Origin of the sequence: Saccharomonospora sp. NPDC046836, from assembly GCF_040645195.1 — a bacterium.
In the GTDB taxonomy this organism is placed as follows: domain Bacteria; phylum Actinomycetota; class Actinomycetes; order Mycobacteriales; family Pseudonocardiaceae; genus Prauserella_A.
Genome location: NZ_JBEYXW010000001.1, coordinates 1 through 57,467 on the forward strand (window position 1 = coordinate 1; position 57,467 = coordinate 57,467).

The 57,467-nt window shown below is 69.7% G+C and carries 54 protein-coding genes (1 of these 54 running past the window's edge); 23 read left to right on the forward strand and 31 right to left on the reverse strand.

Annotation, left to right across the window (positions count from 1 at the left end; translation table 11 throughout):
• Positions 1–562 precede the first annotated feature (562 nt).
• Positions 563–2,299, reverse strand: a complete 1,737-nt coding sequence (locus tag ABZ863_RS00005) for a hypothetical protein (protein ID WP_358528947.1) — start codon at positions 2,297–2,299, stop codon at positions 563–565.
• Between the two features lie 608 nt (positions 2,300–2,907).
• Here ABZ863_RS00005 and ABZ863_RS00010 point away from each other — a divergent pair.
• Positions 2,908–3,597, forward strand: coding sequence for a M23 family metallopeptidase (locus ABZ863_RS00010; protein ID WP_358528949.1), 690 nt, complete (start codon positions 2,908–2,910; stop codon positions 3,595–3,597).
• Positions 3,598–4,047: 450 nt separating this feature from the next.
• On the opposite strand, the gene pcrA is transcribed toward ABZ863_RS00010, so the two are convergent.
• A complete protein-coding gene (pcrA, locus tag ABZ863_RS00015; protein ID WP_358528952.1) occupies positions 4,048–6,450 on the reverse strand; it encodes a DNA helicase PcrA in 2,403 nt (800 codons plus the stop codon).
• Between the two features lie 216 nt (positions 6,451–6,666).
• On the opposite strand from pcrA, the gene ABZ863_RS00020 reads away from it, so the two are divergent.
• From ABZ863_RS00020 to ABZ863_RS00045, 6 genes are all read left to right on the forward strand, one after another.
• A complete protein-coding gene (locus tag ABZ863_RS00020) occupies positions 6,667–6,945 on the forward strand; it encodes a chorismate mutase (RefSeq protein ID WP_358528955.1) in 279 nt (92 codons plus the stop codon).
• Positions 6,946–7,003: 58 nt separating this feature from the next.
• The gene (locus ABZ863_RS00025; protein WP_358528958.1) at positions 7,004–7,321 is read left to right on the forward strand and encodes a hypothetical protein; all 318 of its coding nucleotides are present in this window, start codon (positions 7,004–7,006) and stop codon (positions 7,319–7,321) included.
• Between the two features lie 250 nt (positions 7,322–7,571).
• A complete protein-coding gene (locus tag ABZ863_RS00030) occupies positions 7,572–8,735 on the forward strand; it encodes a hypothetical protein (RefSeq protein ID WP_358528961.1) in 1,164 nt (387 codons plus the stop codon).
• Positions 8,736–8,981: 246 nt separating this feature from the next.
• Positions 8,982–9,356: a hypothetical protein gene (locus tag ABZ863_RS00035; protein ID WP_358528963.1), complete on the forward strand. Its 375-nt coding sequence runs from the start codon at positions 8,982–8,984 to the stop codon at positions 9,354–9,356.
• A gap of 200 nt (positions 9,357–9,556) precedes the next feature.
• Positions 9,557–11,167 (forward strand): serine/threonine-protein kinase, encoded by a 1,611-nt coding sequence (locus tag ABZ863_RS00040; RefSeq protein WP_358528965.1) that lies wholly within the window; start codon positions 9,557–9,559, stop codon positions 11,165–11,167.
• A gap of 83 nt (positions 11,168–11,250) precedes the next feature.
• The gene (locus tag ABZ863_RS00045) at positions 11,251–12,186 is read left to right on the forward strand and encodes a serine/threonine-protein kinase (protein WP_358528968.1); all 936 of its coding nucleotides are present in this window, start codon (positions 11,251–11,253) and stop codon (positions 12,184–12,186) included.
• Here the strand turns inward: ABZ863_RS00045 and ABZ863_RS00050 are convergent.
• Positions 12,173–13,060, reverse strand: a complete 888-nt coding sequence (locus tag ABZ863_RS00050; protein ID WP_358528971.1) for a LysR family transcriptional regulator — start codon at positions 13,058–13,060, stop codon at positions 12,173–12,175. The two genes, ABZ863_RS00045 and ABZ863_RS00050, sit on opposite strands and share 14 nt — an antisense overlap.
• 83 nt (positions 13,061–13,143) lie before the next feature.
• Between ABZ863_RS00050 and ABZ863_RS00055 the strand changes: the two genes are divergently transcribed.
• Positions 13,144–14,121, forward strand: a complete 978-nt coding sequence (locus ABZ863_RS00055) for a DMT family transporter (RefSeq protein ID WP_358528974.1) — start codon at positions 13,144–13,146, stop codon at positions 14,119–14,121.
• Here ABZ863_RS00055 and ABZ863_RS00060 read toward each other — a convergent pair.
• Entirely contained in the window at positions 14,021–14,695 is a 675-nt protein-coding gene (locus ABZ863_RS00060) for a response regulator transcription factor (protein ID WP_358528977.1), read from the reverse strand. The genes ABZ863_RS00055 and ABZ863_RS00060 overlap by 101 nt on opposite strands.
• Positions 14,692–16,080 carry a PspC domain-containing protein gene (locus ABZ863_RS00065; RefSeq protein WP_358528978.1) on the reverse strand — a complete coding sequence of 463 codons (1,389 nt, stop codon included), beginning with the start codon at positions 16,078–16,080 and terminating at the stop codon, positions 14,692–14,694. The genes ABZ863_RS00060 and ABZ863_RS00065 overlap by 4 nt, the downstream gene beginning before the upstream one ends.
• A gap of 98 nt (positions 16,081–16,178) precedes the next feature.
• Between ABZ863_RS00065 and ABZ863_RS00070 the strand changes: the two genes are divergently transcribed.
• Together ABZ863_RS00070 and ABZ863_RS00075 are read left to right on the forward strand one after the other, a co-directional pair.
• A complete protein-coding gene (locus tag ABZ863_RS00070) occupies positions 16,179–17,432 on the forward strand; it encodes a PspC domain-containing protein (protein ID WP_358528981.1) in 1,254 nt (417 codons plus the stop codon).
• 16 nt (positions 17,433–17,448) lie between these two features.
• Positions 17,449–17,670 carry a hypothetical protein gene (locus ABZ863_RS00075; protein ID WP_358528982.1) on the forward strand — a complete coding sequence of 74 codons (222 nt, stop codon included), beginning with the start codon at positions 17,449–17,451 and terminating at the stop codon, positions 17,668–17,670.
• Here ABZ863_RS00075 and ABZ863_RS00080 read toward each other — a convergent pair.
• Positions 17,663–18,448 carry an E3 ubiquitin ligase family protein gene (locus ABZ863_RS00080; protein ID WP_358528985.1) on the reverse strand — a complete coding sequence of 262 codons (786 nt, stop codon included), beginning with the start codon at positions 18,446–18,448 and terminating at the stop codon, positions 17,663–17,665. The two genes, ABZ863_RS00075 and ABZ863_RS00080, sit on opposite strands and share 8 nt — an antisense overlap.
• 34 nt (positions 18,449–18,482) lie before the next feature.
• A complete protein-coding gene (gene guaA / locus ABZ863_RS00085; RefSeq protein ID WP_358528988.1) occupies positions 18,483–20,027 on the reverse strand; it encodes a glutamine-hydrolyzing GMP synthase in 1,545 nt (514 codons plus the stop codon).
• 93 nt (positions 20,028–20,120) lie between these two features.
• Here guaA and ABZ863_RS00090 point away from each other — a divergent pair, with 93 nt between their 5' ends.
• Entirely contained in the window at positions 20,121–21,404 is a 1,284-nt protein-coding gene (locus ABZ863_RS00090) for an aldehyde dehydrogenase family protein (protein WP_358528991.1), read from the forward strand.
• Here ABZ863_RS00090 and ABZ863_RS00095 read toward each other — a convergent pair.
• From ABZ863_RS00095 to guaB, 3 genes are all read right to left on the reverse strand, one after another.
• A complete protein-coding gene (locus tag ABZ863_RS00095) occupies positions 21,376–23,103 on the reverse strand; it encodes a GMC family oxidoreductase (RefSeq protein ID WP_358528994.1) in 1,728 nt (575 codons plus the stop codon). The genes ABZ863_RS00090 and ABZ863_RS00095 overlap by 29 nt on opposite strands.
• Positions 23,104–23,135: 32 nt before the next feature.
• A complete protein-coding gene (locus ABZ863_RS00100; RefSeq protein ID WP_358528997.1) occupies positions 23,136–24,269 on the reverse strand; it encodes a GuaB3 family IMP dehydrogenase-related protein in 1,134 nt (377 codons plus the stop codon).
• Positions 24,270–24,361: 92 nt separating this feature from the next.
• Positions 24,362–25,906: an IMP dehydrogenase gene (guaB, locus tag ABZ863_RS00105; protein ID WP_358529000.1), complete on the reverse strand. Its 1,545-nt coding sequence runs from the start codon at positions 25,904–25,906 to the stop codon at positions 24,362–24,364.
• A 95-nt stretch (positions 25,907–26,001) separates the two neighbouring features.
• Between guaB and ABZ863_RS00110 the strand changes: the two genes are divergently transcribed.
• Positions 26,002–26,397, forward strand: a complete 396-nt coding sequence (locus ABZ863_RS00110; protein ID WP_358529002.1) for a DUF5319 domain-containing protein — start codon at positions 26,002–26,004, stop codon at positions 26,395–26,397.
• Between the two features lie 64 nt (positions 26,398–26,461).
• Here ABZ863_RS00110 and ABZ863_RS00115 read toward each other — a convergent pair whose 3' ends face one another.
• The 5 genes from ABZ863_RS00115 to ABZ863_RS00135 all read right to left on the reverse strand — a co-directional run bounded on the left by ABZ863_RS00115 (position 26,462) and on the right by ABZ863_RS00135 (position 30,940).
• A complete protein-coding gene (locus tag ABZ863_RS00115) occupies positions 26,462–27,463 on the reverse strand; it encodes an anti-sigma-D factor RsdA (RefSeq protein WP_358529005.1) in 1,002 nt (333 codons plus the stop codon).
• Positions 27,464–28,036, reverse strand: coding sequence for a sigma-70 family RNA polymerase sigma factor (locus ABZ863_RS00120; protein WP_358529008.1), 573 nt, complete (start codon positions 28,034–28,036; stop codon positions 27,464–27,466). It lies immediately after the preceding gene.
• 306 nt (positions 28,037–28,342) lie between these two features.
• On the reverse strand, positions 28,343–28,939 hold the full coding sequence (locus tag ABZ863_RS00125; protein WP_003073605.1) for a response regulator transcription factor: 597 nt from the start codon (positions 28,937–28,939) through the stop codon (positions 28,343–28,345).
• 140 nt (positions 28,940–29,079) lie between these two features.
• Positions 29,080–29,997 (reverse strand): hypothetical protein, encoded by a 918-nt coding sequence (locus ABZ863_RS00130; protein WP_358529013.1) that lies wholly within the window; start codon positions 29,995–29,997, stop codon positions 29,080–29,082.
• Entirely contained in the window at positions 29,936–30,940 is a 1,005-nt protein-coding gene (locus ABZ863_RS00135; RefSeq protein ID WP_358529015.1) for a MerR family transcriptional regulator, read from the reverse strand. Before ABZ863_RS00135 ends, ABZ863_RS00130 begins: the two co-directional genes overlap by 62 nt.
• Before the next feature lie 272 nt (positions 30,941–31,212).
• Between ABZ863_RS00135 and ABZ863_RS00140 the strand changes: the two genes are divergently transcribed.
• A complete protein-coding gene (locus ABZ863_RS00140) occupies positions 31,213–31,524 on the forward strand; it encodes a WhiB family transcriptional regulator (protein WP_358529017.1) in 312 nt (103 codons plus the stop codon).
• A gap of 127 nt (positions 31,525–31,651) precedes the next feature.
• On the opposite strand, the gene groL is transcribed toward ABZ863_RS00140, so the two are convergent.
• Together groL and groES are read right to left on the reverse strand one after the other, a co-directional pair.
• Positions 31,652–33,268, reverse strand: coding sequence for a chaperonin GroEL (gene groL / locus ABZ863_RS00145; protein WP_358529020.1), 1,617 nt, complete (start codon positions 33,266–33,268; stop codon positions 31,652–31,654).
• A gap of 253 nt (positions 33,269–33,521) precedes the next feature.
• Positions 33,522–33,815: a co-chaperone GroES gene (gene groES, locus ABZ863_RS00150; RefSeq protein ID WP_110335040.1), complete on the reverse strand. Its 294-nt coding sequence runs from the start codon at positions 33,813–33,815 to the stop codon at positions 33,522–33,524.
• A gap of 277 nt (positions 33,816–34,092) precedes the next feature.
• On the opposite strand from groES, the gene ABZ863_RS00155 reads away from it, so the two are divergent.
• Positions 34,093–35,688 (forward strand): alkaline phosphatase D family protein, encoded by a 1,596-nt coding sequence (locus ABZ863_RS00155; RefSeq protein ID WP_358529022.1) that lies wholly within the window; start codon positions 34,093–34,095, stop codon positions 35,686–35,688.
• Positions 35,689–35,756: 68 nt separating this feature from the next.
• Here ABZ863_RS00155 and ABZ863_RS00160 read toward each other — a convergent pair whose 3' ends face one another.
• Complete coding sequence (locus ABZ863_RS00160; RefSeq protein WP_358529025.1) at positions 35,757–37,142, reverse strand: glycosyltransferase family 2 protein; 1,386 nt, start codon at positions 37,140–37,142, stop codon at positions 35,757–35,759.
• Positions 37,139–37,693, reverse strand: coding sequence for an exosortase P (gene xrtP / locus ABZ863_RS00165; RefSeq protein WP_358529028.1), 555 nt, complete (start codon positions 37,691–37,693; stop codon positions 37,139–37,141). Before xrtP ends, ABZ863_RS00160 begins: the two co-directional genes overlap by 4 nt.
• Before the next feature lie 304 nt (positions 37,694–37,997).
• Between xrtP and ABZ863_RS00170 the strand changes: the two genes are divergently transcribed.
• The 3 genes from ABZ863_RS00170 (at position 37,998) to wecB (ending at position 40,188) form a co-directional block, all read left to right on the forward strand.
• Positions 37,998–38,780 (forward strand): choice-of-anchor P family protein, encoded by a 783-nt coding sequence (locus tag ABZ863_RS00170; RefSeq protein ID WP_358529030.1) that lies wholly within the window; start codon positions 37,998–38,000, stop codon positions 38,778–38,780.
• Between the two features lie 20 nt (positions 38,781–38,800).
• Entirely contained in the window at positions 38,801–38,980 is a 180-nt protein-coding gene (locus ABZ863_RS00175; protein WP_358529032.1) for an LPXTG cell wall anchor domain-containing protein, read from the forward strand.
• An 89-nt stretch (positions 38,981–39,069) separates the two neighbouring features.
• The gene (wecB, locus tag ABZ863_RS00180) at positions 39,070–40,188 is read left to right on the forward strand and encodes a UDP-N-acetylglucosamine 2-epimerase (non-hydrolyzing) (protein WP_358529035.1); all 1,119 of its coding nucleotides are present in this window, start codon (positions 39,070–39,072) and stop codon (positions 40,186–40,188) included.
• Here the strand turns inward: wecB and tsaD are convergent.
• The 4 genes from tsaD to ABZ863_RS00200 all read right to left on the reverse strand — a co-directional run bounded on the left by tsaD (position 40,169) and on the right by ABZ863_RS00200 (position 43,268).
• Positions 40,169–41,215 carry a tRNA (adenosine(37)-N6)-threonylcarbamoyltransferase complex transferase subunit TsaD gene (gene tsaD, locus ABZ863_RS00185; protein WP_358529036.1) on the reverse strand — a complete coding sequence of 349 codons (1,047 nt, stop codon included), beginning with the start codon at positions 41,213–41,215 and terminating at the stop codon, positions 40,169–40,171. The two genes, wecB and tsaD, sit on opposite strands and share 20 nt — an antisense overlap.
• Positions 41,215–41,688: a ribosomal protein S18-alanine N-acetyltransferase gene (gene rimI, locus ABZ863_RS00190; RefSeq protein WP_358529038.1), complete on the reverse strand. Its 474-nt coding sequence runs from the start codon at positions 41,686–41,688 to the stop codon at positions 41,215–41,217. The genes tsaD and rimI overlap by 1 nt, the downstream gene beginning before the upstream one ends.
• Positions 41,685–42,305 carry a tRNA (adenosine(37)-N6)-threonylcarbamoyltransferase complex dimerization subunit type 1 TsaB gene (gene tsaB, locus ABZ863_RS00195; RefSeq protein WP_358529041.1) on the reverse strand — a complete coding sequence of 207 codons (621 nt, stop codon included), beginning with the start codon at positions 42,303–42,305 and terminating at the stop codon, positions 41,685–41,687. Before tsaB ends, rimI begins: the two co-directional genes overlap by 4 nt.
• 231 nt (positions 42,306–42,536) lie before the next feature.
• A complete protein-coding gene (locus ABZ863_RS00200; RefSeq protein ID WP_358530312.1) occupies positions 42,537–43,268 on the reverse strand; it encodes a FadR/GntR family transcriptional regulator in 732 nt (243 codons plus the stop codon).
• Between the two features lie 161 nt (positions 43,269–43,429).
• Between ABZ863_RS00200 and ABZ863_RS00205 the strand changes: the two genes are divergently transcribed.
• From ABZ863_RS00205 to ABZ863_RS00215, 3 genes are read left to right on the forward strand one after another with little or no spacing between them, the layout of a single operon-like run.
• Positions 43,430–43,561, forward strand: coding sequence for a hypothetical protein (locus ABZ863_RS00205; protein ID WP_358529042.1), 132 nt, complete (start codon positions 43,430–43,432; stop codon positions 43,559–43,561).
• Between the two features lie 26 nt (positions 43,562–43,587).
• Positions 43,588–45,024, forward strand: coding sequence for an acyl-CoA synthetase (locus tag ABZ863_RS00210; RefSeq protein WP_358529043.1), 1,437 nt, complete (start codon positions 43,588–43,590; stop codon positions 45,022–45,024).
• Complete coding sequence (locus ABZ863_RS00215; RefSeq protein ID WP_358529045.1) at positions 45,017–46,345, forward strand: carboxyl transferase domain-containing protein; 1,329 nt, start codon at positions 45,017–45,019, stop codon at positions 46,343–46,345. Before ABZ863_RS00210 ends, ABZ863_RS00215 begins: the two co-directional genes overlap by 8 nt.
• A gap of 9 nt (positions 46,346–46,354) precedes the next feature.
• Here ABZ863_RS00215 and tsaE read toward each other — a convergent pair whose 3' ends face one another.
• From tsaE to ABZ863_RS00240, 5 genes are read right to left on the reverse strand one after another with little or no spacing between them, the layout of a single operon-like run.
• Positions 46,355–46,828 carry a tRNA (adenosine(37)-N6)-threonylcarbamoyltransferase complex ATPase subunit type 1 TsaE gene (gene tsaE / locus ABZ863_RS00220; protein WP_358529046.1) on the reverse strand — a complete coding sequence of 158 codons (474 nt, stop codon included), beginning with the start codon at positions 46,826–46,828 and terminating at the stop codon, positions 46,355–46,357.
• Positions 46,816–47,835: an alpha/beta hydrolase gene (locus ABZ863_RS00225; RefSeq protein ID WP_358529049.1), complete on the reverse strand. Its 1,020-nt coding sequence runs from the start codon at positions 47,833–47,835 to the stop codon at positions 46,816–46,818. The genes tsaE and ABZ863_RS00225 overlap by 13 nt, the downstream gene beginning before the upstream one ends.
• Complete coding sequence (alr, locus tag ABZ863_RS00230) at positions 47,835–48,965, reverse strand: alanine racemase (RefSeq protein WP_358529052.1); 1,131 nt, start codon at positions 48,963–48,965, stop codon at positions 47,835–47,837. Before alr ends, ABZ863_RS00225 begins: the two co-directional genes overlap by 1 nt.
• A 27-nt stretch (positions 48,966–48,992) precedes the next feature.
• Entirely contained in the window at positions 48,993–50,408 is a 1,416-nt protein-coding gene (xylB, locus tag ABZ863_RS00235) for a xylulokinase (protein ID WP_358529054.1), read from the reverse strand.
• A 50-nt stretch (positions 50,409–50,458) separates the two neighbouring features.
• On the reverse strand, positions 50,459–51,205 hold the full coding sequence (locus ABZ863_RS00240) for a DeoR/GlpR family DNA-binding transcription regulator (protein WP_358529056.1): 747 nt from the start codon (positions 51,203–51,205) through the stop codon (positions 50,459–50,461).
• A 206-nt stretch (positions 51,206–51,411) separates the two neighbouring features.
• Between ABZ863_RS00240 and ABZ863_RS00245 the strand changes: the two genes are divergently transcribed.
• Together ABZ863_RS00245 and ABZ863_RS00250 are read left to right on the forward strand one after the other, a co-directional pair.
• On the forward strand, positions 51,412–51,981 hold the full coding sequence (locus ABZ863_RS00245; RefSeq protein ID WP_358529059.1) for a PadR family transcriptional regulator: 570 nt from the start codon (positions 51,412–51,414) through the stop codon (positions 51,979–51,981).
• A 5-nt stretch (positions 51,982–51,986) separates the two neighbouring features.
• The gene (locus ABZ863_RS00250; protein ID WP_358530315.1) at positions 51,987–52,772 is read left to right on the forward strand and encodes an SGNH/GDSL hydrolase family protein; all 786 of its coding nucleotides are present in this window, start codon (positions 51,987–51,989) and stop codon (positions 52,770–52,772) included.
• Between the two features lie 11 nt (positions 52,773–52,783).
• Here the strand turns inward: ABZ863_RS00250 and ABZ863_RS00255 are convergent, their stop codons facing one another.
• Positions 52,784–53,389 carry a helix-turn-helix domain-containing protein gene (locus tag ABZ863_RS00255; RefSeq protein ID WP_358529062.1) on the reverse strand — a complete coding sequence of 202 codons (606 nt, stop codon included), beginning with the start codon at positions 53,387–53,389 and terminating at the stop codon, positions 52,784–52,786.
• 81 nt (positions 53,390–53,470) lie between these two features.
• Here ABZ863_RS00255 and ABZ863_RS00260 point away from each other — a divergent pair, with 81 nt between their 5' ends.
• Positions 53,471–54,361: an SDR family NAD(P)-dependent oxidoreductase gene (locus ABZ863_RS00260; RefSeq protein ID WP_358529064.1), complete on the forward strand. Its 891-nt coding sequence runs from the start codon at positions 53,471–53,473 to the stop codon at positions 54,359–54,361.
• Positions 54,362–54,375: 14 nt separating this feature from the next.
• Here the strand turns inward: ABZ863_RS00260 and ABZ863_RS00265 are convergent, their stop codons facing one another.
• The gene (locus ABZ863_RS00265; protein WP_358529067.1) at positions 54,376–55,821 is read right to left on the reverse strand and encodes a bifunctional ADP-dependent NAD(P)H-hydrate dehydratase/NAD(P)H-hydrate epimerase; all 1,446 of its coding nucleotides are present in this window, start codon (positions 55,819–55,821) and stop codon (positions 54,376–54,378) included.
• Between the two features lie 10 nt (positions 55,822–55,831).
• Positions 55,832–57,467, reverse strand: partial view of a glutamine--fructose-6-phosphate transaminase (isomerizing) gene (gene glmS / locus ABZ863_RS00270; protein WP_358529069.1) — the 3' portion only. Its footprint extends 227 nt past the window's final position; the window shows 1,636 of its 1,863 coding nt (coding positions 228–1,863); its start codon lies off the right edge, out of view; it ends in the stop codon at positions 55,832–55,834.

Consider the following 57,467-nt stretch of genomic DNA (forward strand, 5'->3'; position numbering starts at 1 on the left):
AACGCTTCTTCCGGGGTGCTCGCCACAGCACCGGGCAACACCGGCACACCATGGGCGGCGAAGAGATCCTTCGCCTGATACTCGTAGAGGTCCACTACTCCAGTCTCCTGACGACACACGCCACTGTGGTTTTGATGTGGTTTTTGACAAACCGTGCTGCCGGACGAGACGACCCTAGCGATTTGCCCGCAGACAGATGCCGCCGCACCTGGTGAACTCGGTCACCGGCAAGGCCCTGACCTGGGACCTGTGGCGCATATCGCGTTGTCCTTCACCCATTGAGTGACATCTGTATCGATTGTGAAAACGGCCACCGGGACATCGGGTATGGCCGGTGTGACGTCCGCCTCCAGTTGGGTATTCCACTCCGGTCCGCAGGCAATGGCCAACAGGTCAGGATCTTCCTGTTCAACGGTCGCCACGACCTCGCTCGGGGCACGGAGTATCCCCGCATGGACGACCTCCGCACCCGCGTCTCGCAGAGCGCGGGCGAGTGGCAGAACAGTGCTGCAGGAACCGCCGAGTTCGGCAAGCACAACCCGAGCCACCCGCCGGCGGCCGGTCACCCGCGGCTCCGCCGGTGGTCCGCGAGTGCGATCCCGGCTGCGCTCGCCAAGGCGACGATCCCGGCGACGGAGAACCAGAGCCCGATGCCGGCGGACGCCCCGTCGATGTCACCCGCGCTGAGCGGCAACGCAGCCGCATGCAGGGCGAGCAGGCACACCGCCCCGGCCAGAACGCCGGCCGCGGGCAAGGGACGACTGCGCGGCGCGAGGGCCACGGCGCCGAGCAGGGTGAGCAGCGCGGCGAGCAACCCCCACGAGGGTGTCCCGAAGTCCGACCACAGCCCCGCGGGGACATAGTCCGGTGCCTCGACCACCGGCGTGCCGAATGCCGCGATGGCGAGCACGGCACCGGCCGTCAGCGGCACGACCAGTTGCAACCCGGGCAAGGCGGCACCCGCGGCGTCGATGTCGCCGATGTCGTCGGCGTCCTCCCGTTCCACGATGCCCACAACGACGGAGCAGCACGCTGTCACCACCGCACCGCACATGGCGAGCCATGTCCACAGCACGCCAGGCCCGGCCGAGACGGCGCCGGTGACGCCGGTCGCGGTGATCGCCGTATCGAGCACCGCGGCGCCTGCCAACAGCACACCGGCCCAGGCAATGGAGAGCACCGGCCGGAGCACGGCGGCGGCCGGGGGCACGAACGTGGCCAGCCCCAGGAAGCCGACGAGCAGGCCGGCCACGAGCAACACCCAGCGCGCGGGGCTTTCCGGTGCGGGCAACGAGCCCGCGACCGTCAGCTGCGGTGTCACCGAGCCGAGCACCGCGGCCGCGGCGGTGAGCACAGCGAGCAGCCCGGTGGCAACCAGCAGGCGGCGGCGCCCCGGGACACTGACCTCGCCTGCTTCGTGAGCGGTCGGCTCATCGGGCGCCTCAGCGGCCGGTCGCGTGCTCACGACTGCCACGAGCCCGGCAACGCCGGCGAGCGCCACGATCGGTCCGGCCGTGACGCTCAGCCCGTCCACGGTCATTCCCGCGATCAGCCCCGGCAACGCGAGCGCGAGCGCGGCGGCAGCCAGCCCGGCCAACCCGCCCCGGGCGAACTCGCCGTTGCCGGATGTCACCACGAGCGCCGCGGCCAGCGGCAGGGCGCACCCGATGAGGAGGTAGCCGGTGAGCGCGACGGCGGGGCCTTCGAACGCGTTGCGTGCCAGCAGGTACACGTCGGCGGAGCTGAACGGTGCCATAAGGACGCCGATCGCGGCTATCCCGGCGGCGACCACCACGACCAGCAGCCAGCGCTGCCGCCACCGCACCGCGCCATCCTCTTCGCTGTCATCCCGGTCCTCGGCGAGCCGGTAGGCACGTACCGCCAGCGCGCCTGCGACCAGGGCAGCCACCTGTCCACCGAGCAAGAACCACAGCCCGGACGCGGCCGAGTGCTCCAGCAAGTCGGCAGGCAGGTACAGCTCCGGTCGCACGGCGACCGACGGATCGGCGGCGAACTGCAGGTCGAGCACTGCTCGGCCAGGAGCCAGCGCTGCAGCACCCGCGAGTACGCCCGCGGCGGATGCGTGCCTGCCGCGCGCGGCAGCGGCTGCGGCGAGCACGACAGGCAGCAGCGCCAGCACGATCAATAGGGGCGCGCTGCCGAAGCCGCGTGCCGCTCCTTCGACGACTGGCACGACAGCGCCGGCGGCGAGCAGCACAGCAGCCAGTCCGGCGGCGGCAAGGGCTGCCAGCAGGACCGCGGGTTGCTGTTGTGCCCTGACCAGGACGCGCGTACTCAACGCCACCTGCCCAGGAACACACCCTGCGGGCGGGCGGGACGAGTCATCAACTCACCTCAGAACGGGATCGCGGTGCGGCTCTGGCGGCTGTTGTCCATGCCGACGCTAGCAACGGCGGAGGCAGCCAAAACAACTTGACCCAGTTCTCCGAACCGCTCCCGATTCATCCCGCGGTTGCACAAATGTAATGCAAGTCACATGGATGGAGTAATCCCCCTTCTACCTTGTGTCATTCGGTCACTCACGCGCCGATACGACTGCTCGATTCGGTCGACACGGAGCGCGGATCTTGCTCGACCGTGGACCACTTCGTTACTGTCCCGCAGTCCCCATTACGGTCAGGTCACGACAGGCACGGTGGGCAGGTCTCAGCCGGAGACCGGCACACCATCGAGCGGTTACCCCCGAAACCGCTCGCCGGGATCCCCCGCCCGGTGTCCAGCGATCTGGCTCCCCGAGTAACGGAAGGCCCCGTCTTGGCTCGACACCGCTCCCCCGGCGGCCAAGCTCCTTCCCGGGCACTTGAAGACGCACTGGATGGTGCGGTCGTTCGTGTCCGGGGGTCTCATAGGCTTCCCGCGCCCTCGTCGGCCCTGCGCGGCCGCGTTGTGGTCGCCGCGGTCGCCGCTGGCGCATTCGCCGCTGCCGCTGCCGGTCAAACACTTCAGGCCGCCTCTGCTTCTCCGGAATCGAACACCGATGTGACGCCGCTGGCGAGCACTCGTGACGCCACTGCGTCGTTCGGAATGGGCGGCAGCGCACCCGTCGCCGCGCCGGAACTCCTCCAGGTGACACAGACGACCGACGCCTCTGCCGAGGTCCAGAAGCTCACCGACAGTGCTGAGGTGACCAACGCCCGGCTCGAGCGCGAAGCCGAGGAAGCCCGCCTAGCCGCTGAAGAGGCAGCCCGCCCCAAGACGGTGCTGCCCGCGCAGGGCGTCTTCACCTCGGGCTTCGGCGCACGGTGGGGCACGACTCACTACGGCATCGACATCGCGAACAGCATCGGCACGCCGATCGTCTCGGCCGGTGACGGCACAGTGATCGAAGCGGGCCCTGCCAGCGGGTTCGGGCTGTGGGTACGGATCCAGCTGGACGACGGCACGGTCCATGTCTACGGCCACATCAACAGCTACTCGGTGAGCGTCGGTCAGCGCGTCAAGGCAGGCGAGCAGATCGCCGAGATGGGCAACCGCGGCCAGTCGACTGGGCCCCACCTCCACTTCGAGGTGTGGACCTCCGGCGGACAGAAGATCGACCCGCGCCAGTGGCTCGCCGAGCACGGCGTCGCGGCCTGATCCCGGCTCAGCAACGGTCCCGGCCCCGAGCCGGACGCAACCGTCGCGGCCATTGATCCTCTGGTAGCCGGCGTAGGAAGTACCCGACGGCGACCTGCCACACCGTGCACAGCCGGCCCCCGTGCCGTCGGCCGCACGCCAGGCATCCCCGGCGCCCTGTGCGCTCATGCTGGCGCAGCAGGACGTGCCAGGCGGCGACGAGCCTGCCGACATCTGGTGCCAGCGCGCCGCCCTCCGCCACCGCGCGCGCCGCAACCTCGTCCAGAGAGCGGAGAACGCCCTCACTGACGAGTTGAAACCATCGCTCCACACCGGCTACCCCCAGTTCTGGGCCATCGACATCGCCCAGCTCTCGAACTTATGTTCGAGAAGAAGGTTAGCGCGGGGGTACGACAGTTTTCCGCCTGCCGCACGAGTTCACCCAGAAGGGGGAACGGTCGACCAGCGCCCTCAGAGCTTCACCATCGGCACACTGCCGATGAGCATCAGTCGCACCGTTCCCGATGCGCCGAAATCGATGGTCGCCGTCGCCCGTGGACCTGAGCCGTCCGTGGAGACGACGGTGCCGAGCCCGTACTTGTCGTGGCTCACCCGATCACCCACATCGAGTTTGAGCGCGACCGTGTCCTTCCAGACCTTGAACGTGGTCGTGCGCATGCCGCGAGAGGCGAGACCGGCCTGAGCCGAGTCGTCACCGAAGCCGCTCCTGCGGCCCCAGGTCGTGGCGGCGCGCGGCGAACCGCCCGTGCCGGAGCCGCTCGCGGGCGCCAGCCGACGCCAGTCGATGAGCTCGGCAGGAATCTCGTCGAGGAACCGGGACGCCGGGTTGGCCATCGGCTGGCCCCAGGCCGAGCGGATCAGCGCACGGGACGCGTACAGCCGCTGCCGCGCCCGTGTGATCGCCACGTACGCCAGCCTGCGTTCCTCGGCCAGCTCCGCGGGCTCACCGAGTGCGCGCATGTGCGGGAAGACGCCGTCCTCCCACCCGGTACAGAACACCACCGGGTATTCGAGGCCCTTCGCCGTGTGCACGGTCATCAGGGTGACCACGCCGGAGTCCTCACCGCCTTCACCGTCCGGGGTCGGAATGGAGTCGGCGTCGGCGACGAGGGAGACACGCTCCAGGAAGGCCGGCAGCGAGCCGGGTTCCGGAACGCCGGCGGCGTCGTCCACCTCCTGCTCCGCCTCGGCTTCCGGGCCGAGCACGGTGTCGGCGAACTCGGTGAACTCCCGCGCCACGGTGACCAGCTCGTCGAGGTTCTCCAGCCGGGAGGCGTCCTGCGGATCGTCCGACTCCTCCAGCTCCGCGCGGTACCCCGTGCGCTCGAGGACGGCCTCCAGCACGTCGGCGACCTCCACACCGGATTCGACCAGCTCGTGCAGACCGTCGAGCAACTCGACGAAGGAGGCGATCGCCTTTTGCGAGCGTGGGTTCAGCAGCGGAACCCGGTCCGCGACGGCGTCCCGCAGCGCCGCCGCGAACGACACGCGTTCCCGCTCGGCATGTGTCGCGACGACGGCCTCCGCCCGATCCCCGATCCCCCGCTTCGGCACGTTGAGGATGCGCCGCAGGCTGACGGTGTCCTCGGGATTGGCCAGCACACGCAGGTAGGCCAGTGCATCGCGGACCTCGCGCCGCTCGTAGAACCGCACACCGCCGACCACGCGGTACGGCAGCCCCAGCCGGATGAAGATCTCCTCGAAGACACGCGACTGGTTGTTCGTCCGGTAGAAGACCGCGACGTCGGAGTACTTGGCCTCGCCCTGGTCGGCGAGGGCGTCGATCTCGCCCGCGACGAACGCCGCCTCGTCGTGCTCGTTGTCGGCGACGTAGCCGACGATCTTCTCCCCGTCGCCCGAGGACGTCCACAGCCGCTTGTCGCGCCGGTTCGGGTTGCGGGCGATGACCGCGTTCGCCGCGGACAGGATGGTCTGGGTCGACCGGTAGTTCTGCTCGAGCAGGATCGTGCGCGCGTTGGCGAAGTCGCGTTCGAACTCCTCGATGTTGCGGATCGTGGCACCGCGGAAGGCGTAGATCGACTGGTCGGCATCGCCGACGACGCACAGCTCGGACGGCTCGACTCCGGATTCGGTCGGCTCCGTGCCCACGAGCTCCCGCACCAGCGTGTACTGGGCGTGGTTGGTGTCCTGGTACTCATCGACGAGCACGTGCCGGAACCGGCGCCGGTAGTGCTCGGCCACATCGGGGAACGCCTGCAGCAGCTCGACCGAGCGCATGATCAGGTCGTCGAAGTCCATCGCGTTGGCCTGACTGAGCCTGCGCTGGTACTCGCCGTAAGCCTCGGCCGCCCTGCGCTCGAAGTCGTTGCCGGCCCGCGCTACCGCCGCGTCGGCGTCGAGCAGTTCGTTCTTCAGGTTCGAGATGTGCCCGGCCAGCGTACGTGCCGGGTACCGCTTCGGGTCCAGATCCAGATCGCGGGCCACCAGCGTCATCAACCGCCGCGAGTCGTCGGCGTCGTAGATGGAGAAGTTCGACGACATCTCGAGCGTCTTCGCCTCGCGGCGCAGCAGGCGCACGCACATCGAGTGGAACGTCGAGACCCACATCGCGTTGGCCCTGCGGCCCACGAGCTCCGCGACCCGCTCCCGCATCTCCGCGGCGGCCTTGTTCGTGAAGGTGATCGCCATGATCTGGCCCGGGTGCGCGCCGCGCGCCGCGAGGAGGTAGGCGACCCGCCTGGTCAGCACCCGCGTCTTGCCCGATCCGGCGCCTGCGACCACGAGCAGCGGTGCGCCGCTGTGCTCCACCGCCGCACGTTGCGCAGGATTGAGATCGTCGAGCAAGTCCGCGTGCCTGCCCGGGTTCAGGGGGAGATCGAAGAGGGTGCTCATTGTGACTTCACGCTACCTGGGACCCCCGACGCTGCGGCGTGTGCCATACTCGCGCCATGCGGTACTACGCGTTTCGATTTTTTTACGGGATCCGGACTCCGGCTCCCGTGATCGCATAGTGCCCACCTGCCATCACACTAAGCCCCGGAGTCCACGGACCCGGGGCTTTTGTCGGCTCGGGGCCCGGATGCGATCCGGAAAAGACCGGAGGACGAGATGAACGCACAGGCTCACGACGCCGACGAGACCGCAACCACCGACATCGACGAGCTGCGCAAGGAAATCGACTGGCTCGACGCCGAGATCCTGCGGCTGGTCAAACGTCGGGCCGAGGTGTCGAAGACCATTGGAGCGGCACGGATGGCGGCCGGTGGCCCGCGCATCGTCTACAACCGCGAGATGGACGTGCTCGCCCGATACCGCGAGCTCGGCCCGGAAGGCAGGCAGCTCGCCATGGCGCTGCTGAACCTGGGCCGCGGCAGGCTCGGCCGCTGACGGAATTTCAGGGTGCTCCCCGAGCCGGGTCGGTCCGGCACTCGGGCACACTGGAGGCATGGACACGATCGTTCACCTGGTCGCTTTCATCATCGCGCTCGCCAGCGTGCTCGCGGCCCTGGGGCATGCCGGCTATCTGGCCCTCCTGAACAACGCGGCGAACAAGCGGGCGGGCGGCGGCCCCATCGCGGAGTACGTCCGCTCCAGGTGGGCGATTGCCGGTGGTACCACGGCTGTCTCGCTGTTCGCGTTGCTGCTCACCGCAGGTGGCCCCGCACTCGACGTCATCGCGATCATCCTGGCTGTCGGTAGCGGCGCGACGGCGACGAAGGCACTGCAGTCGACGCAGGCGAAGTACCGCGGCGGCGCCCGGTAGCACACGTGCGCGGGCAGACGCGGGTGCGCCCAGAGGGGTGATATCCGCGGGTGGTTGGCGCCCTGGAGCACCGCAAGGGCGGAAAGGCTCTTAGTCTGGGCGGCGTGAGGGGTCTCGCGGGTGATCTGTGCGCTACCACGGGTGGCGCACGTGCAGAGTGCCGTGCAGATGCTCGTGACACCACTGCTCCGTTTGGTTTAACCGGCTGGGAAACGCCGTCAGGTGGCGGGTGGAGAAGGGTCCACCAGGCATGAACGGCATGGCCGATCCGACCGACCACCGCTTCGCTACGCCCGACCTTCCCGAGCGTCAGGGCAGGCACCGGCACGCGCCGGGTGCCGGGACCTGGACGCCCGCGGTCACCACGGCGCCCCGGCGCCGCAGGCGGGCGACACCCGATGCGACAGTCACCGGTTCCCTGCCGTTGCCACCGACCCGCCGTCCCGCGGGGCCACCCCCCGCACCCGACTTCGTCGCCGCCCGCGGTGAGCTGCCCATTCCCTCGCCCGCACCGGGCGAGGCGGAGGAGCCCACCGTCCGGCGAAAGAAGATCACACTCACCAGGCCGGACCGGACGCCCCGACAGGACGACGACGAGGCACGCGTCTACGTGGCGCCACCGCCGGACGGCCTCGGCACGTTCGACCTCGGCTCGGTACCCGCGTCGGTGACGCCACCGCGGAGCTGGCGCAAGGCCGCCTGGTTCGCCAGCATCTCCTCTGGCGGCGTCGTGGTCGCGCTGCTGGTCGCCGGAACCCTTCTCGTCGGCCAGCCCCCGCCCGACCGGCGCGTCGCCGAAGGCTGGCCCGACCGCCACGGCGGGGTCGCGCCACTACTCCCGCACGAGGGCTACGCCGACAACGAGACCGGCTACCTCACCGAGGACAGCGCGCCGACATCAACGACCGCCCCCACCACAACGGAGACAACCGGCTCCAGCACGGACAACCAGGCAGAGCTGCGCTCACCGTCGACGTCGGCCGCGCGGTCTTCGGTGTCCCAGACCAGCGACGCGCCCTCGTCCACGCCGCCGACCTCGTCGGCGCCACCGCTGCAGAAGCCACCGGTCACCCGCGCCCCCACCACGAAGGCCCAGACGCGGTACGTGCCCTTCGAGCCCTACGACGCCGACACGATGGGCGAGCGGTCCCAGGACTATCTCGACCTGGTCACCGAGGACGCCGACTCAGCCCACGAGCTGACCACTGGGCAGTTGGCCTCGGAGGGCGCCGAGGGGTTGCGCGAGAAGTACGCCGACGTCGCCTACTTCGTCGTCAAGCACATCTACGTAGACCAGAACGACGGTTACACCGTTAACACGGTCGAGGTAACTCATACCGACGGAACCACGACCGAGGAAACACGCAAACTCGTCTTCACCAACGACTCCAAGATCGCCGACGACGGGCAGTAGCGGTTCCGTACCGCCACTGGCAAACAGGCGATTCATCGGCAAATGCACAGGTAATCCGCACATTCTGTTGCACGTGCAGTGCGGTGAACGGTCATCGATTGGTCTAGTCGGGTGACATCGAATGCCGTTCGTCGTGCCTGCACGACTGCCCACCGATCGAACCTGGTGGTTGAGAGCGCGGGACGGTTACCTGTTGCCAGGGGTCCGAAGACGAAGTCCACAAGACGAAACAGACGAGGGCCAGCAGTGCACGACCGGCGCCACGCATCCGAGCCGACCATCGCGGTCGAGGACGTCCTCAGCGACGACATCCTCGCCGACGAACTGGTCGATGACGAGTACCTGCGTGAGGTCTTCCGCGAGCCACGCAGGTACCTGCCTCCACCCGGCGTTCGTCCGACGCGCAAGGAACCAGAGGCGCCACGGGAGCCGGAGCACCCACTCGCCCGGCGGGCGAAACTGGCCGCGCTGCTCCTCGCGACGGCGTTGCTGGCGGCATCCCTCATCGTCGCCGCATCTCGCGCCGGACGGGCCGAGCAGCCCGAGGACACCGAATCCGCCGGATCGCTGGAAATCATCGAGACGCCCGGCGGCTTCGCGCTGGACACATCGCCGATGTGAAGCCACTCGCGGCGCAACCTCAGTGACCGCGACCGCGTCTATCACCCCGAGAGCACGGCACAGTCCCCCACAGTGCCGCCTGTATGTGCACAGAGTGAGCGGCCTACTCTGTTACGAGTCGGTCTCGGTGAAACCGGCAAACAACTCGTCGGGTTGTGCCCGTGCTCCATACCAACTGACGGAGCCCTGAAGGAGGTCGCGTGAGCGACGACGGTCGCCTGGTCGCCGGCCGCTACCGCATCATCAAGCGGATCGGCACCGGTGCCATGGGTGCCGTCTGGCAGGCCCAGGACGAGGTACTGGCCCGGACGGTGGCGATCAAGCAGCTTCTCCTGCAGCCGGGCCTGGACGGGAACGAGGCCGAGGATGCGCGCGCCCGCACCATGCGTGAGGGCAGGATCGCCGCCCGGCTTCACCACCCGAACGCCATCACCGTGTTCGACGTCGTGACCGACGCCAACGGCCAGCCCTGCCTGATCATGGAGTACTTAGCCTCCAGCAGCCTCGCGCAGGAGCTCCAGCAGCGGAAGACGCTCCCGCCGCTGGATGTCGCCCGGATAGGCGCGCAGGTCGCGGCGGCGCTGAAGGAAGCACACGCCGTCGGCATCGTCCACCGGGACATCAAGCCAGGCAACATCCTGCTGGCCGACAACGGCCTCGTGAAGATCACCGACTTCGGCATCTCGCGCGCCAAGGACGACGTCACGGTCACCAAGACCGGCATGATCGCCGGGACCCCGGCCTACCTGGCGCCCGAGGTCGCCATCGGCGGCGATCCCGGACCGGAGTCGGACGTCTTCTCCCTCGGTTCGACGCTCTACGCCGCCACCGAGGGCCAGCCACCATTCGGGCTCAGCGAGAACACGCTGAGCCTGTTGCATGCCGTTGCCGCCGGGCAGATCAACCCGCCCCGCCAGTCCGGGCCGCTCACCAGCGTGCTCGCCGTCATGCTGCACCCCGACACCCGGCACCGCCCGACCGCCGAGGAGTGCGAGGAGTTACTCGCCGCCGTCGCGCGCGGTGAGACGCCGCTCGGTGGCGCCGCCCCCGACGAGGCCGCCACCACCGTGCAGCCGGCGATCGGCACCGGCACCGCGGTCCTCGGAGCGGCAGGCGTGGGTGCCGCACTCGGCGCCGCGGCTGCGGACGACGACCTGCCGGTGGGCCATTCGGGCACGCTGGGCGAGGACCTCGGCGGCTACTACGACGAACCGGACGACCGGTATGCACCGGCGAGCGGCTACCCCGACCAGGACTACGACCACTACGGCGCGTCGGCCGGGCCGGAGGCCACGCGAGCCGTGCCGGCCGGGGCTGCGTACGACGACTATGACGACTACGACGGGTACGACGCCCGCGATGAGGGTCCGCCCGCCGAGGAGGAGCCGCAACAGAGGCAGTGGAAGGTGCCCGCGATCGTGGGCAGCGTGGTGGTGCTGGGGATGGCGGCGTTCGCCGTCTGGCTGTTCGGAGGCAACGGCGGCACCGATGCCGAGCAGCCGCCACCGCAGCGTCCGATAGCGAGCACGTCCAGCCAACCGCCGACGACCACGATGACCACGACGACTCTGCCGCCCACCACGCAGGAGTCGAGTACAGCGGTCCAGACCCAGCCGACCCAGAGCCAACCCGAGTACATCCCGCCGGCACCGCCGCCGTCGTCGGAGACGGAGTATCCGGAGCAGACGCGCAGCTCGGAACCGCCGTCGTCGGAGCCCACGACTACCGAGCCGACATCGGACCCGCCGACGAGCGAGACGACACAGGATCCGCCGACGACCGAGACCTCGACGTCGGGCCCGGCGACCTAGTCCGGGCAGGGCAAGCCGCTTCACAACACTCTCCAGACCATTGATGCCCGTTTGACTAAAGGTGGGGTACAAGGGGCAGCGTGATGGACACTGAAGGTGCTCTCGTCGGTGAACGGTACCGGCTGGACCAGCCGATCGGTCGCGGTCGAGCCGGGATCGTCTGGCTCGCCTTCGACACGATGCTGCACCGGACCGTGGCCGCCAAACGCTTGTACATCCAGCGGGATCTGGCCGCCGAACAGGCGGAGCAGGCCAGGGAGACCGCGCTGCGCGAAGGCAGGCAGGCGACCCGGGTGCTGCACCCCAACGCCATCACCGTCTACGACGTCATCCGGGACGCCGACGACATCTGGCTGATCATGGAGTACGTGCCGTGCCGGAGCATGGCCGACTTCCTCAACGAGTACGGCCAGCTGACGCCCGAGCAGGCCGCCTACCTGGGTACCCAGCTCGGCTCCGCGCTGGCCACCGCCCATGCCATCGGCCTGGCGCACCGGGCCGTGCAGCCCGGCAACGTACTGCTCGCCGACGACGGCGGGGTCAAGATCACCGACATCGGTATCGCTGATCCCGCACCTGATCCGGCCTACCGTGCACCAGAGGTCGCCAAGGGAGAGCCGGCGACGACGGCTGCCGACGCCTACTCGCTCGGCGCGACACTGTTCGCGTCGGTCGAGGGCGTTCCGCCCTTCGGACCGGACGGCTCGGACGAGCCAGCGGTGCCGCAGCGAACCGGGCCGCTGACCGGCGCGCTGCTCAAGATGCTGCGCACCGATCCGGACCTGCGCCCGACGATGACGGACACCGTCGGGGCGCTGAAAGCCATCGCCCGCGGTCAGGAAACCGGATTCGTCCCGCCGACCGCACCAGCCATGCCGACCGTGCCCGTGTTGCCCCGGCCACCGCGCGTCGAGCCGGCTGCCCCGCCCCGGCAGGCACCGACAGCAGGGACGTGGCGGTGGGCGCTGATCGTCCTCGCCATCGTCGTCGTAGTCCTTGTCATCGTCATCGTGAGTTGAGCGCGTCGAGCAGGGTGCGCACGGCGGGGTTGTCCCTTGCGTGCGCGGCGACCGCGGCGTAAAGAACCCGCAGCGGTGTGGGGTTGCGGACCCTGCGGACGACAACGCCCGGGTGCGGAGAGTTCAGCGCGAGCTCCGGCAGCAGCGAGACACCGAGACCGGCAGCCACGAAGCCCTGCGCGGTCTGGAAATCCTCCGACTCGACAACGAAGTTCGGCGCGAACCCGGCCGCACCACACGCCTGCAACACGATCTCCTGGCAGGGGCCGGGTGGCCACTCGTTGCCGACCCATTGCTCGTCGGCCAGATCGGCCAGGCCCAGCACCCGTTTGCGGGCCAGTGGATGCCCCTTGGGCAGAACCGCGCGATACGGATCGTCGAGCAGGTGCACCAGCTCCACGCCCTTCGCCGGCGGCGTGGCACGCGGAAACACCACGATGGCGACATCGGCCGCACCTGATTCAACCTCGGGCAGCGGATCGTCCGGCTCGACCAGCTTGAGATCCACCTGGATGCCGGGCAGCTCGCGGCGGAGTGCGGCCACGGCGGGCGGAACGAGCGCGGCGCCCGCGGTCGCGAAGTACCGGATGGCGATGCGGCCGGTGCGCCCGTCCTTCAGGTCGGCGAGCGCAGCCTCGGCCTTGGCGAGCTGGGTACTCAGCACCTCGGCGTGCTCGGACAGCAGCGAGCCAGCCGCCGTCGGCCGCACCCCGCGCCCCGCGCGCTCCAGCAGCACCACGCCCACCTCACGCTCCAATGTGGACAGCTGTTGGCTGATCGCCGACGGCGTGTAGCCGAGGTTACGGGCGGCCGCGCTGATCGAGCCACTCGTCACCACAGCGCGGAGGACCTGCATTCGCCGTACGTCAAGCACGCCTGCAACCTTACAGTTCTGCTTAAAGCACCTCCAGCAGAATTCGCTTGTCCTAACGCGCCGGCCAGACGAATGTGACAGGTGTGGGAGAATTCAAGACCTTGCTGCGCATGGGCGCACTGGCACTCATGTGGGGCTCCAGCTTCTTCTGGATCAAGCTGGCGTTGAACGCCTTCACCCCGGTTCAGCTGGTACTGGGCAGGGTCGTACTCGGCGCGGCTGTACTGACAGCACTCTGCTTCCTGGCCAAGGACCGGTTGCCAGGATCGCGCCGGATCTGGGGCTACCTCGCCATCGCGGCGCTCTTTCACAACGCGCTGCCGTTCCTGTTGTTCGCGATCGGCGAGCAGACCGTCGACTCCGGTGTCACCGGCGTGCTGAACGCGACGACGCCGCTCTGGGCACTGGCGGTGGCGCTCCTGTGGCGTGTCGAGCGGCGGCTCACTGGCGCCCGCACGGCCGGTCTGATCCTCGGCCTCGCCGGAACGATCTTGATCTTCGCCCCCTGGCAGGCGTCCGGCCTGCTCAGCTGGGGCGCGTTCGGCATACTCGCGGCCGCCGCCAGCTACGGCTTCGTGATCGTCTTCGAAGGCCGGTACCTGTCCGGAACAGGTGCCTCACCACTCGCGCTCGCCGCCGCGCAGATGATGGCCGCGAGCGGTTTCGTGCTGCTCACCTTCCCCATCGGCGGGCTGAGCCCCATCGAGCTCGACGGCACCGCGTTCGTCGCGGTCGCGGTGCTCGGGGTGTTCTCCACCGGAATCGCCTTCGCGCTGAACTACCAGCTGATCGCCACGGAGGGTGCGATCACGGCCGCGTCCGTCGGCTACCTGCTGCCGGTGGTGTCGGTGCTGCTGGGCACGGCGTTTCTCGACGAGCCGCTCAACGTCCGGGTGGTGCTCGGCATGGTCGTCGTGCTCGCGGGCGTGGCACTCACCCGCATGCGGCACAGGAAAGCGGTCACACCAGACGACGGTCCGACGCCCAGCGAGACAGCTCGTACCGGTTCGACAGCTGAGTCTTCCGCAGCACGCTCGACACATGCGTCTCAACCGTCTTGACCGAGATGAACAGCTCCGACGCGATCTCCTTGTAGGCGTAGCCCCGCGCGAGCAGGCGCAACACGTCCCGCTCGCGCGGGGTCAGCAGGTCGAGCTCGGGGTCGCTGATGGGCTCCGAGCCGGGCCGGTCGGCGAAGGCGTCCAGTACGAAACCGGCGAGCCGCGGCGAGAACACGGCGTCGCCGTCCGCGACCCGGACGATCGCTCCCACCAGCTCCTTCGAGGAGATGGTCTTGGTGACGTAGCCGCGGGCCCCGGCGCGGATGACCGCGATGACGTCCTCGGCGGCGTCCGACACCGACAGCGCGAGGAACACCACGTCCGGCAGCTCGGGGCGTAGCCGCCGCAGCACCTCGGCACCGCCGCCGTCCGGCATGTGCACGTCGAGCAGCACCACCTGCGGCCGCATGCGGGCGATACCGGCGACAGCCTCGGCCACTGAACCGGCCTGACCGACCACCCGCACCTCATCGGTGATCGACTCGAGCTCGGTACGCACGCCCGCACGGAACAGTGCGTGGTCGTCGACGAGGAACACCGTCACCGGCCGCCGGGTCTGCTGCTGGTCTGTCACGTTGCCCCCTGGGACGTCTTGGCGCTCACCTTGCGTGGCATCTCCAACTGCACCTCGGTGCCCTCTCCTGGCGCGGTGCGCAGGCGGCAACTGCCACCATTGCGCTCCATCCTGCCTCGGATGGAGTCGGCGAGACCATGCCGGTCATCCGGAACGGTGCCGGGGTCGAAGCCCTTGCCGCGGTCGCGTACGAACACGGTGACCGCTGTGGGCTCCACCTCGGCATACACACTGACCTCGTCGACACCGGCGTGCTTGGCGGCGTTGACGATCGCCTCGCGCGCAGCCTGCACCAGCGCGGTGAGGGGCTCGTCGAGCTCGGCCTCCCCGACGACCACCTGCGGCACCGAGATGGCGAAGGTGTCCTCGACCTCGCCGCACGCGGCGGCGATGGCCTGCGCAAGCGTCTGCGTCGAGTCCACGTCCCGCTGGCTTGCCTTGCCGTAGCCGTTCGAGCCGTACAGCCAGCTGCGCAGTTCCCGTTCCTGCCCGCGGGCGAGCCGGGCGACCTCGCGTGGCGACTCGGACTGCTTCTGAATGAGCGCAAGCGTTTGCAGCACCGAATCGTGCAGGTGGGCGGCGATCTCGGCACGCTCCTCGGTACGGATGCGGGCACGCCGTTCCTCGCCGAGGTCGCGCACCATGCGCAGCCAGAACGGCACGGTCAGCACCGCGACGCCGATCAACGTCGCGAGGACGGCGATCAGCGCGAACTGCACCTGGGCGAGGCTGCTGCCACGCAGCACGATCACGCCGATCCCGGTCATCACCAGTGCGACACCGGCGAGGATGCGGATGGTGGCGGACCAGCCGCCGCCACCGAGCACCACACCGGCAACGCCGGAGCGCGCCCCGGTACGCCAGCGGCGCCGTTGCGACTCGTCGGCCTCCCGCCACACCACCGCGGCACCGAAAAGAGCCACCGCGACCGGCAGCCCGAACCAGCCGTTGAACAGGCCGGTCAGCGCTCCACCCGCGGCGGTGAGGCCGATACCGAGCGCCAGCAGCCCGTAAGCCTGCTGGCGCTCCTTCGGCGACTCCTCGGCGACCTGCGCCTCTGGCGACTGCTGCGGGACGAACACCCACAGCAGTCCGTATGCGACGAGGCCGAGCCCGCCGAATGCGGCAAGGACCGCGAAGGCCGCGCGTACCCACAGCACCTTCACGCCGAGGTGGTCGGCGAGGCCGCCCGCGACGCCGGCGAGCGTGCGAGGTGTGCGGCGCCGGTGCATCTTGTGCGGGCCACCGGACTCCGCGACAACGCCCACGGCAGGCGCGGCGACCTCGGCACGCGCCGGCCCGGCGTGCGGCGTGGCCGCTACGCGGTCCTCGGTGGGCTGCTCCTGCACGTTGTCCATGTTCACAGAGATCGGAGGCGGTTTCATCAGGGAAACCCCTGAACCGGGCCCGCCCGGAGGCGCCCCGCCAAGTTCAGGGGCTTCCCGGATGTGCGCGCCCGTGCCCTGACCGCATGCTCGATGGCATGAGTGGGGCTACGAGCACCTCGAGGCGTATCGACGGCTTCGAAGACACGGTGAAAGACTTCTGGGCCAGCAGGCCGCGGCGGCCACACCAGGGCCGCAAGCTGGCCGGCGTGGCGGCCGGCATCGGCAATCGCTACGGCATCGATCCGGTGGTCGTCCGGGTAATGCTGGTCGCACTGACCATCTTCGGTGGCGTCGGTATCGCCGTGTACCTGCTGGGCTGGCTGTTCTTTCCCGCCGAGGGCGACGAGGTCTCGGCGTTCGAGAACCTCATCGGCAAGGGCCGCAGCTCGGTGTCGAAGGGGTTCGCCGCGGTGCTGTGCCTCGCGCTGATCCCGATCACCGGATGGACCTTCGCAGGGGACTGGTTCGACGGTGGCGGGTTCATCGGCCTTGCGCTGATCATCACCGCGATCTACCTGCTACACCGTGGTCGGGGCCACCTCAACCGTCCCCCCACGACATTCAGCGCGTATACCGCTGCCAGCAGCGCGTCGAACGGGCTCTACGCGCACGCAACGAGCGCCAGCACGGCCGCCGGCTGGGATCCGCTTGGCGCCGCGCCCCTCAACTGGGACCTGCCCGACGCACAGGCGGAGCCGGAGCCACCGGCACCCGAACCCCCACGACGGCGGCGCAAGTCGAAGATCGGTTTCGCGGCGGTCGGAGTGGCGATCGCGGTCGCCGGCGTGGGTACGGCGCTGATCTCCAGCGGTGACCCGTGGTTCACGCCATCGCACGTCATCGGCATGGTGCTGGGCGTGCTCGGTGCCGGGATGGTCGCGGGTGCCTTCCTCGGCGGCGGCCGTGGCCTGATCTGGCTCGCCGTCCCGCTGGCGGCGGCGGGGCTCTTCCTCACCGCGGTGCCCGGCGTCGGGATCGACAACTTCCGTGGCGGCGTCGGCATGCTGGAGGCCCAGCCACGCACAGCGGCCGAGGTCCAGCCACGCTACGAACGAACCGCGGGCGAGATCCGGCTCGATCTCCGGGAGCTGGCGACCTCGGACACCCCTGTCGTGACCACACTGCGCAATGGCGCTGGCAACATCGTCGTCACGGTGCCCGAGACGGCCGATGTGACCTACACCTGCCTGACCCGGGCCGGCAATGTCGACTGCCTCGGCCGCGAGCAGTCCGGACTGGGGATGGGGCCGGTGCACGACGTGGACTTCGGCAGCGATGGCCCCGGTGGCCAGCGCATCACACTGGACATCATGTCGACGGCGGGAAACGTGGAGGTGACCCGTGGCTGAGCAGGAGAACAGGCCCGTGAACAACTGCAGGAACGGCGTGGACGTGTTCACCCTGATCGCCGGGATCGCCACCCTGTGCGTGTCGGGCTACATCCTGGCGGACGGGCCGCAGTGGCTCACCGGCATGGAGCTGCGCTGGCTCCTCGCGGGCGGCGCCGTGCTGGTGGGTGCGCTGATGCTGATCGCATCGGTGCGCGGAGGCCGCAGGAACAACGGCTCCGACAAGCCACCTAGGTGAGCACGTCGGCCACGATGAGCACGATCCCGATGAGGGCGCCGGCGATCACGCCGACGGCGAGGAACCTGTGCCGCTTGACGCGGTCGTCGCGCAGCTCCTGCTCGGTACGGGTCGAGATGAGGTAGTGCCCACCGTTCTCCGGCTTGCCGACTACCAGCGGACCGATCCGGTCGTGGACCTCGCCGAGGATGTAGAGCCGACGGCCCGGCCGGATCGCCCACTCCTTGTAGTCGTAGCCGATCGTGGTGCTGCCACCGCCCACGACGAACTGCGGCAGCTTGAAGCCGAACAGCTCGACGCTGCCACCGCCGCCGTTGTGCGGTTCGAACCGGCTGACCGTCTGCTCAACGGCATCGGGTTTGGTGCCGTTGGGGTCGACGCCGATGGTGCGGCCCTGCTCGTCGATCAGCGCGTAGCCCTCCCACGAGGTGTGCCCTGCGACGTTCTCGGTCCGCTTGACCCGGTGCCGCTTGCCATCGCGGTACTCGACCGTCTCGTAGTGTCGCTTGACCTCGTAGCGGAACCACACGCATTCGGTCTTCGACAGCTCCGCGGTGAGCAGCCCTTCCGGCCGTGGATACGCCGCGCCGACGACCTCGGCGACCTTGCGGAAGGAGCCCTTGGCGCCGAGCTCGTCGGAGATGCCGCGCAGCCGTTCGAGCTCAGGGATCGGCAGGGTCTCGGTGCCGATCATCGCGTGCAGTTCGTTCCTCGTGTGCCGCATGTAGAAGAAACCGGCCACAGCCGCCACACAAAGCAGCGCACCTGCGATCCACATGGTCGGTACTACCCCCAGTTCGCCTAGGCGTTGGTCATTCCCACTCGATCGTGCCCGGTGGCTTGCTCGTGACGTCGAGCACCACCCGGTTCACCTCGGCGACCTCGTTCGTGATCCGCGTCGAGATGCGTTCGAGCACGTCGTAGGGTAGCCGGGTCCAGTCCGCTGTCATGGCATCTTCACTGGAAACGGGTCGCAGTACCACGGGGTGGCCGTACGTGCGGCCGTCGCCCTGGACCCCGACACTGCGCACATCGGCCAGCAGCACCACGGGGCACTGCCAGATGTCGCGGTCGAGGCCCGCGGCCGTGAGCTCCTCGCGGGCGATCGAGTCGGCCGCGCGCAGCGTCTCCAGCCGCTCCGCGGTCACCTCGCCGATGATCCGGATACCCAGCCCGGGTCCGGGGAACGGCTGGCGGTGCACGATGGTCTCGGGCAGGCCGAGCTCCAGCCCCACGCGGCGTACCTCGTCCTTGAACAGCAGCCGCAGCGGCTCGACGAGGCTGAACTGCAGATCGTCGGGCAGCCCGCCGACGTTGTGGTGGCTCTTGATGTTCGAGGCGCCCGCGCCGCCGCCGGATTCGACGACGTCGGGGTACAGCGTGCCCTGGACGAGGAACTCCGCATCGCCCTTGGCCTTGAGGTCACGGGCCACCTGCTCGAAGACCCGGATGAACTCGCGGCCGATGATCTTGCGCTTCTGCTCGGGGTCGGTGACGCCGGCGAGCGCGGTGAGGAAGCGCTCACGCGCGTCCACAGTGACCAGCTTGACGCCCGTCGCGGCAACGAAGTCCCGCTCGACCTGCGCACGCTCGCCGGCACGCAGCAGGCCGTGGTCGACGAAGACGCAGGTGAGGCGATCACCGATCGCCTGCTGCACCAACGCCGCCGCGACGGCGGAGTCGACCCCGCCGGAGAGCCCGCAGATGGCGTGCCCCGCACCGATCTGCGCCCGGATACGGGCAACCTGGTCGTCCACAATAGACGCGGTCGTCCACTGCGGACGGATGCCGGCGACGTCGTGCAGGAAGCGACGGAGAACCTCCTGCCCGTGCGGGGAATGCGCGACCTCGGGGTGGTACTGCACACCGGCGAGCTTGCGATCGACGTCCTCGAACCCGGCGACGGGGGCGCCGTCACTCGAAGCCGTGACCGTGAAGCCTTCCGGTGCCCTGGTGACGCAGTCGCCGTGACTCATCCACACCGGGTGCCGCGCGGGCAGCTCCTCGTGCAGGGCACCGCCGGAGACGCCCAGTTCCGTGCGGCCGAACTCGCGAGTGCCGGTGTGCTCGACCTCACCGCCGAGCGCCTGCGCCATCGCCTGGAAGCCGTAGCAGATACCGAAGACCGGGACGCCGGTGTCGAACAGGGCAGGGTCGACCCGCGGCGCCTCGTCGGCGTACACACTGGACGGGCCGCCGGAGAGGATGATCGCGGCCGGCTTGCGTTCGACCAGATCGGCCACTGCGGTGGTGTGCGGCACGACCTCCGAGTACACCTGCGCCTCGCGGACTCGCCTGGCGATGAGCTGCGCGTACTGGGCGCCGTAGTCCACCACGAGCACGGGACCTTCTGCCACTGCCGGACCTCCTGGCATTCACGAACGGGCGTCTTCATCGTCGCAGGTGAGCTGCCCGGCGCTGAGCGCAGGGCGCCGTTACGGTGACGCACTATGGACGCCATCACCCCGCGACCGAGAGCGACCTGGATCGCAGGCAGGGCCGAGTACGGTGCCCGCACTCGCGCCGTCCGCCATCCTTACGACCGCACCGAGGTCGCCACGGTGGCGGTGCCCGACGAGGACCAGGTGGAACGCGCCGTCGCCGCGGCCACCCGGTGTGCCAACGCGGGCACCGCACAGCAGCGGGCGACGGCGCTCGCGCACACCGCGGGAGAGCTCGCCGCCCGGTCGGCGGAGGTCGCCGAGCTGATCACCGCGGAAAGCGGCAAACCGTTGCGGTGGGCCGAAGTCGAGGTCGAGCAGGCGGTGTCGACCCTGCGCTTCGCGGCACGCGAAATGGAGCGGGCGACGAGCGAAATGCGGTGTGCGGACACAGCCGGTTCGCTGACCAGGCTCGTGCGCAGGGTCCCGCGTGGCCCCGTGCTCGGGCTCCTTCCCGCGCACTCCCCGCTGGGCGCCGCCGTCCACCTCGTCGCGGCCGCGCTGGCCGTCGGCGTTCCGATCGTGCTCGTGCCGCCGCCGGATACGCCGCTGTCGGCATTGCTGCTCGGCGAGCTGCTGGCGGACGCCGAACTGCCCGCCGGCGTGCTGTCCGTGCTGCCACTCGACCAGCCCGAGCCACTCGTCGCAGACCCTCGGCTGTGGGCGGTGCCGTCCCGCGGCGACCACTGCACGGCCGTGGTCCTCGCCGACTGGCCCGACCTCGAGAACGCCGCCCGGCGGATCGCCGTGTCGGCCACGCGCGCGGCCGGGCGGGAACCCGATGCGGTGCGCACGGTGGTGGTGGATGCGGCCGTCGCCGACGACTTCGTCCCGCTGCTCTTGGGCGCACTGCGAGCGCAGCGCACAGGCGACCCGTATGACACGGAGGTCTCGGTGGGCCCGGTACGGGACGAGGACTCGGCCGAGCGGATCAGCGCGTGGCTCGGGGACGCCGTCGCGGGCGGGGCGAGCGTGCTCACCGGCGGCACGCGGGAAGGGACGACCATCCCGCCCACCCTGCTCAGCGGTGCCGATCTCGCCGAAAGGCCACCCGCGCCGGTGCTCACCGTCGCGACCGCCGGCTCCGCCGCCGACGCCTTCGCCGCGGCGGCAGGTACCCGGTCCGGGGTGTTCACCCGCGACCTCACGCTGGCCATGCGTGCCTCCGCCGAGCTGCCCGCGACAGAGGTGGTGATCGGCGACGTACCCGGCTATCGACCCGAATCGTTGCGCCGGACCATCCGGGATCTCACCGAGGAACGCGTCACCCTGCTGCCGGGTTCGCCGTTCTGAGCGCGGCGGGTGCGTGCGCCGGTACCGCCGGACTCCGCGGCGCGATCGGCGCCACGCGCCGGTAGTCATCGCCCTGGGCAGGGCGCGGATCGGCCTCGCCCTTGTTGGGCCAGAGTGAGAACGCACGCTCCGCCTGGGCGGTGATGGTCAGCGAAGGGTTCACCCCGAGGTTGGCCGTGATCGCGGTGCCGTCCACGACGTGCAGGTTCGGGTAGTTGTGGACACGGTGGTAGGGGTCGATCACGCCATCGTCGGGGCTCGTTCCGATGGGCGCGCCCCCGATGAAGTGCGCGGTGAGCGGGACGTCGAAGATCTCGCCCCAGGCGCCGCCTGGCAGACCGCCGATGTGCTCGGCCGTACGCAGGTTCGCCTCGTGACCGGCCGGGATGAACGTCGGGTTCGGCTCGCCATGTCCCTGACGCGAGGTGTAGCGCCTGCGCCCGAACAGACCTCGCCTGGTGTAGGTCGTGATCGAGTTGTCGAGACTCTGCATCACCAGCAGGATCACGGTGCGCTCGCTCCACCGGTACCCGTTGAGCAGCATCGCGGTCCGCAATGGATGGCGCAGCAGGAGGCGCAGCGCCTGCCGCCAGCGCGGTACCTCGGAGGCACCGTCGGTGGCGACGGTCTGCAGCAGGCTCATCGCGTTGCTGCCCTTGCCGTAGCGGACGGGCTCGATGTGGGTGGCCGCATCGGGGTGAATGGAGGACGTGATGGCGACCCCGCGGCTGAAGTCGGCAGCCGGGTCCACAGTGGGCCGTGCCGCACCGATGATCGCCTCGGAATTGGTCCTGGTCAGCTCGCCGAGCCGGGGTGAGAGTCGCGGTAGCGTGCCGCTGTCACGCATGTCGTGCAGCAGCCGCTGCGTGCCCCAGGTACCCGCGGCGAGTACGACGTGGCTCGTGGTGAGGGTGTGGGTGAAGCGCCGTGAGGTGGTCCCGGTCTTGCGGAGATCGACCTCGAAGGCCCCACCGCCGCGCGGGCGCACGGCGGTGGCCGTGGTGAGCGGAAGCACCTTCGCCCCGCCCTGCTCCGCGAGGTACAGGTAGTTCTTGACCAGCGTGTTCTTGGCGCCGACGCGGCAGCCCGTCATGCACGATCCGCATTCGGTGCAGCCGGTGCGCGCCGGCCCCGCGCCGCCGAAGTAGGGGTCGCTGGCGTGCTCCCCGGGTTTGCCGAAGAACACGCCCACCGGGGTCGGGTGGTAGGTCCCGCCAACACCCATGTCGGCGGCGACCTTGCGCATGACCTCGTCGACCGGGGTCACCGACGGGTTGGTGACCACGCCGAGCATGCGGCTGGCCTGGTCGTAGTGCGGCGCGAGCTCGGCCTCCCAGTCGGTGATGTGCGCCCACTGCCTATCGGTGTAGAACGGCTTCAGCGGCCGGTACAGCGTGTTGGCGTACACGAGGGAACCGCCGCCCACGCCGGCACCCGCCAGCACTATGACGTCCTTGAGCAGGTGAATCCGCTGGATGCCGAAGCAGCCGAGCCGTGGCGCCCACAGGTACCGGCGGAGATCCCAGGAGGTACGGGCGAACTCGTCGTCGGCGAACCGGCGCCCGGCCTCGACCACGGCGACCCGGTAGCCCTTCTCGGTCAGCCGCAAGGCCGCGACACTGCCACCGAAGCCGGAACCGACCACGAGCACGTCGTAGTCGGGCGAGCCATCACCACTGATGGTGTTACGCGCAGTCACAGAAAAAACTGTAACCGCAAGCTACTCCGGAGTCACCTGCGTACCGTCAGCCCGACGCGCTGGAACTCCTTGAGGTCGGAGTAGCCGGTCTTGGCCAGGGCGCGGCGGAGCGCACCGAACAGGTTCACCACGCCCTCGGCATCCGACGACGGCCCGTGCAACAGCGTCTTGAGGTCGATGTCCGCGGTCGGCACCGGTGCGACGCGAGACCGTGGCAGCGACGGGTGCGCGGCAGCGGCCGTCCAGTACAGGCCCCGGCCGGGCGCCTCGCTCGCCGCCGCCAGCGGCGCACCGAGCATGACGGCGTCGGCGCCACACGCGATGGCCTTGGCGATGTCACCGCTGCAGCCGATTCCGCCGTCGGCGAGCACGTGCACGTAGCGACCACCGGTCTCGTCCAGGTAGTCCCGGCGGGCCGCGGCGGCGTCGATGACCGCCGTCGCCATCGGGACGCCGATACCGAGCACCCGGTCGGTGCTGGTGATGCCCGGGGTGTAGCCGTGCCCGACGATCACACCGGCCGCGCCGGTGCGCATGAGGTGCATCGCGGTGCGGTAGTCGCTGACCCCGCCCGCGATGACCGGAACGTCGAGGTCGGCGATGAACTCCTTGAGGTTCAGCGGGTCGCCGTCGCGGGCTACGTGCTCGGCCGAGACGATCGTGCCCTGCACGACGAGGATCTCCACGCCGGCCGACAGCAGGTGCGGTGTCAGCTCGGCCGCATGCTGTGGGCTCACCCGCGCCGCGACGGTGACACCGGAGTCGCGCACCGTCCGGATCGCCTCGGTGAGCAGCTCGGTCCGGATGGACGCCGAGTGCAGCTCCTGCAGCAGCTGCACGACCTCGGCCGAACCCGCACCGTCCTTCGCGGCAGCCACCACACGCGCCAGCGCGCTCTCGGCGTCGGCGTGCCGGGCCCACAGCCCCTCGGCGTTCAGCACGGCGAGGCCGCCGAGCTTGCCGATCGCCACAGCGGTGTCGGGTGACACGACCGCGTCGGTCGGATGGGTCACGAGCGGCAGGTCAAACCGGTAGGCGTCGATCTGCCAGCTGGTGGACACAACCTTCGACGAGCGCGTCCGCCGCGACGGCACGATGTCGATGTCGTCGAACCCGTACGACCGCCGCGCGGTGCGGCCCATACCGATCTCGACCAGATCCCGCACGTGAAGTCCCTTCTCCCCGCAAACGCTGCGGGTTCATTCTTGCTGCCGCCGCCACCCGCCCTGTCCACGGGTCACCCGGGAGCCAGGGCGGGTTACCGGGTGGTGTAGTTCGGCGATTCGACGGTCATGGTCACGTCGTGCGGGTGGCTCTCCTTGAGACCCGCCGCCGTGATCCGCACGAGCTGCGCCTGCTGCAGCTGGGCGATCGTCCGTGCGCCGGCATAGCCCATACCGGAGCGAAGCCCGCCGATCAGCTGGTGGACGACATTGGCCAGCGGACCACGGAACGGGATCCGGCCCTCGATGCCCTCCGGCACGAGCTTGTCCTCGGACAGCACGTCGTCCTGGGCGTAACGGTCCTTGGAGTAGGACCGCTGCTCGCCACGCGAACGCATCGCGCCGAGCGACCCCATGCCGCGGTAGGTCTTGTACTGCTTGCCGTTGACGAGGACCACCTCGCCGGGCGCCTCGGCGGTGCCGGCGAGCAGGCTGCCGAGCATCACCGCGGACGCACCGGCCGCGATGGCCTTCGCGATGTCACCGGAGTACTGGATGCCGCCGTCGCCGATCACAGGGACCCCGGCAGGGCGGCATGCCTTGTCGGCCTCGTAGATCGCCGTGATCTGCGGGACCCCGACCCCGGCGACCACGCGCGTCGTGCAGATCGAGCCCGGCCCGACGCCGACCTTCACCGCGTCGGCACCGGCCTCGACGAGTGCCTGCGCCCCGGCGCGCGTCGCGACATTGCCACCGACGACGTCGACGGTTTCGCCGAGCTCCTTCTTCAGCATGGCCACCGTCTCGAGCACGGCGCGGGAGTGGCCGTGGGCCGTGTCGACCATGAGCACGTCCACACCGGCGTCGGCCAGCGCCATGGCGCGCTGGTGGCCGTCGGAACCCACACCGACCGCAGCGCCCACGAGCAGGCGGCCGTCGGGGTCCTTGGTCGCGTTCGGGTACTGCTCGGTCTTGACGAAGTCCTTCACGGTGATCAGGCCGCGCAGCTTGCCGGCACCGTCCACGATCGGCAGCTTCTCGATCTTGTGCCGGCGCAGCAGCCCCAGAGCCACCTCCGCCGTCACGCCGACCTGGGCGGTGACCAGCGGGGCCTGGGTCATCACTTCGCTGACCGGCCTGCTGTGGTCCACCTCGAACCGCATATCGCGGTTGGTGATGATGCCCACCAGCGAGCCGGCGGCGTCGGTCACCGGCACACCGGAGATACGGAACCGCGCGCACAGCGCGTCGACCTCGGCCAGTGTGTCGTCGGGCGAGCACGTCACCGGGTCGGTGACCATGCCTGCCTCGGAACGCTTGACGACCTCGACCGCCTGGGCCTGCTCGTCGATCGGCAGGTTCCGCTGGAGTACCCCCATGCCACCCTGGCGTGCCATCGCGATGGCCATCCTGGCCTCGGTCACCGTGTCCATCGCCGCGGACAGCAGCGGCACGCGGAGGGTCACGTTGCGGGTGAGGCGGGTACTCGTGTCCACGGTGCTGGGCACGACATCCGACTCGGCGGGCAGCAGGAGCACGTCGTCGAAAGTCAGCCCGAGCATGGCGAACTTGTCCGGGATGCCGCCATTCGCGGCCTCCGCGGAAGCAAGTAGGTCTGCGGAGGTGAACTCGCTCGTCATGGCTGGCAAGTAACCTTCCTCGGCGGTAAGCCATCAGGGGGACACGGACCTCTTAGCGATGGTATCTGGACGTACCCCGGGGTCTGCCCGGTACCGTGCAGGCCGTGCCGCACGATGTGTTGCCCCCAGACCCGTTCGCCGACGACCCCGACGACCCGGCCAGGGAGATCGCTGCCCTGGACGAACCCGCGGGCGAGCCGATCAGTGCCGAAGAGCGCGCCGAACTGCTCGCGGACCTGTCGGACCTCGCCGTCTACCAGGCACTGCTGGAGCCGCGCGGTGTCCGGGGCATCGTCGTCGACTGCGGCGAGTGCGACCAACCTCACTACCACGACTGGCATCTGCTCCGGGCAAGCCTCGAGCAGCTCCTGGCCGATGGGTACATGCGCCCCCACGAGCCTGCCTACGATCCGAACCCGGCCAACTACGTCAGCTGGGACTACTGCCGGGGCTTCGCGGACGGCATCACCGCGACCGAGAGCGCGTACTGAGCGTCGCAAGACCGAAAAAGGCGCGTAACCATACTGGTCACGCGCCTTCTCGAGCGTTGAATCGTCAAGGTGACGACTCCGTTCCGCCGGACACCCCGGCGGAATGCTGACCTCCTAGCGATCCAGAGCTCGACCCTGAGCTGTATCCCGAACTGCCCGTGTCGCCGCTGCCGGTGGTGTCACCGGTCGACGAGCTCGGCGGCGGGTTGGTCGTCGTCGTTGGCGGCTCACTGGTCGGGCTGGTCGAGCTCTCCGGCAGATGCGACTGCGGCGGGTTCGACGGCGGCAGGTTGGGCTTGGGCGCGGTGTGCGTCGGCCCGTGCACGGCCGGCGGCGTCGTGGTGCTGGGCGGCGTGCTGGTCGGCAACGGGGTCGTGGTGGTGGTCGGCGGCGGAGGCGCCGGCTTGTTCAGCTGTGCCATCAACTCGGTGTGCCGTGCCTTGAGCTTCGCGAGCTCATCCTGGGCCGTCACGTGGCTGAGCCCCTGCTGCGCCTGGTTGAGGGCCTGCCGCGCATCGTCGTAGCGCTGCTGTGCGAGCGCGAGCTGGGCTTCCTGCAGCTCGGTACGCACCGAGGCGGCAGCCTCGACCGACCGGGCGTGGTCGGCGTAGAGCACCTTGCTCAGAGCCCACAGGGTGTCGCCGGGCTGCGCGCTCCGCGCGGCCAGTGCGGTACCCGTGAAGCCGATCGCGAGCACGGCCGCCGCAGCGGCGACGGGCACCAGCATCCGGCGCTTGCGCCCACGGTTGCGGCTCCGCTGCGCCAGCGTGGCCGTCTTGATCGTCGTCACGGCCTGCGGCGTGTCGACGAGCTCGGGCATCGGCTCGCTGTCGATGTCCCGTCGCCACGCCAGCAACAACGTGTTGAGTTCCTGGTCACCGAGGCCGTCCGCGACGCGCGGGTCGGACCCGCCGAGTGCGTCGAGCAGAGCATCGTCAGCCTGCAGCGCCGAGAGTTCGAAGGTGGTCGAGAACTCGCCGGTCTCCGCTGATTCCGCGGTCGGCGGGTGCTCCGCGGAGTGCCGTACCTCACCAGGTTCCCGGTCTCCGCCATCGCGTTCCGTCACTCAGACCACCTCCTCAGCGGCGAGTACCTTGCGCAGCCTCGCGAGAGCGCGGTGCTGGGCGACCCGGACCGCTCCGGGTGTCGAGCCCACGGCCTCCGCGGTCTCCTCAGCCGATAGCCCTACGACCACACGCAACACCACGATCTCGCGTTGTTTGTCCGGCAGGACCTGCAGCAGCTGCGCCATCCGCGCGTTCAGCTCACCCTGCAGAGCGTGCTGCTCAGGGCCGACATCGCCCTCGATCTCGTCCGGTACCTCAGCCACCGGCTCGGCACGGTTCCGGGCTGCTGCCCGGTGTGCATCAGCCACCTTGTGCTGTGCGATGCCGTACACGAACGCCAGGAAGGGGCGCCCCTGATCACGGTACGAGGGCAACGCCGTGAGCACCGCGAGACACACCTCCTGGGCTACGTCGTCAGCCGAAGCGAACGAGCGTTCTTGCCTGCCGACCCTGGCGCGGCAGTACCGCACCACGAGGGGACGGATAGCGGCCAGCAACCGCTCCACCGCCTGTGGGTCACCCTCGATAGCGGCGGCGACTGACTCGTCCAGTCCATCCCCCACATTGGCCATCGCAGACAACTGTCCCGGTGTTACGTGTAGGCGTGCAAGAAGAGCGACGCGCGGCAGTCATATCCCTCACGCCGGTGATACCTACCGTACCTTCCGGCACCCCCGTTTATTCGCGGACGGTCGTCGAACGTGACTCCGCATGCTGCAACCTGCAGGAACGTCAGATTACAGCATCTGTCAAACATTCAACGAAACAAGCACGTCCGGGTGATTACGACGTGCGTCACAGCACGAGACGGCACGCCACGGGGCGGACCCTCAATGGCGTGCCGGATGCGGTATTCGGGTGTGTGGATGTCCCAAGCGTCAGGACACCAGCCCGCGGCGGAAGCCGTGGGCGACGGCCTGCGCGCGGTCGCGCACGCCGAGCTTGCGGAAGAGGCGCCGGGCGTGCGTCTTGACCGTGTCCTCCGACAGGTACAGCTCACGGCCGATCTGGCCGTTGCTCTTGCCCTGGCTCATACCACGCAGCACCTGCAGCTCGCGCTCGGTCAGCTGGACACCGGGGTCCGATGGCTGCCGCGGCGCGGGCACCGACGTGCTGGCGAGCGTGTGTGCCAGCGCGGCAACGAGCTCCGGCCGCGAGGCGTCCCAGCGCAGGTAACCGCGGGCGCCACCGGCAATGGCGGCGGCGATGCTGCCGGCGTCGTCCGGAGCGCCGAACACGATCACGTTGGCCTGCGGGTTGGCCGACACCAGCCGGCGAGTGGCCTCGACGCCGGTGGGCACAGCGCGCTGGGTGCCCACGAGCACGACGTCGACCGGCTGCCGGGAGTACCGGGCAAGCAACTCGTCACCGTGCGCTACACAGTCGATGCGACTGACGCCGGGAACGGCAGACATCACGCGGGTGAGCCCTTCGCGGACACTGCGTCGGTCGTCGCAGATCAAGACCGTCGTCACGGGGTTTCCTTCCTGCAGCCGGGTGACATTCCACTTCCCCTATCGGACGCTTTACGTCTCAACTTGACACGATCTGGTGGCTTTTTTTGAAAAAGCCCTCGCCCAGATGTCGGTATGGCACCGGTGACGCAGGTAACAGGTCAGATCGGCACCCACGGGGACGCACGCGCGAGGCGGCGACCGTCGGGGTCAACTGCCGGTAACAGAGCGTATAACTCGCGAGTAACCCTGGCTCGGTTCCAGCCAGTGCTGGCCGGCTCCAGGTCGGCGGCCAGGAGGCCGGCCGGCCATGCCAGCGAGGCGAGCCGGCATGTCGCGGCGGCCTCCAGCGCCCCCGCAACGAGGTCGGCCGCACGCGTCCTCGCGTCCGGCTCGCCGGTGGCGGCCAGCGCCGCGCCGAGGATGAGGTCGGACTTGATCGCGTGTCGCGCCGCTCCCCGGTCCCGCGCCAGCCCGGCGGCCCGCTGTGCATGCGTCACGGCGGCCTTCGCGTCACCGCCGGCCAGTGCCAGCTCAGCGCTGACCCACCCGAACCGCACCTCGGCGCGCCACCCCCGACGCTGCGCGCCCGCCACCTCCAGCAGCCGGCGGGCCGCCGTCAGCCTGCCGAGGCCGAGGTTGTCGGCGGCCAGCCCCAGCAGCGCGTCGACACGTGCCCCCGCCGGATCGAGCCCGTCCACATCCGGCGCTCCCCCGGCCCGGCTCGCGTTCAGGAGCGCGGCACCGTCGGCGGCGAGCGCGGCGGCGTGCCCACCGAGCTGGCGGCGGTGCGCGGCGAACGTCGCGCCCGCCAGCGCGGCGAGTAGCGGATCACGGCCGTGGGCGAGCGGGCGGAGCAGCGTGGCGGCGGCCGCGTACCGGCCCCGTGCACCGAGGACCACGGCGGCGAGCCATCGGCAACGGTCGCCGCTCGCGCTTGCCAACTCCCGGTCAGCGATGTCCGGAGCGTCGCCGAACGCTGCGCGGCGCAGCGTGGCCTCCTGGGTCAGCACGAGGTCATCCTTGCCGGGGACCACCCAGCAGGACGTACTCGACACGCTCGGCGGCGCGGCGGACATCGGCAAGCAGCTCCACTTTGGGCGGCAGGGCACCGGCGTCCCAGCCAGGACCGCACGCGAACAGTCGGCCACGCTGGCGACCACCCGCGAGCTCGGCGAACAACCCGGGCCCGGCCACCGGAGCGGTCTGCGCCCACAGCACGACCGCCGCCGGCGAGCTGCGACGGACCGCGCTCACCAGCACCCCGACAGGCAACGGCACACCGAACTGCGCCGTGATGATGCGGCGCTGGGCGAGTACGGCCGCCAGTGCGTACACGGGCAGGATGTCCGGCTCGCCGGGGGCGGAGGCGAGCAACACGGGCCGCAGGTTGCGGGATTCGGTGAGCACAGGGGTCGCCCGGACGAGCGCGCCGACGACGCATTCGGTGAGCAGGCAGCCGACCTCGGATGCGCCGTAACCGCCGCGCTTGCCTGCCCCGAGCGCGGCCACGACCGGATGGATCACGCCCTCCCAGGCGCCGAGCACGCCGAGCGTGGCGATGGCCTCGGCCAGCAGTTGCTGCACAGCGCGGACGTCCATCGCGAGCGCGGCGGCGCTGAGCTGGCGCGCGTACCGGGCCGGTCCGCCGGTGCTCGGTGTGCCGGTGCTCGATGTGCCGGTGCCCCGCCGGTCCTCGCCTGTGTGGGCGATACCCCCATCACCCGCCGGGACCACGGACGGGGGTGGCTCGTCGGCCTGCCTCGGCAGGCGATCGAGTGCGTACCGCGCCGCCTCGGCCGTCGACGCGCCGCGCAGCAGCGCCCGCTGCATCAGTTCGAGCCGGACGATATCGGCGGGACCGTAGCGACGGTGCTTGCCGCCGGTGTGCCTGCTGGGGCCGAGGCCGTAGCGCCGGTCCCAGGTACGCAGCGTGGACGGTGCCACACCGAGCCGCCGTGCCACGGCCGCGACGGGGAGGGTGGGTTCGTCGTTCTTCGCCGATGGAAGCGTGTCGTGCACAGCCGGCGCTCGGCCGGCTGCGTGATCTGAGTCGGCCTCTGACCCCACTCGGTCAAATATCCCTAAACCACCGGGTGAGAGCAACAGGACACTTTGAGCCCGTGTGTCACTAATCACACAACCGGGGGAAGCCTAACGGCTGAATTGATCTGAATCGCTTGAACAACTATTGGCGCGCTTCTAACGTTACGGCCGTTGCACCAAATGGAGTAGTCGCACTAGAACAACTGCAGCGTCCGGCCGCGTGGGGCCGGATACCGGAGGCGGTCACGATGGCAGACACGCGCAGGCTCCCTGGCCCGAATGCCGATATTTGGGACTGGCAACTCGAGGGGTCATGTCGGGGGATGGACAGCGGGTCCTTCTTCCATCCGGACGGTGAGCGGGGGCCGGCGAGAGCGAGGCGGGAGGCGAGGGCGAAGGCCATTTGCCACACCTGCCCGGTGCTGCGGATGTGCCGTACGCACGCGCTCGCCGTACACGAGCCGTACGGGATCTGGGGAGGACTGTCCGAATCGGAACGTGAAAGCATTATCAAGTCCCAGAAACGCGAACTGACTCTGACGGCTCTGGCGGGCAATTGACGGCCGGCAATTGCCGAGGGGCGCCGGTGTTTACCGGCGCCCCTCGTGCTTTTACCGCGCACAACGAAACGGGGCGGTACTCCCAGTGGAGTACCGCCCCGTTTGTTGCGTATTCCGTGACCGCCGGTCAGTGCGCGTGGCCGTGACCGTGGGCGGCGCCCACGTCCGCCTTCTCCGGCTTGTCGACCACGGAGCTCTCCGTCGTCAGCACCAGCCTGGCGATCGAGGCCGCGTTGGCCACCGCGGAGCGCGTGACCTTCACCGGGTCGACGATGCCGGCGGCGAGCAGGTCGGTCAGCTCACCGGTCGCAGCGTTGAGGCCCTGGCCCCACGTCTGCTCCTGCACCTTGACAACGATGACCGCGCCCTCGTGGCCGGCATTCGCCGCGATCCAGTACAGCGGCGCGGTCAGCGCCTCCCGCACGATCTTCACGCCGATCGCCTCGTCGCCGGTCAGGCCCAGGCCGCCCTCGAGCTCCTTCGCGGCATGCGCCAGCGCCGAGCCACCGCCGGGCACGATGCCCTCCTCGACGGCTGCCTTGGTGGAGGCCACGGCGTCCTCGATGCGGTGCTTGCGCTCGGTCAGCTCGGTCTCGGTGGCCGCACCGACCTTGATCACCGCGACGCCGCCGCCGAGCTTGGCCAGCCGCTCCTGCAGCTTCTCCCGGTCCCAGTCGGAGTCGGTGGTCTCGATCTCCTTGCGGATCTGGGCGATCCGGGCCTCGAGGTCGTCCTTGGTGCCCGCGCCGTCGACGATGGTCGTGACGTCCTTGGTGACCTCGATGCGGCGAGCCTTGCCCAGGACTTCGAGCCCGACCTCGGACAGCTTCAGGCCCACCTCCGCGGCGACGACCTGGGCACCGGTGACGACCGCCAGGTCGTCCAGGAACGCCTTGCGGCGGTCACCGAAGAACGGCGCCTTGACCGCCACCACGCTGATCGTCTTGCGCAGGGCGTTCACCACGAGGGTGGACAGCGCCTCGCCGTCGACGTCCTCCGCGATGATCAGCAGCGGCTTCTTGGCCTCGGCGATCTTCTCCAGCACCGGGAGGAGGTCGGCCAGCGCCGAGATCTTCTCGCGATGCAGCAGCACGAAAGCGTCCTCGAGGATCGCCCGCTGCTCCTCGGGGTTGGTCGCGAAGTGCGCCGAAAGGTAACCCTTGTCGAACTGCACGCCCTCGGTGATCTGCAGCTCGGTGGCCAGCGTGGAGGACTCCTCCACGGTGATCACACCGTCCTCGCCGACCTTTTCGACGGCCTCGCCGAGCAGCGCGCCGATCGTGGCGTCCCGCGAGGTCACGGTGCCCACCTGGGCGATGTTGTCGCGGCCCTTGACCGGTGTGGCCTTGGCCTTGAGGACCTCGACCACCTTGTCGGCGGCCTGCTCGATGCCGCGGCCGAGCGCGGTCGGGTTGGCGCCGGCGGCCACGTTGCGCAGGCCCACCCGCACCAGCGCCTGCGCCAGCACGGTGGCCGTCGTGGTGCCGTCACCGGCGACGTCGTTGGTCTTCGTCGCGACGTTCTTGGCGAGCTGCGCACCGAGGTTCTCGAACGGGTCGTCCAGCTCGATCTCGCGAGCGACGGTGACGCCGTCCAGCGTGATCGTCGGTCCACCGAACTTCTTGTCCAGCACGACATGACGGCCACGCGGGCCGAGGGTCACCTTGACCGCGTTGGCGAGCTTGTCCACCCCGCGCTCGAGCGCCCGACGAGCGTCCTCGTCGAAGTTGATCTGCTTAGGCATTGAAACCTCTCTCCAGAGCTTGCTGCGATTTTGCGCGCGATCGCGATCCCGTCCAGAGGGCGCGACCATGGAGACAACACACCTTTGGCTGACGGGCGCCCCCAGCCAAGATCGCGAGGCCTTCGGCCAGGGCGCGCACTGTGGTCACCTTGAGTGCCGCCACGTCATTTCGCAGCAGTGTCTCCAGGCAAGCGAAACGCCCCGGTCCCCGGCTTTACGCGGGACCCCGGGGCGTTATCGCATACGCGGGTCGTCAGTTGATGACGGCCAGCACATCGCGGGCGGACAGGATCAAGTAGTCCTCGCCGTTGTACTTGACCTCGGTGCCACCGTACTTGGAGTAGATGACGACATCGCCTTCCTTGACATCCACGGGGATGCGGTTGCCCTTGTCGTCCACGCGGCCCGGGCCTACGGCCAGAACCTTGCCCTCCTGGGGCTTTTCCTTCGCGGTGTCAGGGATGACGAGGCCGGACGCAGTCGTCTCCTCGGCCTCGCTCGTCTGGACAACGATCTTGTCCTCGAGCGGTTTGATGTTCACGCTCACCGGGTTGACCTCCACGGGTCGTCGAAAGCGTTGGCAGGTACCTAATTGGGTACGGCGCCTACCACCCCCGCCGTCGCGGGTGCCGGGGCGTGTGCGGTGCCGTGCAATTAGCACTCTAGCCATCCGAGTGCTAGCCGCGCAAGCGAGGGTCCCCTCCAGCGGCGATGCCCTGCACCCAACATTCACCGCTTGATCACCCGTTCGGGAACCAGTAGTCATCATACGACTGCAGGCTGTGCAGGTTCTGGCTGACTGACACCCCGTTGGGAGCGCACTCGTGCCTGCACAAGGTGAGAACAGTCCCTTCCTGACCTCCCGTCGTACCGTCCTCGCCGGGAGCGCCGCACTCGGCGCTGCCGCGGTCGCGACCGGCCTGCCGCTGGCGGCCGCCGCCATGCCCGGAGCGGGCAGCCCGCTGCGCGGCGACCCGTTCACGCTCGGCGTCGCCTCCGGCGAGCCGGACCACCACAGCCTGGTCCTGTGGACCCGCCTGGCTCCCACGCCGATGGCAGAGGACGGCCTCGGCGGCATGAACGGCTCGATCGAGGTGCAGTGGGAGCTGGCTCGCGACGAGCGGTTCCGGCACATCGTGCGCCGCGGGACCGAGCGCACCGACGCCACCGCGGGCTACGCGGTGCACGCCGAGGTCGCCGGCCTGGCACCGGGCAGCGAGTACTTCTACCGGTTCCGCGCAGGCAAGCACCTCTCGCCGGCAGGCCGCACGCGGACCGCACCGGCACCGGGCGTCCTCGGCGCGGGGCTGGCGATGAGCTTCGCCTCGTGCTCGCAGTACGAGCACGGCTACTTCACCGCCTACGCCCACCTCGCCGCCGACGAGCCGGACCTCGTGCTGCATCTCGGCGACTACATCTACGAGCACAGGGCCAACTCCTACGTCTCCCCCACCGGCAACGTGCGCGATCACGACGGTCCCGAGACCGAAACGCTCGCGAACTATCGCCAGCGGTACGCCCAGTACCACGCCGACACCGACCTTCAGGCCGCGCATGCCGTCGCGCCGTGGCTCGTCGTGCCCGACGACCACGAGGTCGACAACAACTGGGCGGGCGATGCCTACGAGAACCCGAACACGCCGCAGCCGAATTTTCTGCAGCGCCGCGCCGACGCGTTCCAGGCCTATTACGAGAACCTGCCGCTGCGCCGGAACAACAAGCCGCAGGGTTCGCACATCCAGCTCTACCGCACGGTCCGGTGGGGCGCGCTGGCGAACTTCCACATGCTCGACACTCGCCAGTACCGGGACGACCAGGCGTGCAACGACGGCTGGAAGGTCTGCTCCGACGCCGCCGACCCGGCTCGCACGCTGACCGGCGAGGAGCAGGAGGCGTGGCTGATCGAGCAGTTCCAGCGCTCCCGCGCTCGCTGGGACGTACTCGGCCAGCAGGTGTTCTTCGCCCGCAGGGCCAACGCCGCCGGCGCCAACAGCATGGACGCCTGGGACGGCTACAAGGGGTCGCAGGAACGGATCACGCAGGGCTGGCTAGACGCCGGCGTGCGCAACCCGGTGGTGCTCACCGGCGACGTGCACACGCACTGGGCCAACGAGCTGAAGGCGAACTACGCAGACCCGGACAGCGCGGTGGTGGGCACCGAACTGGTCACCACGTCGATCACCTCGGGCGGCAACGGCGCGGACTCCAACCCGGCCGACGATGCGAACCTCAAGCTCAACCCGCACATCAAGTTCCGCAACAACCAGCGCGGGTACGTGCGGACCCGCATCACCCGTGACGGGTTCCGGGCCGACTTCCGGGTGCTGGACCGCGTGACCGAGCCGGGCGCACCGGTACGCACCCGCGCGTCGTTCGTGATCTCCGACCGTCGCCCCGGCCTGACCGAGGTGGCGAGCTGAAAGCCCCCAAGGCCACCTGGTTGCTTTCAACGCAACCAAGGTGACCTTGGGGAGCGATCCTGAGCGCGTCAGGAGTCGAGCGCGACCTTGATCCCGCTGCCCTGCTCTGCGTTGCGGCGTGTTTTGGACCACCCGTTGCGGCGACGGATCAGCCGGAACAGCGCGCGCCACGACGTGATGTAGAACGTGTAGATGTAGAGCGTATAGGCGAGTCCCATGCCGAGACCACGCAACAGGTTACGGCTGCGCAGGCACTTCAGCTGGTACACCGGGCCCCAAATAAGGAAGGGCACCGACCCGAACGCGCCGTAGATGACGAACAGGATCCAGGCTCCGCCGGAGATCCAGCCCCCCACCTGCGCGGGGTCGCTGATGGTGTTGGCGAGCAGCAACAGGAACGGGATCGGATACAGCAGCGAACCCAGCAACTGCAGCCATGGCTGGGCCAGGTAGTACATCATCTCGGCCGCGCCGAGCGTGGACAGGTGCGGGGAATCCCAGATACGGCGCAGGTACCGGGAGCACTGCATCGTTCCCTGGCCCCAGCGGGTGCGCTGCACGAGGAACCGCCGCAGGCTGTACAGCGCCTCCTGCGACACATGCGAGTCCGGCGTGAACGCCGTGCGCCAGCCTGCTGTGAGCAGGTGAACGCCGAGCTCGAAGTCCTCGAGCAGGGAGCCGCGCCACGGCGTGCGGTCGGCGCCGCCGACGGAGTCGAGCGCGGACAACCGGGTGAACTGACCATTGCCGCCCATGGAGATCGTGCCGGTGTACCCGCGCGAGGTCTGGATCGCGGCAATCGCCGTGCGGAACTCCAGGTCCTGCAACTGCGCCAGTTTGAGCCCGAAGGCACGCGAAAACCACCGGCGCCGCGGCGGGGCCACCGAGCGGTTGCTCATCCACACGTCCAGCTGGACCGCGCCGATCTTGTTGTCGCCGAAGAGATGATCCGCCGCGCAGACATCCAGACAGTTGGCGGCGGGCCTGCCGTCCGCATCGACCACGGCGACGACAACGCGATCGCGCGAGATGTGCTTGCCCTGCCAGAGATCCAGGGCCCGGTAAGCCTCGTTGAGCGCGTCGCCCTTGCCCGTTCTGGCGTTGGGCCTGCGCCGCTGCACCAGATGTATGAACGGATCTGGCGTACCGTCGCGCCCCCACACGGTCCTTACCTCGTCGGCGGTGCCGTCGTCGGAGTCGTCGTCCACGACCCACACATGCGCAAGGGGAAAGGTGTCACGCAGGTAGCGGATCGTGTCGCCGATCACCGCCTCCTCGTCGCGGCACGGCACGAAGAAGTGCCAGTCGAACAGCGAGGGATCGCCTGGCGGGGCAGGCTTGCGCCGCAGGAACGGCACGATGATGACGGCGACATAGACGAGAAACGCAACACTCATCGTCAGCGCGAAGGCCTGGGTGATCGCGATCAGGACCTTCAACGACCCGTCGCTCATGGGCGCGTTGCCTTCGCCTTCGGCTTGCGAGTGGCCAACCAGACGAAGAGCACGAGTGCAACCGCACCACCGATCACACTGACCAGCGAGCCGAGCAATGTGTGCCCCCAGTAATAGCCGCGGCTGACTCCGAGCCAGTTCACCAGACCCACGATCGCCAGGATCCGCAGCTGGTTGACCAGAATCACGGCGACCGCGGAAATAGCGAGCGTGACGGCCAGCCGGAGTGCATTCTGCGGGCGAAACCACAGCATTGCGGCAGTAACCAGTAACAGCGGAATGAGCAGGAAGACAGACGAGCATTCCGGCGTCATCCGCAGGCCGAGCGGGTTGTCCCCGGACAGTCCGAAGTAGACCGTCTCCCGCTCCGAAACCACGTGAACCCCACTCGAGGTCACCAGGCGCAGCAGGAGCCCTGCCAGCTCGATCTCGAGCGCACGATAGGTCCGCTCGACGAACACCAGACCAGCCGCAACGGCTAGTACGACAACAACCGCGACCCGGGCGCTCAGGCGCCGCGCTCCGGGCGTACCAGCAGTGACAACCGCCACACACACCCCTCAGATTCCGTTTACGTAGCGAGCGCTCTGCGCGCTCGAGCGAGGCGATCGTACGTCATTTTCTTGCGATTGACCAAGAAACCGAAAATTACACTGAGAGTAGTGCGAGCACACCAGGAAACCGCTGGCAACACACGATCAGGTGGCGCGAAGGTAAAACAACCCATAAGGGTTGGTTTTCCAATTTTCCGTCAGATTTTGTAACTCCGCAGCGATAGGCCAGGCGCATGCCGCCCAGAACTTTCGTTAATGGTTCACCAACGGCGGCCACAATAAGAAAACGGAGGACAACTGAATGAGCAAGCGCAGGCTACGCCGCGGTGGGCTGGTGACCGCATTCGTCGCTGGCACCGTGCTGCTGAGCGCGGCGCCCGCGTCGGCCGCACCCGGTGACGGGTCGGCCTACGGCGCCGAGGTCAACGTCTCCCTGCTGGGTGCACCGGCGGTACAGGCGGGTCCGTTCGCCGCAGCACACACCGACGGCCCGACGAACAACTCCTTCGCCGGAGTCGACCTGCCCGGCATCCTGAACACCGGCGTGATCACCACCGAGGCGGTGCGCGACGACGAGTCCGGTGCGGTGCAGTCGTCGGCGACGACGGCCGGTGTCGGCCTGCCGCTGCTGCAGGCCGCTCTCGGCAACGTCGGCGCCGAGGCGGTCACCGCGACCTGCTCGGCCACGCAGGACGGCAACACCGGCAGCACCACCCTCGCCGGGATCGATCTGGGCAGCCTCGGCGAAATCCCGGTGGAACCGGGGCCCAACACGACCCTTGCTGTGGCACTGCCGATCATCGGTGAGGTGGCCCGTCTGACGTTCAACGAGCAGATCGAGAACTCCGACGGCAGCCTCACGGTGAACGCCATCCACCTCGAGTTGCTGGGTGGCAGCGGCCTCGGTGCGATCGGGTCGGGCGACCTGGTCATCTCGTCGGCCACCTGCGGGCCCGCCGGCCTGCCGGTTCCGCTCGCCTCCGGTGCCGGTCTGTGGATCGGGCTGGGAGTGGTCAGCGCCGTCGCCCTTCCGGTGGGTTACCGCTTCGTGCGCAACCGTCGCACCGCGACCGTCGCTTCCTGACCGGATGAGGTGAGCAACGGATGTACAAGATGCCCGGAGCCGGTGTCGGAACCGCGGGCGGGAGCGTAGGAGCGCTCGCCTCGACCGGCGCCGATGTCGGCTGGTGGCTGGCGTTCGGTGCGCTGTTGATCGTGCTGGGCGCGGTCGCCGTCATCGCCTCCTACCGCAGAAAGAAGCGGCTGGCCCGCAGCGCGGCCTGATCCGCTTCAGCCCGGCGACCGGCCGGCCTCGTGCCGCCGGTCGCCGGGCCCTCCCCGCTCCCCACCCCGCCGAGGAAGGACCCGCCGTCGTGGATGTCATGCTGCTCGCCGGAACGCGTCCCGAAGCGATCAAGCTCGCACCGCTCGCACTCACCATGGCCGGGCACAGCACCCTGCGCCCGCGCATCGTCCACAGTGGTCAGCATCCCGACATGGTCGACCAGGCGCTTGCCCCGTTCCGTCTGCGCGCGGACGCCCGGCTCGACCTGCCTGAGCGCACGGCCGGCACCCAGGCGGAACTCGTGGCCGGCCTGCTGCCCGAACTCGACAACCTGCTCGCCGCGCACCGGCCCGCGGCGCTGGTCGTGCAGGGCGACACCACCACCGTGCTGGCCGGTGCGCTGGCGGCGTTCTGGCGGCGCATCCCGGTGATCCATCTGGAGGCCGGCCTGCGCACCGGCGATCTCGACGCGCCGTTTCCCGAGGAGGGCACCCGGCAGCTGGTGGCGCGGATCGCCGCCCTTCACCTGGCACCGACCGAACCCGCGGCTGCGGCCTTGCGCAGGGAGGGCATCCCCGCGAACCGCATCGTCGTCACCGGCAACACCGTCGTCGACGCCGTTCTCGCCATCGCCGCGAAACGCCTTCCACTGCGCGACCCCGCACTCGCGGCACTGCAGGGCACGCGTCTGGTGCTGGTCACCTCACACCGGCGCGAGTCGTGGGGTGAACCACTGTCGCGCACGCTCGCCGCGGTCCGCCGGCTGGCCGACACCCATCCCGACACCCACGTGCTACTGCCGGTACATCCCAACCCCGCCCTGCGCAGGCAGGTTCGTGCCGAGCTGACGGGGCATCCACGGATCGCGATCACCGAACCGCTCGACTACCCCGATCTGGTGCACGCGTTGCGTTGCGCGGAGCTGGTGCTCACCGATTCGGGTGGCATCCAGGAGGAGGCGCCGACGTTCGGTACGCCGGTGCTGGTGCTGCGCGAGACCACCGAACGGATGGAAGCCGTCGACTCCGGTCACGCCTGGCTGGTGGGCACCGACACCGATCTGATTACGAAGACGGCCGGGCGGGTACTGGCGGGTGAGCTGACCGTGGCCGGTGGCGGCAACCCCTACGGGGACGGCGCCGCGGCGTCGCGGGCCGTGCTCGCCATCGAGCGGCTGCTGGCCGGGCTCACACCGACACCGTGCTGACCGGCAGCGCCGGATTTGCCGAGATGTCCAGCGCGCTCGGGCTGCATCCGCCGGCGATGACATGCGCGCCGAGCGCGGCGATCATCGCGCCGTTGTCCGTGCACAGCCGGGGCCGGGGCACCCGCAGCTCGATGCCTGCCTCGGCACACCGCTGCGCGGCCAGCGCCGAGAGCCGGGAGTTGGCAGCCACACCACCGGAGATGACGAGCGTGCCGATGCCCGACTCTGTGGCGGCCCGCACCGCCTTGGCGGTCAGCACATCGGCCACGGCCTCCTGGAAGGAGGCAGCCACATCGGCAATGGGCACCGTCTCACCGCGGGCTTCGGCCGCCTCGACCCACCGGGCGACGGCGGTCTTCAACCCCGAGAAGGAGAAGTCGAACCTGGCGTCCCGCGGGCCCGTCATGCCTCGCGGGAAGGCGATCGCCTTCGGATTGCCGTCCCTGGCGGCCTTGTCGATCGGCGGGCCGCCCGGGTACGGCAGATCCAGCAGCCGCGCCACCTTGTCGTAGGCCTCACCCGCCGCATCGTCCACTGTGGAACCGATTTCGGTGATCTTGCCTGCGATGTCATCCACCCGCAGCAGCTGCGTATGTCCACCGGAGACCAGCAGCGCCAGGCAGGGCGACGGCAACGGTCCGTGCTGAAGGGTGTCGACGGCAATGTGGCCAGCCAGATGGTTGACGCCGTAGAGCGGAACGTCCAGTGCCATCGCGTACGCCTTCGCCGCGGAGACACCGACCAGCAGGGCGCCGGCCAGCCCCGGCCCAGCGGTGACCGCGATGGCGTCCACATCGGACAGTTCGAGCCCCGCTGCCGCGAAGGCACGTTGCACGGTCGGCACCATGGCTTCCAGGTGCGCACGGCTGGCCACCTCGGGGACGACACCGCCATAGCGAGCGTGCTGCTCGACGCTGGACGCCACCTCGTCGGCGAGCAGCTCGACGGTGCCGTCGTCGTGCAGGCGGACGAGACCGACTCCGGTCTCGTCGCACGAGCTCTCGATGCCCATGACGATGCGCGGCATCAGCGGGCCACCTCCTGTGCTTGCCGGGTCGGACGCATCATCGTGTAGGCGTCCGCGCCGGATGGTTGGTAGTAGCCTTTGCGCAGGCCGATACGGCTGAAGCCATGCCGCTCGTACAACCGGATCGCGTTGTGGTTGTCCGTGCGCACCTCGAGGAAAACTGGCGCGCGCAGCTCATCGGCCCGGGCGAGCAACGCCTGTAGCAACGCGGTGCCGATGCCCTGCCCCTGGTGGCCGGCCTGCACCCCGATCGTGTGCACGCTGGTCTCGAAGTCGCCCGGCCTGCCGGCTATGGCCAGGCCCGCGTAGCCGACGAGCTCGTCATCGTCGGTGAGCGCGACGAGGTAGTGGCCACCGGCGTCGAGCTCGGCGTGGAAGGCGCGGGAGGTCCACGGGCTGTCACCGGAGAAGAGGTCCTGCTCGATCTCGACGCAGTGTCGGATGTTCCCGCGGCGCAGCGGCTCGAGCCTCACGACGCGGTCACCCTCTTCCGCGCGCTCGGTTCGGCGGCATCAGGCCTACGCAGGTACAGCGGGGTGAGGGGTGCGGGGGCCTCGCCGGCGAGAATCGCGGGGCGCGCGGCGGTGACGACACCCAGCGGCGCGGGGTGTTCGTGGTCGAGTACGCGGGTGAGGCTTGCGGCGATGTCCTCCCTGCGGTTCACGTGCGGTCCGTCGACGCGCACGCCGTCGGCGTCGTAGGCCGCCCAGTAGACCTCGCGGCGGCGCGCGTCGGTGATGACGAGGAAGGGTTCGCCACGGTCGGCGCCTGCCGCGATCGCATCCAGACTGCACACTGGGTAGGCCGGAATGCCGAGACCGTGCGACAGCGCGGCGGCGGTGACAAGGCCGGCGCGCAACCCGGTGTAGGGGCCGGGGCCGACACCGCAAGCGATGGCGCCGAGGTCGCGCAGGGTGATGCCAGCCGCACCGACCGCATCGAGCACATGCGGCGTGAGCAGCTCGCCGTGCGCCCTGGCGTCGACGGTGATCCGCTCGGCGAGCAGGGTGGAGCGCTCCTGCTGCGGCTCCACGGCGACGACGCCGGCGGTGACCGCGGGCGTGGCGGTGTCGATGGCGAGAACTAGCACCCTTCGAGGGTACGACCGCCCCGATCGGGTCACGCGCACAACCTGGGGCTGGTGCCATGCGGGGTTGGGCGCTGGAGGGCATGCCCTGCCTGCGTTGGACGCAGTGGGCCACCCCGGCCTGCCTGGGCCCACCTCGCCTGTGAGTGGACGACGCAGTGCGGGCCACCGGCGCCTGTCCCCTTCGCCAGCAGGGTGTGGCACTCTGCTGGGCACCACCCCAGCCCGCCCCTGCTACTGGTCGCCGGGAGCCGGTACCTGGGCGTCGTCGTCCGGATTCCAGGCCAGTAGGCGGACCTTGGCCACCGTGCGCAGGTGACGCCGCATGGCGGCCGCCGCCTTCTTCGAATCGCCGAGACTGATTGCGTCGAAGATCGCCACGTGCTGGGCGAGTGACCGGCTCGGCCTGCCCGGCTGGCGCAGCGATTCGGTTCTGCTCTCGGTGATCTGTTCGGCAATGGACCGCATGAAATCCGCCATCAGCGAGCTGTGCGCGGCAGCCGTCACCGCGGCGTGGAACCGGCGGTCACCCTCCACACCGTGCCCACCGGCGCCGATCTCCTCACGCATATAGCCGAGCGCCGCCTCCAGCACGTCGAGGTCGGCCTTCGTCCGGCGTTCCGCCGCGAGCTCGGCGAGCTTCGTCTCCAGCGCCTCGCGCGCCTCCAGCACGTCGGGCAACCGGCGCCGCCGTTCCACCAGCTCCTCGACCGGCTCCGCATCGAGGGTGTCGCGCAGCAGGTAGGTCCCGCCGCCGTGCCGCACCTCGACGAGCCCCTGAACCTCCAGCACGACGATCGCCTGCTTGACCGACGCCCGGCTCACCCCGAGCCGCTGCGCCAGCTCACGCTCCGCGGGCAGCTTGTCCCCAGCACGCAACAGGGAACTTCCGACATACTCCCGCAGCCGTTCGATCACCTGCTCGTACAGGCGAGGCCGGGCCATCGGGCGCAAGGCATCGGACACGCAGGCCCCCTCCATCGTGCTGACCAGCCGTTCCCGGCAGCCTAACAGCCAACCGGTGGCCCAGTGGCTGAGCCATTCGTCCATTTGCTGCTTGACAGCCGGCCGCATCTCACCGCAAAGTGGGTCAGCCACTTGGCCACCAGGCCACTAGGCCGCTCCTGGTGCCCTCCACCGGCAGCGACCCCAACACGGGAGAGCCGCATGTCCGCCAGCTCATGGTCTACGGGGGCATCATTGTCGCGGCGGCACCTCTTGCGGTGTGGCTTGCGCTGATCGTGCCCGGTTTCGGGTGACACACGTCGACGACGAAGGAGATCAGGTGACTGTCCTCTTCCCCGCACTGCAGGCGACGCCGGCCAAGACCGCGCTGCGCTTCGGCGACCGCGCGCTCAGCTACACCGAACTCGCCGCGGTCGCCGGCTCGCTCGCGCAGCAGCTGCGGCCGCTGCCCCGCGTCGCGGTGTGGGCGACGCCGAGCCTGGAGACGAGCGTGGCCGTGGTCGCCGCCCTGCTCGCCGGGGTGCCCGCCGTCCCGCTCAACCCCAAACTCGGCGAGCGCGAGCTCGCACACATCGTGTCCGACAGCGCCCCGGCGCTGGTGCTCGCCGAACCGGGTGCCGTCCTGCCTGCGGGCCTGGCCGGTGTGCCGCGCCAGGACGTCGAGCTCTCCGGCAACGCCACCGAACTGCCGGCCGAACCGCACGATGAGGCAAGTGCACTCATCGTCTACACCTCGGGCACCACCGGCCCGCCGAAGGGTGTGGTGCTGCCGCGGCGGGCGATCGCCACCACGCTGGACGCGCTGGAGGACGCCTGGCAGTGGACCGCTGACGACGTGCTCGTGCACGCATTGCCGCTGTTCCACGTGCACGGGCTGATCCTCGGCATCCTCGGCCCGCTGCGCCGCGGCGGATCCGTGCGGCACCTCGGCCGGTTCTCCACCGAGGAGATCGCCAAGGCGCTCGCCGAGGACGGCACGATGATGTTCGGCGTTCCCACGATGTACCACCGGATCGCGACGGAGGTCGCAGGCGATGCCGATCTGGCGGCCGCGCTGCGCGGCGCCCGCCTGCTCGTGTCCGGTTCGGCGGCCCTGCCCGTACACGATCACCAGCGCATCACCGCGGCGACCGGTCAGCAGGTGGTCGAGCGCTACGGGATGTCGGAAACCCTGATGAACACCAGCGTTCGCGCGGACGGTGAACGCAAACCCGGCACCGTCGGCGTTCCCCTGCGGGGTGTCGAGCTGCGGCTGGTCGACGACTCCGGTGCAGCCATCGAGAGCAGCGACGGCGAGACGGTCGGCGAGATCCAGGTGCGGGGTCCCAACCTGTTCACCGAGTACCTCAACCGCCCGGACGCGACGACCGAGGCGTTCACCAGTGGGGGAGGCTGGTTCCGCACCGGAGACATGGCCACCCGGGACGCCGACGGTTACCTCCGCATCGTCGGCCGCAAGGCCACGGACATCATCAAGAGCGGCGGCTACAAGATCGGCGCAGGCGAGATCGAGAACGCGCTGCTGGAGCATCCGGGAGTCGCCGAGGTCGCGGTCACCGGCGAGCCCGACGACGACCTCGGTGAACGGATTGTGGCGTGGGTGGTACCCAGCGGCGAGCCGCCAGCAGAGCAGGATCTCGCCGACCACGTCGCCCGGCTACTCACGCCGCACAAGCGGCCGCGCACAGTGCGGTTCCTGGATTCCTTGCCCCGCAACGACATGGGCAAGGTGATGAAACGAGCGCTCAATGCGTGAGCCCACACGCTCGATCATCGACGGCGTGGCTTCGGCCTTCACCGAACTGCCCTTCGACGACACCGAAGTGTCCGCAGTGGACGGTCCTGTCGGCTGGCAGGGCTACGACGCCGCACGGCAACGCGCGGTGGAGAACACCGGCGAGCGGGAGTCGGTGGTCTGCGGTGCCGGCAAGATCGGTGACACCGAGGCAGTGTTCATCGCGTTCGAGTTCGGCTTTCTCGGCGGGTCGATCGGCGAGCGCACCGGGTACCGGATCGAGCAGGCGTTCACGCGGGCGCGGGAGCTGCGTGTGCCGGTCGTGTCGCTGATCGCGACCGGGGGAAGTCGCATGCAGGAAGGCATGCGGGCACTGGAACAGCTGCAGCACATTGCACTGCAGTCGGCGCTCACCAGAACGGCCGGGCTGCCGCAGATCGCGGTGCTGCGCGACCCCGCGACGGGCGGCGGCTGGGCGACACTGGGCGCCGGTGCCGATGTAACGCTGGCGCTGCCTGGTGCCCAGGTCGGCTTCGCCGGCTCCCGGGTGCGTCCGCCGGGCGATCCGCACGCCTACACCGCCGAATCCCAGTGGGCCACCGGTCAGGTGGACCGGCTTGTCGACCGCGCCGAGCTGCGCCCTGCACTGGAACGGTGGTTGCGGCTCCTCACGAATCCGGTCAAGGGACCCGCGGCGGCACCGGGTTCGCTCGGCGTCACGTCCTTGCCCGCGACGGGCTGGGCTGCCGTCCAGCAGGCTCGCGCGGCGCGGCGACCACGCGCACAGTCCTATCTGGACTCCTACTTCGACTGGCGGGAGGACATCAGGGGCGACCGGTGTGGTGGTGTCGATCCCGGTGTGCTGTGCGGCTTCGGCCACCGTGGTGGCAGGACGGTGGCCTACGCCGCGCAGTGCGGAACCGCCACCCGCCCGGCGGGATTCCGCACCGCGGCACGACTGGTGCGGCTCGCGGACCGGCTCGGCATCGCGGTGCTCACGCTGGTGGACACCCCGGGGGCCGCCAACGACGCCGACGCCGAGCGGGCCGGAGCAGGCCCGGCGATCGCGGAGCTGTTCGCGGCCATCGCGTCGGCGCGGGTGCCGGTGACGACGCTGGTGATCGGTGAGGGCGGCTCGGGTGGCGCACTCGCCTTCGCCGCGCCGGGGCGGACCTGGGTCACACCGGACAGCTACTTCTCGGTCACGTCGCCGGAGGCGGCGGCCTCGATCCTCAAACGCACGGCGGCGGAGGTGCCGGCCATCGCGGACCAGCTGCGGCTGCGCCCACAGGACCTCGTCGAGCTCGGCATCGCCAGGGGAATCGTCGACCCGGCGAACTGACCTTGCCGGTCAGGTCGCGACAGGCAGCTCGGCGACGCGACCGGTCCACGCGCCGTGTGGTTCCAGCCGCACCGTGCGCACGTCGTCGGGACGCCGGGCGAGCCGGACCACGAGGTAGTCGTCGGAGAGCCGCTCGGCAAGGCCCTCACCCCATTCGACCACCAGCGCGGCACGGTCGAGGTCGGTGTCGAGGTCAAGATCGTCCAGTTGCGACAGATCACCGCCGAGCCGGTAGGCATCGGCGTGCACCAGCGCCACGCCGGCTGGTCCGGCGGGATGCACGCGCGCCAGCACGAACGTCGGCGAGCTGACCCTTCCGGTCACGCCCATGCCGTCCGCGATGCCACGGGTCATGGTCGTCTTGCCAGCACCGAGCGGACCGGCGAGCAGCACCAGATCGCCCGCCCGCAGCACGCGGCCGAGCGACCGTCCGAAGTGGATCGTATCGTCGGCGGTCTGCAGCTCGATGCTCATCTGCGCCACCATCGGATCTTACGTGGGCCACGGTGCCCGTCGACACCGGAGCACGCCTGCAGCAGGTCGATGATGTGGCTGTTCACCACATCCGGCTGTTCGAGATGCACCATGTGCCCCGCGCCCCGTACTCGCACCAGTCGTGCATCCGGGAGTTCCGCCGCCATCCGCTCCGCATGCGAGTACGGCGTCAGCCGGTCGGCATCGCCGCCCACCACGAGCACATGCGCCTGTTTGAGCCCGGCCAGCGCCGCATACCGGTTGTGGGTGCTGAGTGTGTCGACGAAGTGCACGAGCTGTCGCACCGGTGTCACATCGAGCATCGCCAGCATGAAATCCACCAGCTCCGGGTCGACGTCCCTGCTGCCGAAAGCCAGGCGCCGCACGGCATGCCGGGTCAGCTGACCACCCGCGGCACGGATGAACTCGACCAGTCCGGGCTGCCAGCCGGCCAGCTCACCGACACCCCGGGTGAGCGGGTTGTACTTCGACAACAATGACCGTGTCAGCCCGCGACTACCGACCTCGCCCGCGGCCGTGGCGACCAGCACCACGCCGCAGATCTGCTCGGCGAAGAGCTCGGGCTGCTGCTGGGCGAGCTCCATGATCACCATGCCGCCCATCGAGTGTCCCAAAAGGACGATTTGCTCGTCGGGCGTGACAGCGCGGAGCACGGCGTGCAGATCGGCGGCGAGCTGTTCTATGGTGCTGTGCCGTGCTTCCGAGGGCCCGGACTGGCCATGCCCACGGTGGTCGTAGTAAACCTGCCGCACTCGCGGCAACCGCAGCGAGGCCAGTGCCCTCCGCTGGAAGTGCCAACTGTGCCGGGACAGTGCGAACCCGTGGACACCAACGACGGTCAGGGCCGGCTCACCGCCGTCCGCGGGCCCGATCTCCTCCACCGTGATCGGCGAGCCGTCATCGGCTGCGACAGTGGTGGTGCGGCCGGGCTCGAGCCGGCCGAACGGCTCGCCGTCGGCAGGTGTCTCCCCCGTGTGCAGTGGGCCCGAGGACATCACACGTCGTCCTCGCCGAGGTACCGGCGCCGCACTCGGGGGCGGTACATCCCCGTCACGATCTCGTAGTCGATGGTGCCGAGGGTGTGGGCCCACTCCCTGGCTGTCGGCTCGCCATCGTCGCCAGTACCGAAAAGCACCACCTCGGCGCCGATTTCGGGTTCGTCGTCACCACAGTCGACGACGAGCTGGTCCATGCACACCCGCCCCGCCACCGGGCGGCGCCTGCCGTCCAACCACACGCTCATCCGCCCCGACAAGGCGCGCGGCACACCGTCGGCGTAGCCGACCGGTACCAGCGCGAGGGTGGTGTCCTCGGCCGCGGTCCAGGTGTGTCCATAGGAGACGGACTCGCCCGCCGCGATCCGTTTGGTCAGCACGACACTGGACCGGAACGTCATCGCGGGGCGTAGCTTCTCCCGTTGCGGAACAGGATTGAGGCCGTACATCGCGATACCTGGCCGGACGAGGTCGAAATGCAGGTCCGGGCGGGTCAGTGTCGCGGCGGAGTTCGCCAGATGCCGCAAAGGATCGAGCCCGGCGTCACGCGCGATCGCGTAGGCATCGGCGAAACGCTCCGCCTGCCGGTCGATCGACGGGTGCCCAGGCTCGTCGGCACAGGCCAGGTGCGACCAGATCGCCACCACCTCCACAGTGGGCTCAGCAGCGGCAGCCTTCACAAGGCGTGGCCAGCTGTAGGCGGGACAACCGTTGCGGGACAACCCGGTGTCAATCTTGAGATGCACCCGGGCCCGCCGACCGACTCTGGCCGCGGCCGTGGCGATCCGCGCCAACTCGGCGGGTGAACTCGCCGAGAGGTCCACATCCTGCTCGATCGCGGCCGCATAGTCCACCTCGGGCACGTCGAGCCAACTGAACAACCGTGCCGTGACACCGGCGCGGCGCAGGTCGAGCGCCTCGGCCAGTGAGCACGTGCCCAGCCAGGTCGCACCCACCTGCAAGGCAGCCTTCGCCACGGGCAGCGCGCCGTGTCCGTAGCCGTCGGCCTTCACGATCGACATCGTCTCCGCGCCGGACGCCGCCGCGCGCGCGGCGAGCAGTCCGACGTTGTGCCGGATGGCGCCGAGGTCGATCACGACCTCGGCGCGGACGGGGTGGTCAGCATTCATAGCGGGGAAAAGTTTCCCACAGAGGGCCTAAAGATCGTGCACGAGTGCGCGTGCGTCGAGGTGGCGACGACGTGTTTCCGTACCCCGCAACGCTTCGTCAGCGCTGGGTTCGCCCAGCACAAGCGCCGCATCCCGGCCCTGCCACACCGGCGGCTCGACAGTGCCGGCGAGTGCCCACGCCGCCTGCCGCGCGGCGCCGATCGCGACGTGCTCGGCCGGTTCCGGCACCACGACGGGAACCCCGAAAACCGACGGCGCGATGGCACGCACACTCGCCGACTGCGCGGCACCGCCGATGAGGAGCACCCGACCGACCGTGATTCCGTGCTCGCGCACCGCATCGAGTCCGGCGGCCAGACCGCACAGCATCCCTTCCACGGCCGCGCGAGCCACGTTCTCCGGCGTCATGTTGGCCCGGCTCAGCCCGAACAGCGAACCCGTCACATCCGGCAGGTTCGGTGTGCGCTCGCCGTCGAGGTACGGCAGGAGCGTCAGGCCATCGGCACCCGGTGCCGCGCTGAGTGCGAGCCGGTCGAGCTCGGCCAGCTCGACGCCCAGCATGCGGGCCGCCGCGGTGAGCACCCTGGCGGCGTTGAGAGTGCAGGCCAGCGGCAGGAACCGCCCGGTCGCGTCCGCGAACCCGGCGACGGTGCCGGTGGGGTCGGCCACCGGCGTGTCGCACACGCCGAACACCGTGCCGCTCGTGCCCAGAGAGACCACGACGTCCCCGGCGCCCAGCTCCAGCGCGAGCGCGGCCGCCATGTTGTCGCCGGTGCCCGCGGAGACCAGCCTGCCGTCGGGGGTGTGACCGGCCGGCTCAGCAGGGCCGAGGACCCTGGGCAGCTCGGGACCCCGGCCACCGAACGCCTGGCTGAGAATGTCGGTGCGGTAGACGCCTTTCGCGGGCGAGAAGTAGCCGGTGCCCGACGCGTCGCCGCGGTCGGTGACCGGGTCGCCACCGGTCAGCCGCCAGGTGAGCCAGTCGTGCGGCAGCAACACCCGCGCCACACGGTCGGCGAGGCCGGGCTCGTGCTCGGCCATCCAGCGCAGCTTGGTGACCGTGAAGCTCGCCACCGGCACCGATCCCACGGCCTCCGCCCACGCCTGCGGGCCACCCAGCTCGCTGGTCAGCTCCGCCGCGGCCGTGGCCGAGCGAGTGTCGTTCCACAACAGTGCCGGACGGACGACCTCGCGGCCCTCATCGAGCGTCACCATGCCGTGCTGCTGCCCGGCAACACCGATCGCGGTGACACCGTCGAGTAGCCCACCGCTCGCGGTCTGGAACGCCGACCACCACTGCGCCGGATCGACCTCGGTCGCATCCGGGTGCTCAGCGCGCCCGCTGCGCACGACCGCACCGGTTCGCGCATTGCACACCATGACCTTCGTCGACTGCGTTGACGAGTCGACACCGGCGACCAGAACTTCATCGTTGCTGCTCATACCCCTGCTTCCCTGCTCGCTGCCACCACTACCGGATTGCCGAAAGCGCGCTATGCCTTGATTTCGTCCGTGGGTGTCTCGTCGTCGACGAGCACCAGGTCGTAGTCGCCGGAAACGGCGTACGCGTAGGTCGCCGTTCTGCCGAACTTGGAATAGTCGACCACCAGCACGTTGCGGTGCGACACCTCGAGCGCCACCTCCTTGAGTTCGGCGTACTCGCGCACCGAGTGGTACAGCCGCCCGCCCGCGACAGCAGTCGCCGACACGAAACCCACATCGGCACGCAGCCGGCGCAGCGTCGCCAGCGTGTCAGGGCCGATACAGGAGTCGAACTCGGTGTAGCGGCCGCCGAGCAGGATCACCTCGGTGTCCGCGTTGTCCCCGACGATGCGCGCGATCTCGAGCGAGTTGGTGATCAGCACGAGCCGTTCGAGCGCGGCCAGCCTGCGGGCGAGCGGGAACAGCGTGGTCGAGTCGTCGAGGAAAACGGTCTGCCCGTGCGTCACCTCACTGGCCGCCAGTGCACACAGCGCCTGCTTCTGCGGCAGGTGCAGGCCCTCCCGGAAACGCTTCGCGGTCTCCATGGTCAGCGCCGGGTACGCGGCCACCCTGCCACGCAGCTTGCGCAGCAGCTTGCGCTCGGCGAGCTCGTCGAGGTCGCGATGCATCGTCATCAGGCTCACCTGGAACCGCCCGGTGAGGTCGTCGATGCGAACCTCACCGAGCTCGATGACCGTACGCAGGATCGCCTGCCGCCGCTGTGCGACGGCTGCGTCGGGCGGGCGGGTCCTAGGCATCGTCGTGGATGCCGTTCAGCACGGACACCGTCATGGCTTCGGGAATGTCGTTCACCGGCCGGGACTCCCCCACGTGAAGCAGGCATACCGCGCCATTTCTACCAGGAGTACCCCGCGCTGTTAACAGAGAACTTGATAAGTCTTGCCTGCACCACCCGCCTCATAGTCAAATTGTTGAATAATCAGACCTATGACCAGGGAGTGGCATGGCATTACGGCACGCGGTGCTGGCGGCGTTGCTCCACGGCGAGTACAGCGGCTATCAGCTGACGAAGGTCTTCGATGTCGGTGTCGCGAACTTCTGGTACGCGGCACCGCAGCAGCTCTACGCCGAGCTCACCCGGCTCGAGCACGACGATCTGGTCACCGGCCGGGAAGTCGTCCAACAGAACCGGCCCAACAAACGCGTGTTCACGATCACCGACGACGGCCTTGCCGAGCTGCGGCGATTCGCGACAGCGCCGGCGAAACCGCTGGCCCTTCGCGACGACCTCGCGGTCAAGGTCCACGCAGTGGATCGCCTCGACCCCGAGCCGGTGATCGAGCAGCTGGAGGAACGTGCCGCCACCGCGGCGGTCAAGCTCGCCTTCTACGAACGGACGATGCGTGACCTGCGCGGCGATCTCGACGAAAGATCGTTCCTGCGCCAGGGGCGCGGCATCGGCCCCTATCTCACCTGCCAGGCAGGGCACCGCCTTGAACAGCAGACCCGCGAATGGTGTCTCACGACCGCCGACCTCCTGCGCCTGCGCGCCCGCACAGAAAAGACGGTATGACGACAATGCCGTACAGCCGTTACGTCGCAGTCGGTGACAGCCAGACCGAAGGCCTCGGCGACGGTGATGAGATCAGGGGCTACCGGGGCTGGGCCGACCGGTTCGCCGAGGAGCTCGCCCGCGTCAATCCCGGCCTGCAGTACGCCAATCTCGCCGTCCGAGGCCGACTCGCCGCCCAGATTCGCGACGAGCAGCTGGCCCCAGCGCTTGCGTTGCGGCCCGACCTCGTCACCGTCATGGGCGGCGTGAACGACCTCATCCGGCGGCGGTTCGATGCGGCACAGGTCGCCGGCTGTCTGGAGGACATGTTCGCCGCGTTCACCGTGGCGGGCGCGCACGTCGTCACGTTCACCTTCCCCGACCTGACCAGGACAACCCGCGCCGCCCGGCCGTTGCGGGCGCGGCTACTCGAACTCAACGCCCGCATCCGGGCCACCGCGGACCGCCACGGGGTGACCATTGTGGACACCTTCCCGCACACCGTGACCACGGACCCGCGGCTGTGGAGCACGGACCGGCTGCACGCGAGCCCGCTCGGGCACACCCGCATGGCCGCTGCGCTGGCGCACACACTGGACCTGCCGGGCAGCGATCCGGATTGGACATCGCCACTGCCCCCGCTGCCGCCGCGTAGCGGGCTGCACAGCGCCGGAACAGAACTGCGCTGGATCTCCTCGTTCGTCGGCCCGTGGATCTACCGCAGGCTGCGCGGCCGCTCGTCGGGCGATGGCCGCACCGCCAAACGGCCAGCGCTGGCGCCGGTCACTGTGCGGCGCGCGAGCCAGGAATAGCGGCCGGCGCGTCAGCTTTCCGCGGGCCGCGCTGATGCGGTGCCCGCGCGCAGGCCATCGAGGATGGTGCACAGCAGGCGCCGCTGCACGTCGGGGTCGTCGCGCACCTGTTCAACCGCGCGCGCGACGCTGATCAGCAGGGCGTTCAGCTCGCGCATCCCGATGTCGCTCCTGACCGCGCCGGCCGCCTGGGCTCGGGTGAGCAGGGTTTCCACCGCCGCCGCCAACTCGGTGCGCACGGCAGGGTAGGCGCCACGCTCGGCAGCCGCCTGGATGTCAACACCGTCGTTGGCCAGCGCGTCGGCGAACGACTGCTTGAGCGCCGACAGTTCCGCCCAGGTGGTGAAGAAGTCGAAGAACGCTGCGCCTGCATCGTCGGACTCCGCCAGCTGACGCGCGCTGGCGGCAAGCTGGGACAGCCGGTCCACGAACACGGCCTCGACCAGTTCGGCCTTGGTGGGGAAGTGCCGGAACACGGTGCCGATGGCCACGCCGGCCTTCCTCGCGATCTCCTCGGTGGAGGCGGCGGGGCCGTGAGCGGCGAACACGGCCTCGGCCGTCTCCAGAATGCGGGCCCGGTTCCGCCGGGCGTCGGCCCGGATCGCTTTCTCCACCACGGAAATCCCCTTCCCTTGACAAGATGAGTCTGGACTCATATTTTTCGGACATCAACCTATCAGCTACTGGGAAGGGACGGTATGCCCACCGTTGTCATGACAGGCGGAACCTCCGGGCTCGGTGAGGTCGCCGCCTCTCGCATCACGGCTTCCGGTGCCACCCTGCTGCTCGGCGCGCGGACCGCAGGCGCCAAGGGGCTCGACGTGCTGCCCCTCGACCTCGCCCAGCTGGAGTCGGTCCGGTCCTTCGCGCAGGCGGTCGACGACCGCCTCGGCGGCACCGCCGTGGACGTGCTCGTGCTCAACGCGGGCCTGTCGTTCCACGCCATCGACCAGCGCACCGCCGACGGTTTCGAAACGACCTTCGCGGTCAACCACCTCGCCCAGTACCTGCTGTTACGGCTGCTGCTGCCGCGGCTCGCCCGCGGGGCCAGAGTGGTCATCACCAGCAGCTCGACACACGACCCGGAACTGGCAGGCATCCTGCCGGCGCCCCGCCACGCGGACGCCAAGCTGCTTGCCCATCCGGACCTCGACACCGACCTCGACGAGGCGCCGCGCAACGCAGGCGGCCACGCTTACACGTCGTCCAAGCTGTGCAATGTGCTGACCGCGCAGGCACTGGCCGCGCAGCCGGAGGCGATCGACAAGGACCTGTCGGTCATCGCCTACGACCCGGGCGCCACCCCCGGCACCGGCCTGTCCCGGAACTTCAGCCCAGCCGTCCGCCTGGTCTGGTCCCTGCTCGGCTCGCCGCTTGGCAGGCTGATCCCGCGCTACAGCACCCGCGCCCAGGCAGGCGGCGCGCTGGCGGACCTCGCCCTCGGCACCGTTCGGCCGCCCTCGGGGAAGGTATACGCCTCCCTGGTCAAGGGTCGGCTGACCTGGCCTCAGCCGTCCCGCCTCGCCAGGAACGATCAGGCCAGGGACGCATTGTGGAACGACAGCGCCGCCCTCGCCGGTCTGGTCTGAACCAGTGGCGCCGGTCAGTGCGCCAGCGCCCGGACCCGGCGCAGCGCGTCCGGAACAGCGGCGAGCACGCCGGATGCGGATGCCGGGACGCCGCCTGCCGCCAGTTCGCCGGCTCGGGCGTGGACGTCCGCCGCGAGCCCGGCGGCCAGCCACGGGTCGATGCCGGATGCCAGCAGGGATCCGGTGATCCCGGACAGCACATCGCCGGATCCGGCGGTCGCCAGCCACGAGCCGCGCGCCGTGTTGACCAGCACCCGCCCGCCGGGGTCGGCGACCAGCGTGCAGTGCCCCTTGAGCAGCACGGCGGCATGGAACCGGCGGGCGGCATCCCGGACGGCACCCACCCGGTCCGCGCCCGGCGCGAACCCGGTCAGCCGTTCGAACTCGCCGTCGTGCGGGGTGAGCACGAGGGGGGTGTCCGGATCGCGCGCGTCGAGGACTTCGGGGTGCCGGGCGATGATCGTGATGGCATCGGCGTCGGCACATACGGGCACGCCCTGGCTCAGTGCGTGCGCGAGCACGTCCCGGCCGTCCCGCCCGGTGCCGATGCCGGGACCCACCACCCAGGCCTGCACCTTGCCCGCGTCGGAGATCGAACCGGTCGCCACGATCTCCGGCCAGTGCGCGCGCACCACGTCCGCGGCGGGGCCGGCGTAGCGGACCATGCCGGACGTCGCTCGCACCGCGGCTCCTGAAGCCAGCACGGCCGCGCCCGGATAGGCCGACGACCCGGCGGCGACCCCCGTCACGCCCTGGGTGTACTTGTTGTCGGCGGGGCCGGGCATCGGCCACTCGGCCGCCACGTCGGCGGCGTCGAGGCGGCGCAGGTCCGGCTCACCCAGCTCGCCGGTCAGCCCGATGTCGACCAGGACGACGTCGCCACAGCGTCCCGGATTGAGCACGTGCACCGGCTTGTACGCGCCGAACGTCACCGTGCACGTCGCGCGCACCGCGGGCCCGGTGACTGCCCCGGTGTCGGGTTCGACGCCGCTCGGCAGGTCCACCGCAAGCACCGGGGCGCTGACGTGGTCGAGCAACGCGGCGGCAGCGGGCCGCAGCGGCCCCTTCGCCGAGATGCCCACGATCCCGTCGACGACCAGATCGGCTTGCTCTATCCACTGTGGAGACTCCTCGGCCGTGAGGATCCGGCCACCGGCCCTGGTCAGTGCGGCCAGCCCCGCAGGGTGGGCCTTGTCCGGGTTCAGTAGCACTGCCGTTACACCGACACCGCGCCTGCGCAGGAAAGCGCCTGCCCACAACGCATCGCCACCGTTGTTGCCCGCACCGACGAGCAGGACGACCCTTCGCCCCGTCACCGACCCGGTGTGCTCGGCGAGCAACTCGGCAGCGCGTACCGACACCCCGTAGGCGGCACGCCGCATCAGGTCACCCTCCGGCGTCACCGCCATCAGGCGTTCCTCGGCCTGGCGAATATGGTCAGTGGTCCAGATACCCCGCACAGGGCACTGTTTACTCCACCGTCACCGACTTCGCCAGGTTGCGTGGCTTGTCCACGTCGTAGCCCCGGGTCGTGGCGATCTCGGCGGCGAACACCTGCAGCGGAACCGTGGACACCAGCGGCTGCAGCAGAGTGGGCACCGCGGGCACCTCCACCAGCTCGTCGGCGAAGGGGCGCACCGTCTCGTCGCCCTCCTCAGCGATCACGATGGTGCGGGCGCCGCGGGCCTGTATCTCGCTGATGTTGGACACCAGCTTCGCGTGCAGTACCGCGCGTCCCTTCGGCGACGGCATCACGACGACGACCGGCAGCCCGTCCTCGATCAGCGCGATGGGCCCGTGCTTGAGCTCACCTGCCGCGAAGCCCTCGGCGTGCATGTACGCAAGTTCCTTGAGCTTGAGCGCACCCTCCAGCGCGACAGGGAAACCCACGTGCCTGCCAAGGAAGAGCACCGCCTTGGAATCGGCCAGCCGCCGCCCCAGCTCCCGCACTTGATCCACCGTGGACAGTGCTTTGTGGACCGCCGCGGGCATCGCCTCCAGCTCCGCGAACTCGCGGGCGACCTCGTCCGGGTACTTGGTGCCACGGGCCTGCGCGAGCGCGAGACCGACCAGGTAGTTCGCGGCGATCTGGGCGAGGAAGGCCTTGGTGGAGGCCACGCCGATCTCGGGGCCTGCGTGCGTGTAGAGCACGGCATCGGACTCCCGCGGGATCTGCGCGCCGTTGGTGTTGCAGACGGCGAGCACCCGCGCCTTCTGCGCGCGGGCGTGCCGCACCGCCTCCAGCGTGTCGGCTGTCTCACCGGACTGCGAGACGGCGACGACCAGCGTGTCGCGGTCGAGCACCGGGTCGCGGTAGCGGAACTCGCTGGCGAGTTCCACCTCGACCGGCAGCCGGCACCAGTGTTCGATCGCGTACTTGGCGACCAGGCCGGAGTGGTAAGCCGAACCGCACGCCACGACGAACACCTTGTCGACGTCGCGCAGGTCCTGGTCGCTCAGGCGCTGCTCGTCGAGCACGATGCGGCCGGACTCGAAATGCCCGCGCAGCGTGTTGGCCAGCGCGTCGGGCTGCTCCTCGATCTCCTTCAGCATGAAGTACTCGTGGCCGCCCTTCTCGGCGGCGGAGAGGTCCCAGTTCACGGTGAACGGCTTGCCCTGTGCGGGTTCCCCCGCGAAGTCGGTGACCTCGTAGCCGTCGCGGCCGATGACGACGAGCTGGTCCTGACCGAGCTCGACGGCCTGCCGGGTGTGCTCGATGAACGCCGCGACATCGGACGCGACGAAGGTCTCGCCGTCCCCGACACCGACCACGAGCGGTGATGAGCGGCGGGCGGCAACGGCGAGGTCTGGGTGGTCAGCATGGGTGACGACCAGGGTGAACGCTCCCTCGAGCCGCCTGCAGACGGCACCGACGCTGGCCGGGAGGTCGCCCGCCGTTGGGCCGTCGTCGTAGGCGCGGGCGATCAGGTGCGCCGCGGTCTCGGTGTCGGTGTCGCTGGTCAGCTCGACACCATCGGCCTCCAGCTCGGCGCGCAGCGCGGCGAAGTTCTCGATGATCCCGTTGTGCACCACGGCCACGCGCTCACCGGCGTCGCGGTGGGGGTGCGAGTTGCGGTCGATGGGCGCGCCGTGCGTAGCCCACCGT

Excerpts from the sequence above, each read along its gene's own strand:
- xylB (WP_358529054.1), bottom strand. The coding sequence starts at position 50,408 with ATGAGCAGCAACGATGAAGTTCTGGTCGCCGGTGTCGACTCGTCAACG.
- guaB (WP_358529000.1), bottom strand. The coding sequence starts at position 25,906 with ATGACGAGCGAGTTCACCTCCGCAGACCTACTTGCTTCCGCGGAGGCC.
- alr (WP_358529052.1), bottom strand. The coding sequence starts at position 48,965 with ATGAATGCTGACCACCCCGTCCGCGCCGAGGTCGTGATCGACCTCGGC.
- ABZ863_RS00240 (WP_358529056.1), bottom strand. The coding sequence starts at position 51,205 with ATGCCTAGGACCCGCCCGCCCGACGCAGCCGTCGCACAGCGGCGGCAG.
- ABZ863_RS00140 (WP_358529017.1), top strand. The coding sequence starts at position 31,213 with ATGGCAGACACGCGCAGGCTCCCTGGCCCGAATGCCGATATTTGGGAC.
- ABZ863_RS00045 (WP_358528968.1), top strand. The coding sequence starts at position 11,251 with ATGGACACTGAAGGTGCTCTCGTCGGTGAACGGTACCGGCTGGACCAG.
- tsaD (WP_358529036.1), bottom strand. The coding sequence starts at position 41,215 with ATGCCGCGCATCGTCATGGGCATCGAGAGCTCGTGCGACGAGACCGGA.
- groL (WP_358529020.1), bottom strand. The coding sequence starts at position 33,268 with ATGCCTAAGCAGATCAACTTCGACGAGGACGCTCGTCGGGCGCTCGAG.
- ABZ863_RS00070 (WP_358528981.1), top strand. The coding sequence starts at position 16,179 with ATGAGTGGGGCTACGAGCACCTCGAGGCGTATCGACGGCTTCGAAGAC.
- ABZ863_RS00215 (WP_358529045.1), top strand. The coding sequence starts at position 45,017 with ATGCGTGAGCCCACACGCTCGATCATCGACGGCGTGGCTTCGGCCTTC.
- ABZ863_RS00225 (WP_358529049.1), bottom strand. The coding sequence starts at position 47,835 with ATGTCCTCGGGCCCACTGCACACGGGGGAGACACCTGCCGACGGCGAG.
- ABZ863_RS00170 (WP_358529030.1), top strand. The coding sequence starts at position 37,998 with ATGAGCAAGCGCAGGCTACGCCGCGGTGGGCTGGTGACCGCATTCGTC.
- ABZ863_RS00025 (WP_358528958.1), top strand. The coding sequence starts at position 7,004 with ATGGACACGATCGTTCACCTGGTCGCTTTCATCATCGCGCTCGCCAGC.
- pcrA (WP_358528952.1), bottom strand. The coding sequence starts at position 6,450 with ATGAGCACCCTCTTCGATCTCCCCCTGAACCCGGGCAGGCACGCGGAC.
- ABZ863_RS00090 (WP_358528991.1), top strand. The coding sequence starts at position 20,121 with ATGGACGCCATCACCCCGCGACCGAGAGCGACCTGGATCGCAGGCAGG.
- ABZ863_RS00130 (WP_358529013.1), bottom strand. The coding sequence starts at position 29,997 with ATGTCCGCCGCGCCGCCGAGCGTGTCGAGTACGTCCTGCTGGGTGGTC.
- ABZ863_RS00250 (WP_358530315.1), top strand. The coding sequence starts at position 51,987 with ATGCCGTACAGCCGTTACGTCGCAGTCGGTGACAGCCAGACCGAAGGC.
- ABZ863_RS00030 (WP_358528961.1), top strand. The coding sequence starts at position 7,572 with ATGAACGGCATGGCCGATCCGACCGACCACCGCTTCGCTACGCCCGAC.
- ABZ863_RS00120 (WP_358529008.1), bottom strand. The coding sequence starts at position 28,036 with ATGGCCAATGTGGGGGATGGACTGGACGAGTCAGTCGCCGCCGCTATC.
- ABZ863_RS00020 (WP_358528955.1), top strand. The coding sequence starts at position 6,667 with ATGAACGCACAGGCTCACGACGCCGACGAGACCGCAACCACCGACATC.
- ABZ863_RS00160 (WP_358529025.1), bottom strand. The coding sequence starts at position 37,142 with ATGAGCGACGGGTCGTTGAAGGTCCTGATCGCGATCACCCAGGCCTTC.
- ABZ863_RS00065 (WP_358528978.1), bottom strand. The coding sequence starts at position 16,080 with ATGAAACCGCCTCCGATCTCTGTGAACATGGACAACGTGCAGGAGCAG.
- ABZ863_RS00080 (WP_358528985.1), bottom strand. The coding sequence starts at position 18,448 with ATGTGGATCGCAGGTGCGCTGCTTTGTGTGGCGGCTGTGGCCGGTTTC.
- ABZ863_RS00260 (WP_358529064.1), top strand. The coding sequence starts at position 53,471 with ATGCCCACCGTTGTCATGACAGGCGGAACCTCCGGGCTCGGTGAGGTC.
- ABZ863_RS00245 (WP_358529059.1), top strand. The coding sequence starts at position 51,412 with ATGGCATTACGGCACGCGGTGCTGGCGGCGTTGCTCCACGGCGAGTAC.
- ABZ863_RS00175 (WP_358529032.1), top strand. The coding sequence starts at position 38,801 with ATGTACAAGATGCCCGGAGCCGGTGTCGGAACCGCGGGCGGGAGCGTA.